The organism is Vogesella sp. AC12 (genome assembly GCF_024437575.1).
Classification (GTDB): domain Bacteria; phylum Pseudomonadota; class Gammaproteobacteria; order Burkholderiales; family Chromobacteriaceae; genus Vogesella; species Vogesella indigofera.
In genome coordinates, this window is the sequence record NZ_JANFNU010000004.1 from 114027 (window position 1) to 169916 (window position 55890).

Annotated in this window: 55 protein-coding genes and 3 riboswitches (2 of these 58 running past the window's edge); of the genes, 33 read left to right on the top strand and 22 right to left on the bottom strand. The window is 65.1% G+C overall.

Annotation, left to right across the window (positions count from 1 at the left end):
- The 4 genes from NOM55_RS08645 to NOM55_RS08660 form a co-directional block, all read right to left on the bottom strand.
- On the bottom strand, window positions 1–163 hold the beginning of the coding sequence (locus NOM55_RS08645; protein ID WP_255908250.1) for a hypothetical protein. It extends 2867 nt beyond the left edge of the window; 163 of the gene's 3030 nt are visible here — the first part of the coding sequence; the start codon lies at window positions 161–163; its stop codon lies beyond the left edge, outside the window.
- A 348-nt stretch (window positions 164–511) separates the two neighbouring features.
- Window positions 512–1111, bottom strand: a complete 600-nt coding sequence (locus NOM55_RS08650; protein WP_245961155.1) for a lytic transglycosylase domain-containing protein — start codon at window positions 1109–1111, stop codon at window positions 512–514.
- Window positions 1112–1209: 98 nt separating this feature from the next.
- Entirely contained in the window at window positions 1210–1917 is a 708-nt protein-coding gene (locus NOM55_RS08655) for a general secretion pathway protein GspB (RefSeq protein WP_255908251.1), read from the bottom strand.
- A 2-nt stretch (window positions 1918–1919) separates the two neighbouring features.
- The gene (locus NOM55_RS08660; protein WP_255908252.1) at window positions 1920–3569 is read right to left on the bottom strand and encodes an AAA family ATPase; all 1650 of its coding nucleotides are present in this window, start codon (window positions 3567–3569) and stop codon (window positions 1920–1922) included.
- A gap of 433 nt (window positions 3570–4002) precedes the next feature.
- Between NOM55_RS08660 and gspG the strand changes: the two genes are divergently transcribed.
- The 11 genes from gspG to NOM55_RS08715 all read left to right on the top strand — a co-directional run bounded on the left by gspG (window position 4003) and on the right by NOM55_RS08715 (window position 13218).
- Window positions 4003–4428 (top strand): type II secretion system major pseudopilin GspG, encoded by a 426-nt coding sequence (gene gspG, locus NOM55_RS08665; protein ID WP_255908253.1) that lies wholly within the window; start codon window positions 4003–4005, stop codon window positions 4426–4428.
- 12 nt (window positions 4429–4440) lie between these two features.
- On the top strand, window positions 4441–5622 hold the full coding sequence (locus tag NOM55_RS08670; protein WP_255908254.1) for a type II secretion system F family protein: 1182 nt from the start codon (window positions 4441–4443) through the stop codon (window positions 5620–5622).
- The gene (locus NOM55_RS08675) at window positions 5619–7313 is read left to right on the top strand and encodes a GspE/PulE family protein (RefSeq protein ID WP_255908255.1); all 1695 of its coding nucleotides are present in this window, start codon (window positions 5619–5621) and stop codon (window positions 7311–7313) included. Before NOM55_RS08670 ends, NOM55_RS08675 begins: the two co-directional genes overlap by 4 nt.
- Window positions 7294–8127 (top strand): hypothetical protein, encoded by an 834-nt coding sequence (locus NOM55_RS08680; protein ID WP_255908256.1) that lies wholly within the window; start codon window positions 7294–7296, stop codon window positions 8125–8127. The genes NOM55_RS08675 and NOM55_RS08680 overlap by 20 nt, the downstream gene beginning before the upstream one ends.
- A gap of 2 nt (window positions 8128–8129) precedes the next feature.
- Complete coding sequence (locus NOM55_RS08685; RefSeq protein ID WP_255908257.1) at window positions 8130–8654, top strand: hypothetical protein; 525 nt, start codon at window positions 8130–8132, stop codon at window positions 8652–8654.
- On the top strand, window positions 8651–9199 hold the full coding sequence (locus NOM55_RS08690; protein ID WP_255908258.1) for a hypothetical protein: 549 nt from the start codon (window positions 8651–8653) through the stop codon (window positions 9197–9199). The genes NOM55_RS08685 and NOM55_RS08690 overlap by 4 nt, the downstream gene beginning before the upstream one ends.
- A gap of 2 nt (window positions 9200–9201) precedes the next feature.
- On the top strand, window positions 9202–9702 hold the full coding sequence (locus NOM55_RS08695; protein WP_255908259.1) for a hypothetical protein: 501 nt from the start codon (window positions 9202–9204) through the stop codon (window positions 9700–9702).
- A 65-nt stretch (window positions 9703–9767) separates the two neighbouring features.
- Window positions 9768–11684: a secretin N-terminal domain-containing protein gene (locus tag NOM55_RS08700; protein WP_255908260.1), complete on the top strand. Its 1917-nt coding sequence runs from the start codon at window positions 9768–9770 to the stop codon at window positions 11682–11684.
- 17 nt (window positions 11685–11701) lie between these two features.
- Entirely contained in the window at window positions 11702–12202 is a 501-nt protein-coding gene (locus tag NOM55_RS08705) for a type II secretion system protein (protein WP_255908261.1), read from the top strand.
- A 52-nt stretch (window positions 12203–12254) separates the two neighbouring features.
- Window positions 12255–12635: a type II secretion system protein gene (locus tag NOM55_RS08710; protein ID WP_211329252.1), complete on the top strand. Its 381-nt coding sequence runs from the start codon at window positions 12255–12257 to the stop codon at window positions 12633–12635.
- Entirely contained in the window at window positions 12610–13218 is a 609-nt protein-coding gene (locus NOM55_RS08715) for a type II secretion system protein (protein ID WP_255908262.1), read from the top strand. Before NOM55_RS08710 ends, NOM55_RS08715 begins: the two co-directional genes overlap by 26 nt.
- 51 nt (window positions 13219–13269) lie before the next feature.
- Here NOM55_RS08715 and NOM55_RS08720 read toward each other — a convergent pair whose 3' ends face one another.
- Genes NOM55_RS08720 through NOM55_RS08740 form a run of 5 tightly spaced genes read right to left on the bottom strand, consistent with a single transcriptional unit; the run spans window position 13270 to window position 18276 of the window.
- Window positions 13270–13506 carry a hypothetical protein gene (locus NOM55_RS08720; protein WP_255908263.1) on the bottom strand — a complete coding sequence of 79 codons (237 nt, stop codon included), beginning with the start codon at window positions 13504–13506 and terminating at the stop codon, window positions 13270–13272.
- Between the two features lie 45 nt (window positions 13507–13551).
- Entirely contained in the window at window positions 13552–14088 is a 537-nt protein-coding gene (locus NOM55_RS08725) for a MarR family winged helix-turn-helix transcriptional regulator (protein ID WP_255908264.1), read from the bottom strand.
- 11 nt (window positions 14089–14099) lie between these two features.
- Window positions 14100–15635, bottom strand: coding sequence for a DHA2 family efflux MFS transporter permease subunit (locus NOM55_RS08730; RefSeq protein WP_255908265.1), 1536 nt, complete (start codon window positions 15633–15635; stop codon window positions 14100–14102).
- Between the two features lie 10 nt (window positions 15636–15645).
- Window positions 15646–16788, bottom strand: coding sequence for an HlyD family efflux transporter periplasmic adaptor subunit (locus NOM55_RS08735; protein WP_255908266.1), 1143 nt, complete (start codon window positions 16786–16788; stop codon window positions 15646–15648).
- Window positions 16789–16827: 39 nt separating this feature from the next.
- Window positions 16828–18276: an efflux transporter outer membrane subunit gene (locus tag NOM55_RS08740; RefSeq protein ID WP_370687871.1), complete on the bottom strand. Its 1449-nt coding sequence runs from the start codon at window positions 18274–18276 to the stop codon at window positions 16828–16830.
- 111 nt (window positions 18277–18387) lie between these two features.
- On the opposite strand from NOM55_RS08740, the gene NOM55_RS08745 reads away from it, so the two are divergent.
- Entirely contained in the window at window positions 18388–19062 is a 675-nt protein-coding gene (locus NOM55_RS08745; protein WP_255908267.1) for a TetR/AcrR family transcriptional regulator, read from the top strand.
- Window positions 19063–19159: 97 nt separating this feature from the next.
- Window positions 19160–19765, top strand: coding sequence for a TetR/AcrR family transcriptional regulator (locus tag NOM55_RS08750; protein WP_255908269.1), 606 nt, complete (start codon window positions 19160–19162; stop codon window positions 19763–19765).
- 67 nt (window positions 19766–19832) lie between these two features.
- On the opposite strand, the gene NOM55_RS08755 is transcribed toward NOM55_RS08750, so the two are convergent.
- The 4 genes from NOM55_RS08755 to NOM55_RS08770 all read right to left on the bottom strand — a co-directional run bounded on the left by NOM55_RS08755 (window position 19833) and on the right by NOM55_RS08770 (window position 26348).
- Window positions 19833–20801: a helix-turn-helix domain-containing protein gene (locus tag NOM55_RS08755; RefSeq protein ID WP_255908271.1), complete on the bottom strand. Its 969-nt coding sequence runs from the start codon at window positions 20799–20801 to the stop codon at window positions 19833–19835.
- A gap of 145 nt (window positions 20802–20946) precedes the next feature.
- A complete protein-coding gene (locus NOM55_RS08760; protein ID WP_255908272.1) occupies window positions 20947–23031 on the bottom strand; it encodes a hydantoinase/oxoprolinase family protein in 2085 nt (694 codons plus the stop codon).
- Window positions 23028–24809 (bottom strand): hydantoinase B/oxoprolinase family protein, encoded by a 1782-nt coding sequence (locus NOM55_RS08765; RefSeq protein WP_255908273.1) that lies wholly within the window; start codon window positions 24807–24809, stop codon window positions 23028–23030. Before NOM55_RS08765 ends, NOM55_RS08760 begins: the two co-directional genes overlap by 4 nt.
- A gap of 198 nt (window positions 24810–25007) precedes the next feature.
- Complete coding sequence (locus NOM55_RS08770; protein WP_255908274.1) at window positions 25008–26348, bottom strand: cytosine permease; 1341 nt, start codon at window positions 26346–26348, stop codon at window positions 25008–25010.
- Between the two features lie 187 nt (window positions 26349–26535).
- Here NOM55_RS08770 and hpnC point away from each other — a divergent pair, with 187 nt between their 5' ends.
- The 8 genes from hpnC to NOM55_RS08810 all read left to right on the top strand — a co-directional run bounded on the left by hpnC (window position 26536) and on the right by NOM55_RS08810 (window position 33072).
- Window positions 26536–27375, top strand: coding sequence for a squalene synthase HpnC (gene hpnC, locus NOM55_RS08775; protein ID WP_255908275.1), 840 nt, complete (start codon window positions 26536–26538; stop codon window positions 27373–27375).
- Window positions 27372–28217: a presqualene diphosphate synthase HpnD gene (gene hpnD / locus NOM55_RS08780; RefSeq protein ID WP_255908276.1), complete on the top strand. Its 846-nt coding sequence runs from the start codon at window positions 27372–27374 to the stop codon at window positions 28215–28217. Before hpnC ends, hpnD begins: the two co-directional genes overlap by 4 nt.
- Window positions 28214–29506, top strand: coding sequence for a hydroxysqualene dehydroxylase HpnE (gene hpnE / locus NOM55_RS08785; protein WP_255908277.1), 1293 nt, complete (start codon window positions 28214–28216; stop codon window positions 29504–29506). Before hpnD ends, hpnE begins: the two co-directional genes overlap by 4 nt.
- Window positions 29490–30239 carry an SDR family oxidoreductase gene (locus NOM55_RS08790; protein ID WP_255908278.1) on the top strand — a complete coding sequence of 250 codons (750 nt, stop codon included), beginning with the start codon at window positions 29490–29492 and terminating at the stop codon, window positions 30237–30239. The genes hpnE and NOM55_RS08790 overlap by 17 nt, the downstream gene beginning before the upstream one ends.
- A gap of 15 nt (window positions 30240–30254) precedes the next feature.
- Window positions 30255–30857 (top strand): hypothetical protein, encoded by a 603-nt coding sequence (locus tag NOM55_RS08795; RefSeq protein WP_047967205.1) that lies wholly within the window; start codon window positions 30255–30257, stop codon window positions 30855–30857.
- 96 nt (window positions 30858–30953) lie between these two features.
- Entirely contained in the window at window positions 30954–32324 is a 1371-nt protein-coding gene (radA, locus tag NOM55_RS08800) for a DNA repair protein RadA (protein ID WP_255908279.1), read from the top strand.
- Between the two features lie 14 nt (window positions 32325–32338).
- Entirely contained in the window at window positions 32339–32899 is a 561-nt protein-coding gene (locus tag NOM55_RS08805; protein WP_255908280.1) for a sigma-70 family RNA polymerase sigma factor, read from the top strand.
- Window positions 32896–33072 carry a zf-HC2 domain-containing protein gene (locus NOM55_RS08810; RefSeq protein ID WP_202902739.1) on the top strand — a complete coding sequence of 59 codons (177 nt, stop codon included), beginning with the start codon at window positions 32896–32898 and terminating at the stop codon, window positions 33070–33072. Before NOM55_RS08805 ends, NOM55_RS08810 begins: the two co-directional genes overlap by 4 nt.
- A 63-nt stretch (window positions 33073–33135) precedes the next feature.
- Here NOM55_RS08810 and NOM55_RS08815 read toward each other — a convergent pair whose 3' ends face one another.
- The 3 genes from NOM55_RS08815 to NOM55_RS08825 all read right to left on the bottom strand — a co-directional run bounded on the left by NOM55_RS08815 (window position 33136) and on the right by NOM55_RS08825 (window position 36136).
- Window positions 33136–33693 (bottom strand): TMEM165/GDT1 family protein, encoded by a 558-nt coding sequence (locus NOM55_RS08815; protein WP_255908281.1) that lies wholly within the window; start codon window positions 33691–33693, stop codon window positions 33136–33138.
- Window positions 33694–33745: 52 nt separating this feature from the next.
- Window positions 33746–33888: riboswitch (yybP-ykoY riboswitch) on the bottom strand.
- A gap of 67 nt (window positions 33889–33955) precedes the next feature.
- On the bottom strand, window positions 33956–34411 hold the full coding sequence (gene mscL / locus NOM55_RS08820) for a large-conductance mechanosensitive channel protein MscL (RefSeq protein WP_255908282.1): 456 nt from the start codon (window positions 34409–34411) through the stop codon (window positions 33956–33958).
- A 132-nt stretch (window positions 34412–34543) separates the two neighbouring features.
- Complete coding sequence (locus NOM55_RS08825; RefSeq protein ID WP_255908283.1) at window positions 34544–36136, bottom strand: PAS domain-containing methyl-accepting chemotaxis protein; 1593 nt, start codon at window positions 36134–36136, stop codon at window positions 34544–34546.
- A 232-nt stretch (window positions 36137–36368) separates the two neighbouring features.
- On the opposite strand from NOM55_RS08825, the gene NOM55_RS08830 reads away from it, so the two are divergent.
- Window positions 36369–37364: a 2-hydroxyacid dehydrogenase gene (locus tag NOM55_RS08830; RefSeq protein WP_255908284.1), complete on the top strand. Its 996-nt coding sequence runs from the start codon at window positions 36369–36371 to the stop codon at window positions 37362–37364.
- Between the two features lie 37 nt (window positions 37365–37401).
- On the opposite strand, the gene NOM55_RS08835 is transcribed toward NOM55_RS08830, so the two are convergent.
- Window positions 37402–37800, bottom strand: coding sequence for a GFA family protein (locus NOM55_RS08835; RefSeq protein ID WP_255908285.1), 399 nt, complete (start codon window positions 37798–37800; stop codon window positions 37402–37404).
- 80 nt (window positions 37801–37880) lie between these two features.
- Window positions 37881–38660 carry a peroxide stress protein YaaA gene (gene yaaA / locus NOM55_RS08840; protein ID WP_255908286.1) on the bottom strand — a complete coding sequence of 260 codons (780 nt, stop codon included), beginning with the start codon at window positions 38658–38660 and terminating at the stop codon, window positions 37881–37883.
- 64 nt (window positions 38661–38724) lie between these two features.
- Here yaaA and dtd point away from each other — a divergent pair, with 64 nt between their 5' ends.
- Genes dtd through NOM55_RS08855 form a run of 3 tightly spaced genes read left to right on the top strand, consistent with a single transcriptional unit; the run spans window position 38725 to window position 40347 of the window.
- Window positions 38725–39180, top strand: a complete 456-nt coding sequence (gene dtd, locus NOM55_RS08845) for a D-aminoacyl-tRNA deacylase (RefSeq protein WP_370687872.1) — start codon at window positions 38725–38727, stop codon at window positions 39178–39180.
- Window positions 39177–39731 (top strand): GNAT family N-acetyltransferase, encoded by a 555-nt coding sequence (locus tag NOM55_RS08850; RefSeq protein WP_255908287.1) that lies wholly within the window; start codon window positions 39177–39179, stop codon window positions 39729–39731. The genes dtd and NOM55_RS08850 overlap by 4 nt, the downstream gene beginning before the upstream one ends.
- Window positions 39732–39783: 52 nt before the next feature.
- Window positions 39784–40347: a cysteine hydrolase family protein gene (locus NOM55_RS08855; RefSeq protein ID WP_255908288.1), complete on the top strand. Its 564-nt coding sequence runs from the start codon at window positions 39784–39786 to the stop codon at window positions 40345–40347.
- Window positions 40348–40475: 128 nt separating this feature from the next.
- Here NOM55_RS08855 and miaA read toward each other — a convergent pair whose 3' ends face one another.
- Window positions 40476–41432 (bottom strand): tRNA (adenosine(37)-N6)-dimethylallyltransferase MiaA, encoded by a 957-nt coding sequence (gene miaA / locus NOM55_RS08860; RefSeq protein ID WP_255908289.1) that lies wholly within the window; start codon window positions 41430–41432, stop codon window positions 40476–40478.
- 98 nt (window positions 41433–41530) lie between these two features.
- On the bottom strand, window positions 41531–41854 hold the full coding sequence (gene fdxA / locus NOM55_RS08865; RefSeq protein WP_255908290.1) for a ferredoxin FdxA: 324 nt from the start codon (window positions 41852–41854) through the stop codon (window positions 41531–41533).
- Window positions 41855–41949: 95 nt separating this feature from the next.
- Between fdxA and gluQRS the strand changes: the two genes are divergently transcribed.
- Both gluQRS and NOM55_RS08875 read left to right on the top strand, forming a co-directional pair.
- Complete coding sequence (gluQRS, locus tag NOM55_RS08870; protein WP_255908291.1) at window positions 41950–42858, top strand: tRNA glutamyl-Q(34) synthetase GluQRS; 909 nt, start codon at window positions 41950–41952, stop codon at window positions 42856–42858.
- Between the two features lie 249 nt (window positions 42859–43107).
- Window positions 43108–44442 (top strand): amino acid permease, encoded by a 1335-nt coding sequence (locus NOM55_RS08875; RefSeq protein ID WP_255908292.1) that lies wholly within the window; start codon window positions 43108–43110, stop codon window positions 44440–44442.
- Between the two features lie 206 nt (window positions 44443–44648).
- On the opposite strand, the gene NOM55_RS08880 is transcribed toward NOM55_RS08875, so the two are convergent.
- Window positions 44649–46985, bottom strand: coding sequence for a hypothetical protein (locus NOM55_RS08880; protein ID WP_255908293.1), 2337 nt, complete (start codon window positions 46983–46985; stop codon window positions 44649–44651).
- Between the two features lie 315 nt (window positions 46986–47300).
- A riboswitch (glycine riboswitch) is annotated at window positions 47301–47402 on the top strand.
- 11 nt (window positions 47403–47413) lie between these two features.
- Window positions 47414–47508: riboswitch (glycine riboswitch) on the top strand.
- A gap of 32 nt (window positions 47509–47540) precedes the next feature.
- On the opposite strand from NOM55_RS08880, the gene gcvT reads away from it, so the two are divergent.
- From gcvT to gcvP, 3 genes are all read left to right on the top strand, one after another.
- Complete coding sequence (gcvT, locus tag NOM55_RS08885; protein WP_255908295.1) at window positions 47541–48626, top strand: glycine cleavage system aminomethyltransferase GcvT; 1086 nt, start codon at window positions 47541–47543, stop codon at window positions 48624–48626.
- Window positions 48627–48702: 76 nt separating this feature from the next.
- Window positions 48703–49089, top strand: coding sequence for a glycine cleavage system protein GcvH (gene gcvH, locus NOM55_RS08890; RefSeq protein WP_047967190.1), 387 nt, complete (start codon window positions 48703–48705; stop codon window positions 49087–49089).
- Window positions 49090–49233: 144 nt separating this feature from the next.
- Window positions 49234–52089 (top strand): aminomethyl-transferring glycine dehydrogenase, encoded by a 2856-nt coding sequence (gene gcvP, locus NOM55_RS08895; protein WP_255908297.1) that lies wholly within the window; start codon window positions 49234–49236, stop codon window positions 52087–52089.
- Window positions 52090–52209: 120 nt separating this feature from the next.
- Here the strand turns inward: gcvP and NOM55_RS08900 are convergent, their stop codons facing one another.
- A complete protein-coding gene (locus NOM55_RS08900) occupies window positions 52210–52452 on the bottom strand; it encodes a hypothetical protein (protein WP_120811649.1) in 243 nt (80 codons plus the stop codon).
- Between the two features lie 178 nt (window positions 52453–52630).
- On the opposite strand from NOM55_RS08900, the gene NOM55_RS08905 reads away from it, so the two are divergent.
- From NOM55_RS08905 to NOM55_RS08915, 3 genes are all read left to right on the top strand, one after another.
- Window positions 52631–53566, top strand: coding sequence for a DUF808 domain-containing protein (locus NOM55_RS08905; RefSeq protein WP_255908299.1), 936 nt, complete (start codon window positions 52631–52633; stop codon window positions 53564–53566).
- A gap of 133 nt (window positions 53567–53699) precedes the next feature.
- The gene (locus NOM55_RS08910) at window positions 53700–55004 is read left to right on the top strand and encodes a hemolysin family protein (protein WP_255908300.1); all 1305 of its coding nucleotides are present in this window, start codon (window positions 53700–53702) and stop codon (window positions 55002–55004) included.
- Between the two features lie 133 nt (window positions 55005–55137).
- Window positions 55138–55890, top strand: partial view of an O-acetylhomoserine aminocarboxypropyltransferase/cysteine synthase family protein gene (locus NOM55_RS08915; RefSeq protein ID WP_255908302.1) — the 5' portion only. Its footprint extends 522 nt past the window's final position; 753 of the gene's 1275 nt are visible here — the first part of the coding sequence; the start codon lies at window positions 55138–55140; its stop codon lies beyond the right edge, outside the window.

Here is a 55890-nt window from a genome sequence, read left to right on the forward strand (position 1 = left end):
GCGCTGCTGCGGCGGCAGGATTGGTGGTCAGCAGCAGGAACAGCGTGCTGAACAGCAGGGCGAAAAACCTGAATAGGGGTTGTTTGAAACCCGCCGTGCGACAGATGGCGGATGTGTGTATTCCGGAAGCTTTGTGGAGCTTCCCGAGGCCGTTGGGACTCATGTTACACCTCCTTTGAATCTTCAAAGGCGGTTCCTTGCCTAGGAATCGCGCGAGATCCCCTCCTGCGTACATTAGAAAAAAATACCGCCAGTACTGTTCTGCCGCTTTTGTTCGATACCAGAGGCTGCAGCTTGCCAGCCAAATTACGACCCTCTCCGGCAGTGTCTGCCGCGAGTGGCCGGTGCGATTACAGAACACGCTAACCGAGGTTTGCCTCCTTCCTTTTTTTGGCGGATTGGTACGCTGTATCGTAGGTTATTGTGACAATAGATTCAACGAAATATTTAAAATATGGCGGCAGCAAAATGGCAAGGATTTCCTGCCGCCATCAGCATTTTTGGGGCTTGATCAGTACTCGGGAGCGGCTTGGGGCCGCTGTTGATTGCGTGCATAGTTGCCCAGCACGCGCGGTACATACTGCATGGTCTCCTGATAAGGCGGCACGCGGTTGCCGTAACGTGCCACCGCCTGTTCGCCGGCGTTGTAGGCGGCCAGCACCAGCCTGAGGTCGTTGTCGAAGCGGCCCATCAGCTCGCGCAGGTGTTGCGCGCCGGCGCGGACGTTCTGCTGCGGGTCGTACAGGTTGGTCACGCCGTAACGTCCGGCGGTGGCCGGCATCAACTGCATCAAGCCAATCGCGCCCTTGGGCGACACCGCGCGCCAGTTGTAACCGGATTCGGTGGCGATGACCGCGTGTAGCAGGGCGGCGTCCAGGTTCAGGTTCTGCGCGGTGCTGTCGATCAGCTGGCTCCAGCGTGCGCGCTGGCTGGCGCGGTACTGCACGCCCGGCGCGCGCTTGCCGGTCGTGACTTCAGCGCTGTCGCGCGGCGTGCTCAGTGCCAGCCGGTAGCGCTTGTCCTGCGGCACATTGCTGAAGTGCGTGGTGCCGTCGGCATCGGTAAAGGCATAGATGTTGGCACCGGCGATGGGCGCAAGGAGCAGCAGCAAGACGGTCAGCAGCGCCGGCCTTTGCCGGCAGCGAAGCGGCCCGGCCCGGGGCAAGCAAGCAAGGGTTGCCATGATGGTTTCCTCTGGTGGGTGGGAGGTCAGAAACTTCCGCTACGGAAGCGATAGCCCTTGTAGTTCAAGATCACGCCATCGGCCTGGATGCTTTCCAGTGTCATGCCGGCCACAACGTCGTCACCGGCGCGCCGTACCCGGTCGTTGATGATCACCAGTCGTTCCGAATCTTCGGCGGAGGAGGAAAAGCCGGAGATCACGACACTGTCACCAATCTCTTTTTGCAGGGCCTCAGGCAGCTCGCGCAGGTTGAACACGCGGTTGTCGATGCGGCTGACGGTGGCGTCGGCCGCAGGCGCCGGGGCCGCTGTCGTCTGCGCGGCCGGCTTGCTTGCCGGCGCGACACGGTTTTCCTTGCGACTGGACGCCGGGGCGGCCGGCGCTGGCGTCAGCTCGGCATCACTTTGCCTGGTCAGCGGCAGACTGTCCGCCGGCGGCAGGTAAGCCACCGTTGCTTCGGCTGGCGGCGGGGTATTGCGGTTGGGGGCAACGCTGCTGTTGTCCGCCGCCTGCGGCGTGGCCGGCCGGATCGTCGCCAGCGCCTGCCAGCCGAACAGCATGCCGGCCGCGGCGATGCCGCTGCCCAGTAGCAATATCAGCAGCAGGTAGCGCCAGCGCGGTTTGCCCGGCGTCGGCTGGATGCTCTGCGCGGCGTGGATGGAGTGCACGGTCGGCGTGCTGTGGCGTTGTCGTTCCTGATCGGCCTTGAGCAAGGCGTCGAGTATGTAGGACATGATCACTCCTTCCGGATGGTGACGGGCGCGGTGGCGCTCAGGTGTGGCGAGTCAGGATTACCGGCCTGAGCCAGCCGTATCAGGGTCAGCGGCCCGGCGATGCCGTCGCCGGGCAGATCGTGCTGCAGCTGGAAGTCGCGTACCCGCGCTGCCAGCCCGGCATCGTAGCTTGCGGCCAACGTTGCGCCGCCGGCCGCCGGTAGCTGGCCGAGCTGTTGCCGTAACCAGGCGACCGCCAGGCTGCGGCTGCCGGGCGCCAGCGGCTGCTGATAATGCGGCGGCGGCATCCACAGCACGGTGTAGCGTCCGTTCCATGCCTGTGCCAGCGCCGCCAGCGTCAGCTCGTGCTGTTGTTGGCCGATGACCACCCGCGCCTGTTCGCCTTGCAGCGCCAGCAAGGTCAGGTGCTGCAGCTGGCCGGCGGGCTGGCGCAGTTGCAATACCGCCGGCAGATTGAGGCGGCGCAGGCTGTCCAGGTCGCCACTGCCGCTCAGGCAGCGGGCGCCGAACAGTTCGGCTTGCTGGCAGGCACCGGCTTCATCGCTGACCGGTGCCGGAATCCGCCATTGCCCCAGCAGCGTGCGGTACGCCAATGCCTGCGCGAGGTCGGCGGCCGGCAGCGGCGCCGGCAGGCGCGCCAGTGCGGTGGTGGGGCGGGGCGCGTCAGCGGTTGCGGCGGGCTGTGCCGGCGCAGGGGTACGGGTTGCCGTGTTGCGGGCAGCGGTGGCGGCGGCTGGCGGGGGCTGGTCGGCCGGTTGTGCGCCATAGAACAGCACGGTGGCGACCGCGACGGTGCTGAGCAGGGCGCCGCTGGCGAGGGCCAGCTTGTGCCATGGGCGGATCGGGCTGCTGTTGAACACTTCCCGAGCCGCCTGCCGCACCGTGGCGCGGTCGACGCGGGGTTTGCCCTGCGCGTAGCTGCCGAGCAGGGCGCGGTCGCACAGCACGTTCAGCTTGCGCGGCACGCCGCCGGTACAGGCAAACAGCTGCCGCATCACCGCCGGCGGGAACAGGTCGAGATGGCTGCCGGCCACGCTCAGCCGGTGCTGGATATAGGGGGCGATCTCGTCGCGTTGCAAGGGGCCGAGGTGGTAACGGGCGACGATGCGCTGCGACAGTTGCCGCAATTCCGGCCGTGCCAGCTTGTCGCGCAGTTCCGGCTGCCCCAGCAGGATGATGTGCAGCAGCTTGCACTCGTGCGTTTCCAGATTGGTCAGCAGCCGCACCTGCTCCAGCACCTCGTCGCTCAGGTTCTGCGCTTCGTCGATGATCAGCAGCGTGGTGCGGCCCTGCGCGTGGGCGGCCAGCAGGTGCTTGTTGATGAGGTCGATGCAGGCCTTGTTGCCGTGCTCGGCGGGCAGCGCGATCTGCAGCTCTTCGCAGAGGGTGGCCAGCAGCTCCGGCACCGTGAGCTTGGGATTGATGACGAAGGCGACATCGCAGTGCGCGGGCAGTTGTTCCAGAAAGCAGCGGCACAGCGTGGTCTTGCCGGCGCCGACCTCGCCGGTCAGCAGCACGAATCCGCCTTCGCCCCTGATGCTGTACATCAGGTGGGCTAGCGCTTCGCGGTGCTGCTGACTCATGAACAGATAGCGCGGATCGGGCGCGATCGAGAACGGCGAGTCGGCAAGGCCATAGTGACTGGTGTACATGGCGCGACCTGTTGTGATGTGCTATCCGATATCAGTACGGTTGAAAAAAAGTATAGTTTGCCACCCGGTATTTGCCGCGAATTGCCGGCCGCCGCCGGCCATTTCTTAAAGTACGCCACCGCTGGCGCCGTGTTTCCGGTTACAGCTGCCGGCGCTGCTTTTTCCCCCTGCCTTGCGCCATGCGGATTGGGCCTCGCGTGCATCTGGCCTGCCGCTATCGGCACCCCATCCGTTATCGCTAGCGAAAGCCATATGCGTTGTCTTTGCATTGCATCTAGCACTGAAGAATGGATGGCGAAAGCCGGCGTGGCCCTCTATAAATGTATTTATCTAAATTCTGTTGTAAGCATGATTGACAACTGGGTCAAGTAGCTTACTGCGTGGCAGGCCGCCGTCAGGGCAGGGCTGGCCGGCGGATCGAGGCGTGAAATCTATGTATAGCCTTTCTCGGAAGCGATTCGGCAGCGCGGGGTTCACCTTGCTGGAATTGCTGGTGGTGCTGGTGATCATCGGCCTGCTGGCCGGCTATGTGGCGCCACGCTATTTCGCGCAGGTCGGCAAGGCGGAGGTGAAGACGGCGCAGGCACAGGTGGACGCGCTGGAAAAATCGCTCGACCAGTACCGGCTGGATACCGGCCGCTATCCCACTACCGAACAAGGGTTGGCCGCACTGTACACGCGCCCGGCCGACGAGCCGAAGTGGCAGGGGCCGTACCTGAAAAAGGCGCCGCCGCCGGACCCGTGGGGACGGCCCTACCAGTATCGCCAGCCGGGAGAGCGCGGCGAATATGACTTGTACAGCTACGGCAAGGACGGTCAGTCCGGTGGCTCGGGCGAGGATGCCGATATCGGCAGCTAGGTCAGGAACATCATGTATTTCGAGATCAAGGCCATCAACCATGATGGCGAGGTAGCGGTACTGGTGCTGGAAGCCCTCAGCGATGGTGAAGCCGTCAGCCAGGCGCAGGACCAGGGCTATGCCGTGCTGGCGGTCAGGCAGCGCAGCTTCTCGTGGACATGGTCGCGTTCCGGCTTCCAGCTGGCGCTGTTTACCCAGGAGTTGCTCGCGCTGCTGGAGGCCGGGCTTGCGCTGGTGGAGGCCATTGAGGCGCTGAACGAAAAAGAATCGCGCCCGGAGTCGCGCCGCATCCTGAGCCAGATCATCCAGCGCCTGCACGAGGGCCTGTCGCTGTCGGTGGCGCTGCAGCAGTTTCCGGAGACCTTTCCTTCGCTGTATGTCGCCACCGTGCGTGCCAGCGAGAAAACCGGCGATCTGCAGAATGCGCTCGGCCGTTACCTCGCCTACCAGACCCAGGTCGATGCGGTGCGCAAGAAAGTGATCAGCGCCTCCATCTATCCGGCGCTGCTGATTCTGGCCGGCGGCGCGGTGCTGCTGTTCCTGATCGGCTACGTGGTGCCGCGCTTCGCCCAGGTCTACGAAACGATGGGCAGCGACCTGCCGCTGTTCTCGCGCTTGCTGCTGGCCTGGGGCAATTTGTTCCAGGCCTATGCCGTGTTCCTGCTGCCGGGGCTGCTGCTGCTGCTGCTCGCGGCCGGCTACCTGCTGACCCGTCCCGAGGTCATCCGCCGGCTGGGCGAGTTGCTGTGGAAGATCCCGTCGCTGGGCGAGCGCATGCGGCTGTACCAGTTGGCGCGGCTGTACCGCATGCTGGGCATGCTGCTGGTCGGCGGCACGCCGGTGGTGCCGGCGCTGGCGATGGTGTCCGGCGTGTTGCAGGCCTCGCTGCGGCTGCGGCTGCAGCAGGCGGCGCGCGACATCAGCGACGGCAAGCCGATTTCCGGCGCGCTGCACAGCCACGGGCTGACCACGCCGGTGGCGCTGCGCATGCTGCGCGTCGGTGAGCGCAGCGGGCAGATGGGCAGCATGATGGGGCGCATCGCCGGCTTTTACGAGGAAGAAATGGCACTGGCGGTGGAGCGCTTCATGCGCATGTTCGAGCCGGTGCTGATGGTGTTCATCGGGCTGGTCATCGGCATCGTGGTGGTGCTGATGTACCTCCCCATCTTCGAGCTGGCCGGGAGCATCCAATGAGCCGCGATCTTTCCATCCCCGAGCCGGTGGCGTTCAGCGCCAGCCAAGTGCAGCAGGCGCGCGACGACGCGCAGCGCTACCAGCGGCCGCTGCTGGCGGTGCTGGAAGAGGGCAGCGGCCTGGCGCCGGATGCCTTCGTGCGCCACCTCGCCGCCACCGCGCACTACCCGGCACTGGCGATGGCTGACATCGAGCAGCTGCAACCGGCCTTCGACGTGATCGCCTACCCCGACGCGGTGCGCCAGGAGTGCATGGCCTGCCGCAACGCTGACGGCGAGCTGCGCATCCTGTTCAGCAACCCGTTCGATGCCGCGCTGCAGGAGTGGGTGCATTGCGCGGTGCAGCCGGCCGCCAGCTGGTATCTGGTGCACCGCGGCGACCTGGCCGCCTTCCTCACCCGTTACGAGGAATCCTGGCGCGCCATCGACGTGCTGCTCGGCTCTGCGGCCAACCATGTCGAAACCACGCAGACGCTGGAGGACATTTCCTACAAGTCGATCAGCGAGGACACCAGCCAGGTGGTGAAGCTGGTGCACTCGGTGATTTACGACGCGCTGAAGATGGGCGCCAGCGACATCCACCTGGAGTCGGGCGGCAACGGGCTGGTGATGAAGTACCGCATCGACGGCGTGCTGCTGACCGTGGGCAGCCTCAACGGCGCCGATCTGGCCGAGCAGATGGTGTCGCGGGTGAAGGTGATGTCGGAGCTGGATATCGCCGAGCGGCGCATCCCGCAGGACGGGCGCTTCAAGATCGCGATGCAGGGACGCGAGGTCGATTTTCGCGTCTCCATCATGCCCAACATCCTCGGCGAGGACGCGGTGCTGCGCATCCTCGACCGGCGCACGCTGACCGACAGCCAGCAGGAGCTGCGCCTGGACAGCCTCGGCTTCGACAGCCAGCTGATCGGCGAGATCCGCCGCTACATCAGCGAGCCGTACGGCATGGTGCTGGTCACCGGCCCGACCGGCAGCGGCAAGACCACCACCCTGTACGCGGCGGTGACCGAGATCAACTCCGGCAGCGACAAGATCATCACCATCGAGGACCCGGTCGAGTACCAGCTGCCGGGGGTGCTGCAGATCCAGGTCAACGAGAAGAAGGGGCTGACCTTCGTGCGCGGCCTGCGCTCCATCCTGCGCCATGACCCGGACAAGATCCTGGTCGGCGAGATCCGCGATCCCGAGACGGCGCAGATCGCGGTGCAGGCGGCGCTGACCGGCCACCTGGTGTTTACCACCGTGCACGCCAACAACGTGTTCGATGTCATCGGCCGCTTCATCCACATGGACATCGAGCCGTACAGCTTCGTCTCGGCGCTGAACTGCATCTTCGCGCAGCGCCTGGTGCGGCTGAACTGCCCGTTCTGCTCGCAGCCGGAGCGGCTGAGCGCGGCGCAACTGCAGGCCGCCGGCCTGCCGGCCGAACTGGCGGCGCACGACGGCTTTCGCAGCGGGCGCGGCTGCGGCCACTGCCGCGGCACCGGCTACAAGGGGCGCAAGGCGATCGGCGAAATGCTGCGCCTGACTGACGAGATCCGCGAGCTGATCGTGGCGCGCGAACCGATCCGCCACATCAAGGAAGCCGCGCGTCGCAACGGCACCCGTTTTCTGCGCGAGGCCGCGGTCGACATGGTCAAGCGCGGAGAAACCACACTACAGGAAATCAATCGTGTCACTTTCGTTGCATGAGCGAATCAGCTTGTCGCTGGCGCCGGAACGCGCGGTCTGGCTGCGGCTGTCGCGCGGCCTGCGGCCACGGCTGGTCGAGCGCGCGGTGGCCGCCTGCCCGCCGGCGGAGCAGGGGCCGGCGTGGCGCCCGGCGCTGGCCGCTCTGCGCGGCTTGCTGCAGGAGCAGCGCCTGCCACCGCGCGCGGCAACGCTGGTGCTGTCCAACCATTTCGTGCGCTACCAGCTGATCCCGTGGCGCGAGGGGTTGGACACCCCGGAAGAGTGGCAGGCGCTGGTGCAGCACGCCTTCCAGCAGGTATACGGCGATGCCGCCGCGCAGTGGCTGTACCGCTGGAGCGGCAGCGGCTACGGCGGGCCGCTGCTGGCCAGTGCCATCGACAGCGAACTGCTGCAGGAAGCCGCTGCGCTGGCACAGGAGGCCGGCCTGCGACTGGCGTCGGTGCAACCCTATTTGATGGCGGCCTGCAATCACTGGCGCGGCCAGATCAAGGTTGGCCGCGGCGCCTTCCTGCTGGCGGAGCCGGGGCGGGTGGGGCTGGCCTGCTTTGACGAGCGCGGCTGGAGCGACCTGGTGTTCGAGCCGCTGGACGGCGACATCGCCACCGCCTTGCCGGCGGTGTTGCCGCGCATGCTGTTGCGCCTGCAGCGCAGCCCCCTGCCGCTGGAGGTGTACGCCTTTGCCGGCGACGGCAGCGCGGTGGTGTGGCCCGAGCCGCAGACGCTGCGCCTGCGCCCGCTGGCGCTGCCGTCGGCACTGGCCGCCCTGTCCGCGGCGGACCGGGCCGCCTGCAGCATGGCGCTGCTGGGAGACTGAACATGCGCGCGATCGATCTCGACTACGTCAAAACCCGCCACCACTACGGCCGGGGCCTGCTGTTGCTGCTCGCGCTGGTGGTGGTGTTGCTGCAGGGCGGCTACTACGCGGCCCTGCAGCAGGAAGTCGCCAGCCAGCAGCAGATGGTCGCGCGCAACGAGGCGGCGCTGCAGCGGCTGCAGCCGCGCGCCGCCCCCGCCGTGGCCCCGGCGCTGCAACGCGAGATCGCCCGCGCCAACGAGGTGTGGGCGCGGCTGAACCAGTCGTGGCCGCAGCTGTTCGACGCGCTGGAGGCGGCCAGGAACAACGAGGTTGCCTTGCTGGAAGTGGAGCCGGACAGCCTGCGGCAGACGGTGCGCATCACCGCGGAAGTGAAGCGGCGCCCGGCGATGCTGGCCTATATCGAGCGCCTCGGCCAGCAGCCGGCACTCGGCGACATCACCCTGCTGGAGCACCACGTCAACCAGCAGGACAAGGAACTGCCGATCCGCTTTTCGCTGTCGGCACAGTGGAGGGCCGGCTCATGAACACGTTCTGGCCCCGGCTGAACTACCTGCGCCAGCGCGCGGGCTGGCCCTTGCTGCTGCTGGTGTTGCTGGTAATCGGCATGCTGCTGTTCCACGCCATGCTGACGCGGCCGTTGCAGGGCCAGCTGACGCAGCTGCAACAGCAGGCGCAGCAGCAGGAGCGCGACATCGTGCGCCTGCGCTACCAGCGCAGCCACCCGGTGGCCAGCCCGCAACTGCGGCTGCAGCGCTTTTATCGCGCCTTTCCGCACCAGGCGACCGCGCCGCTGTGGCTGGAGAAGATCTATGCCGCCGCCGAGGCGCAGCAGCTGGCGCTGCCGCGCGGCGACTACAAGGTGTTGCCGGACCGCAGCGGGCAGCTGCTGCGCTACGAGGTGCAGCTGCCGGTGCGCGGCAGTTACCGGCAGCTGCGCGCCTTCGTGGCGCAGCTGCTGGCCGAGAACCCGACGCTGTTGCTGGCCAACCTGCGCTTCAAGCGTGACAACATCGGCCAGCCGCAGCTGGATGCCGCCATCCACCTGGTGCTGCTGCTGAGGGAGAGCTGACCATGCTTGCACAACGACAACGCTGGTTGCTGCTGGGGGGCGCACTGCTGCTGACCCTGCTGCTGGCGGCCGGCATCGGGCAGCCGGAGAGCGATACCGGGGCGGTGGTGGTCGAGCCGGTGGCGGTGCGTCCGCGCGGTAGCCGCGTCGCAGTCGCACCGCCGGCCGAGCTGCAGGTCGGCAGCCTGGCCAGCCTGCCGCGCGATCTGGGCGCGGGGCGGGTCAAGGATCTGTTCCCGGTGCAGAGCTGGTATGTGCCGCCGCCGCCACCCAAACCGGCGCCGCCGAAGCCGCCGCCATTGCCGTTCACTTATCTGGGCAAGGCGGTCGACGACGGCCAGGTGACCGTGTTCGTGGCGCAAGGGGAACGTAATCTGGTGGTGAAAGCGGGTGATGTCATCGACGGGGTGTACCGGGCAGACAGCATCCTGCCACCGGTGATGACGTTCACCTACTTGCCGCTGCAAATGCAACAGACCTTAGAGATCGGAGTGGCAAATTGAAACGCTTACTCTTTCGGCTGCTCATCCTGTCCGTGTTCGCGGGATGTGCCAGCAACAAGGCTTTCATGGAAGGCAAACAGCTGCTGCTGGACGGCCGGGCGGAAGAGGGCTTTGCCCGCCTGGAAGAGGTCGTCAAGCAGTCTCCGGACAATGTCGAGTACAAGAGCTACCTGTACAACCAGCGCGAGCGCTTCATCAACCAGTGGCTGGCACAGGCCAATACCGTGCAGCTCAACAGCCAGTTCGACGACGCGGAGATCCTGTACCGCCGCGTGCTGAACCTCGATCCGCAAAACCAGCGCGCGCAGGCGGGGCTGGATGGTCTGGTGCAGGAGCGGCGCCACCGCCTGATGCTGGACGAGGCGCAGGCGCAGCAGCAAAAAGGCGAGGTGGCTCCGGCACTGGCCACGGTACGGCAGGTGCTGGCCGACAACCCGCGCCATCGCGACGCCAGGATCATGCTGCGGCGGCTGGAAGAGCAGAGCGCCGGCGACAGCATTGTCAGCCCGCAGCTGAAATCGGCGCTGGCGCGCCCGATCACGCTGGAGTTTCGCGACGCGTCGCTGAAAGCGGTGTTCGAGATCATCTCGCGCACTGCCGGCGTCAACTTCGTCTACGACAAGGACGTGCGCGCCGACCTGAAGGCCACCATCTTCGTGCGCAACACCACCATCGAGGAGGCGGTGCAGCTGCTGCTGGTGTCCAACCAGCTCGACCGCCGCGTGCTCAACGACCGCACCATCATGATCTACCCCAACAACCCGGCGAAGCAGAAGGACTACCAGGAGCTGGTGGTGAAAAGCTTCTACTTGGCCAATGCCGAGGCCAAGGATGCGGCCAACCTGATCCGCACCCTGCTGAAGACGCGCGACATCTTTGTCGACGACAAGCGCAATCTGGTGGTGATGCGTGACACCCCCGAGGCGGTGCGGCTGGCGGAAAAACTGATCGCGTCGCAGGATCTGGCGGAGCCGGAAGCGATCCTGGAAGTGGAAGTGTTGGAGGTCAACCGTGCCCGGCTGCAGAACCTGGGCATCGAATGGCCGGGCCAGGTCGGCTACGGCCTGCTGCAGGGTGGCACCACCACCGCAGTGCTGGGCACCGGCGGCAACACCATCTCCGAGGTCACCACCCCGGGCAATACCGTGGCCCAGGGTGTGATTGACCTGCGCGCCAATCCCAGCCGGCTGACCACCTTCATTGCCAACCCGGCGCTGCTGGTCAACCTGCGCGCGCAGGACACCAACGCCAACGTGCTGGCCAACCCGCGCATCCGCGTGAAAAACCACGAGAAGGCCAAGATCCACATCGGCGACAAGGTGCCGGTGTTCACCAGCACCGCGGTGGTCAATGCCGGCATCGCGCAGTCGGTGTCCTACCTCGACGTCGGCGTCAAGCTGGAGGTGCAGCCCACCATCGGCCTGGACGAGGACGTCACCATCGACGTCGGGCTGGAAGTCAGCAGCATCGTCAAGCAGGTGAACTTCGGCGACAGCATCGCCTACCAGATCGGCTCGCGCGCGGTGGACACCATGCTGCGCCTGCGCAATGGCGAAACCCAGGTGCTGGCCGGCCTGATCCAGGACGAGGACCGCAGCTCGGTGACCAAGATCCCGGGACTGGGTGACCTGCCGCTGCTCGGCCGCCTGTTCTCCACCAATAACGACAACCGCTCCAAGTCGGAAATCGTGCTGCTGATCACGCCGCACATCGTGCACAACCTGGCGCTGCCGGCCCGCAATATTTCCGAATTCCGCGCCGGTACCGAAAGCAGTATCGGCGGCATGGGCGCGGTCGGCGGCGCGCCGTCGCCGATCCCGTCTTCGGGTGTGAGCAGTCGCAGCGTGCCGCCGGCCGCGCCAGCGGTGCCGGGCATGATCCCGTTGCCGGGCATCGTGCCGTTCCAGCCGACACCGGCGCCGAGCACCGCACCGGCTCCGGTACCGATTCCGCCGCCGGCCGCACCGGCCCCGGCGCAGTAGCCGGGCGGGGAGGGAAAATGAAGGCGCCAGCGCAAACCGGCGGCCACCGCGCCCGCGGATTCACCCTCATCGAGCTGGTGGTCACCGTGGCGATCGTGGCGCTGCTGGCCAGCATCGCGCTGCCGCTGGCGGAGCTGACGGTGCAGCGCGGCAAGGAGCAGGAGCTGCGCGTGGCGCTGCGCCAGATCCGCGACGGCATCGACGCCTACAAGAAGGCGGTCGACGACGGTCGCATCCTGAAGGCGGCCGACGAAAGCGGCTACCCGAAGACGCTGGCGGTGCTGGTGGAAGGCGTACTCGACCCGAAGGACCCGGACAAGCAGAAGAAGATCTTCTTCCTGCGCCGGCTGCCGCGCGATCCGCTGGCGGCCGACCCGCAGCAGGACGCCGCCGAGACCTGGGGGCTGCGCAGCTATGACAGTGAGGCCGACGCCCCGGAAGAGGGCGAGGACGTGTTTGATGTCTATTCCAGGGCGGATGGCAACGGGTTGAACGGCATCCCGTACCGGCAATGGTGATAACGCGGCCGCCGTGGTGTGCCGCGTGCGGCAGGGAAGATCGGGCGTGTCTATGAAAATGCACCAAGCGCGTGGCTTTACGCTGATCGAGCTGATGGTGGTGATGAGCATCATCGCCCTGTTGCTGACCATTGCCGTGCCGCGCTATCTCAGCAGTGTCGAGCGTTCCAAGGAAGCGGTGTTGCACAGCGACCTGTTCATCATGCGCGAGGCCATCGACAAGTACTACGGCGACCGCGCCAGGTATCCGGATGCGCTGGAGCAGCTGGTGACCGACAGGTACCTGCGCAGCCTGCCGCAAGACCCGTTTACCGAGAGCAGCACGACCTGGGTGGTGGTGCCGCCGGACGATCCGGCCAAGGGCGGGGTGTTCGACGTCAAGAGCGGCGCCGAAGGCGAGGCACAGGATGGCAGCCGCTATCAGGAGTGGTAGCGCGCGTCGCCGTGCCCGGCGGGTGCCGGCTGTCGGCCAGCGCGGCTTCACCTATCTCGGGCTGCTGGTGCTGATCGGGGTGATCGGCTGGACGTTGGCCGCCACCGCCGAGGTATGGTCCACGGTGCAGCAGCGCCAGCGCGAGCAGGAGTTGCTGTTCGTCGGCAACCAGTACCGCGAGGCGATCCGACTGTACTACGAGCGCTCGCCGGCGGCGGCCAAGCGCTACCCGCCGACGCTGGCCGACCTGTTGCTGGACAAGCGCTATCCCACTGTCCAGCGCTATCTGCGCCAGCTGTATCCCGACCCGATGACCAGCAAGCCGCAGTGGGGGCTGCTGCGCGCGCCCGACGGCGGCATCGCCGGCGTCTACAGCCTAGGCGGCGGCGTGCCGTTCAAGGTCGACCAGTTCGAGCCGCGCGACGCCGCATTCAAGGGTGCGCGCAGCTACGCGCGCTGGCAGTTCAGCTACCAGATTGTTGGTGGCGGCGCGCTGAAGGGCGATGCGGCCAACGAGGATGGTGAGAGTGAGCAGCCGTTCGACGCGCCGGCCGACAACGCCGATACCGGTGCTGACGGCTGAGCGTCGATTGGACGCGATGCAATCTGCCGGGATGGCCCGCGCGCCGGTTCTTCACGATGCCCCGCCGGGGCTGATCGGCCTCCGGCGTGCGCCACATGTCTTCAAATGCCCTGGATGGCGGATGATGTTGTGCAGCTGGCCGATCCGCTCGTCCTGATCGGATCCGCTGGCGCTGATGAAGCCCGGGTTGGCCCGCAGGATCACGCCCTTGCGGTCGGTCATGCTGACCAGCGGGCGATGGAACTCCCGCGGGTACGCCTGCCCGGTCACCGGTTGATGGTGTCGCATGCTGAGCTTTCGTCTCGGGTTATGGGCGTCATGGCACGCTTGCCGTCATCCGGCAAGCGGTCCGGCGTGTGCCAGGATCTTCTTTTGTAACCGTAGCAGCAGGTTTTTCTCGGACAGGCTCAGGACGGAAAATGTCCGTTCGGCCCGCTCGTGCAGGCGTGGCAGCAGCGCGTCCATTTGCGCGATGCCCCGCGCCGTCAGGCGCAGTTCGACGGTGCGCCGGTCATGTGCACTCCGGGAGCGCCGGATCAGCTGCATGGCTTCCAGCTCGTTGCAAATACGGGAGACGTTGGTCGGCTGTTCCCCGGTGCTTGCCGCCAGCGCGGAGGGGGTCATCACCCCATCCTGCGCCTGGTACAGCACCAGCAAGGTGGCGTAGGTCACCGGGGTCAGGTGGGCTTCGCGCAGCGTGTCGTGCATGTCCGCCAGCATCACCTTCCATAAGCATTGGAGCTGGTGAACCAGTTCCATGCTTTGTGGCGAATTGGGCGGCAGGCCGGGCTTGCTGCGGGCGAGCAGTGCTTCGGCAGCCCGGACGGTACGCCGTCCGGGCTTGGCGGGATGGCTTATGGTGCGGTCCATTGGTATCGGCCTCAGTGCACGTTGCTGGTATCGGCGACGCGGGTGGGTCTGGGCGCGAGCCAAACCACACAGGCCGCCACCACGAACGACAGGCCGCTGATCCAGAACACCTCATTGGTCGACAGCATGATGCTTTGACTGTCCACCAGATAATTGAGCAGGTTGCGTGCCGGCTCTGTTCCGAAGACCGTCCCCATCGAATGTACCGCTTCGCCGCCGGCATCGGACAGGCCGGTCAGCACGTCGTGGTAGTACTTGGCCTTGTCCTCCCAGGCCGTGGTCACCAGCGAGGTGGCAATCGCGCCGGACATGGTGCGCAGGAAGTTCATCAGACCGGCGGCGGCGGCCATCTCGTGTTCTTCCACACTAGACATGGCCAGGCCGATCAGCGGCACGAAGAAGAACGGCATGCCGAGTCCCTGGAAGAAAAGGGGCAGCGCTACCTGCACGAAACTGATGTCGGTGGTGGCAAAACTGCGGAACAGCGTCACCGCGCCCAGCCACATCACGCCCATGAACACCAGTGGCCGCGGATCCATGCGCGTGGTCAGCTGCGCCACCAGTGGTGCGGCCAACACGGACAGGATGCCGCTGATGGCCTGTGCGATGCCGGCATCCGTCGCGGTGTAGCCCATATAGCTTTGCAGCCATTGCGGGGTGAGCACGGTGGCGCCGAAGAACGAGCCGAAGGCGAGGGAAATGGTCAGTACGCTGACCCAGTAACCACGGTGGCGGAACACGCGCAGGTTGACCACCGGGTTGCGCTCGGTGAGTTCCCAGATCAGGAAGGCGGCGAAGCCGATCACCGCGACGATGGCCAGCGTCACGATTTCATTGGACGCAAACCAGTCGTGGTTCTTGCCTTCGTCCAGCATCAGCTGCAGCGCCGCGACCCAGACCACCAGCAGTGCCAGCCCGATGCCGTCGATGCGCGAACGCTGGATGGCGCTTTCGTGGCGCTTCAGCATCTGCCAGGCGATGTAGCTGCAGATCAGCGCGATCGGCACGTTGATGTGGAAAATCCACGGCCAGCTCACCTGGTCGCACAGCACGCCGCCCAATAGCGGCCCCAGCACCGGCGCCACCAGCGTGGTCATACTCCACAAGCCAATGGCCGTACTTTGTTTCTCTTTCGGGAAGATCTGTTGCAGCAGGGTCTGCGACAGCGGCATGAGCGGGCCGCCGGCCAGCCCCTGCAGCACGCGGCAGGTCAGCAGCATCTCCAGCGAGGTCGACATGCCACAGAGCATGGAGAACAGGCCGAACAGCAGCATCGAGGTCACGAACAGGCGCACGGTGCCGAAGCGGGCGGTCAGCCAGCCGGTCAGCGGCACGGTGATGGCTTCTGCCACCGCATAAGAGGTAATGACCCAAGTACCCTGGTTGGCAGCCACACCTAGGCCGCCGGCGATATTGGGCACCGAGACATTGGCGATGGTGGTGTCGAGCACCGCAATAAAGTTGCCCGCCGCCAGTGCCCCCGCGGCCAACCATAACGTGGCGCCGCTTAGCGGCGCGGGCGTAGCATGGGTTGTCGTTGCTGACATCGTGGTTTCCTCAGTTGTCGCGGGTGTCGATGGTTGCGGTCATGGACAGGCCCACGGACAGCGGGTGTGCCTTGAGCTCGGCCGGATCCAGCGCAATGCGTACCGGCAGACGCTGTACCACCTTGATCCAGTTGCCGGTAGCGTTTTGTGCCGGGATCATGGCGAATGCCGAGCCGGAGCCACCGGCCAGGCCCACGACCTTGCCGTGATAGACCGCCTTGCTGCCATACAGGTCGGACGTCAGCTTGACGGCTTGGCCGAGACGAACCTTTTCAAGTTGCACTTCCTTGAAGTTCGCATCGACGTGGGCCTGTTGCAGCGGCACCACCGACAGCAGGTTGACGCCGGCCTGTACGCGCTGGCCGACTTGTACCTGGCGCTTGGCCACCACGCCGTCGATCGGAGCGCGGATGACGGTGCGCGCCAGGTCGAGCCGGGCTTGGTCGCGCTTGGCGCGCGCCAGGGTCACTTCGGGGTTGCTGTCTAGCGTGCTGCCCTCGGTCAGCGTCTGGTTGCTCTTGAGCGCCTCGACCGCCGCTCGGTAGTAGGCTTCGCTTTGTGTCGCGGCTGCTTCCGCGTCGCGGTATCTGGCCTCGGCAACGGACAGTGCGTTCTTGGCATTGCTCAACTCCTCGGCCGATACGGAGCCATTCTTGACCAGTGCCTCGCGACGCTTGAAGTCAAGCTGCGCGCGCTCCAGGTCCGAACGCGCCGACGCCAGTTGCGCGGCGGCTCGAGTCTGCTCGGCGCTGCGTGCCTGCACCTGCGCCGTCAGCCCGGCATCGTTGGCGAAGAAACCGCGTACGCGACGTTCCGCGCGTTCCAGATCGGCTTGTGTCTGCGCCAGCGCCAGCCTGGCATCGCTGTCGTTCAGCAGCACCAGGATGTCTCCTCTCTTGACGTGCTGGGTGTCCATCACCTGCACCGTGCGCACGGTGCCGGCGACTTCCGGGGTGACCTGGGCAATTTCGGCGGCCACGTAGGCATTGTCGGTGCTGACGTAGTGCGAGGCGACAAGCACCCAGTAGCTGCCGTAGCCGATGGCGGCCGCGGCGATGGCGCCGCCCAGCAGCATGAACAGTTTTTTGCGGCGTACCGGCATTTCGTCTGCAGGCATCTGGGCGGCGGGAAGAGTTTGGGCTTGGCTGGTCATGTCATGTTCCTCGAAAAGTGTGATGGTTCGTATGTGTTATCAGGTGCGGTCGCTCTGGTAGCCGCCACCCAGCGCCTTGATCAGGGCGACGTCCTGGGTAAATTGCTGGCTCTGCAGGTCGGTCAGCACCCGGCGGGCGTTGATGACGCTGTCTTCTGTATTCAGCACGGTCAGGTAATTACCCAGCCCGCCCTGATAGCGTTCCAGGGACACGCGGTAAGCCAGTTGCGCTGCCTGCAGCGAGGCCTTGCGCAGCTGCAGTTGCGGATCCAGCATGCGCTGTTGCGTGACGGCGTCGGCCACCTCGCGCAGCGCCTGGGCCAGCGTCTGGTTGTAGCTGGCGACCGCACTGTCGTATTCGGCGCGCGCGACGCGGTAGCCGCCTTCCAGCTGGCCGCCACGGAAAATCGGCAGGCTGATGGCCGGGCCGATGCCGGCGATGCCGGCGCCGCCCTTGCTCAGCATGTCGATGCCGAGCGACTGGACGCCGAGGTAGGCGCCCAGATTGACGTTGGGGTAGAAGCCGGCGTGGGCCACGTCGATACGCTTGGCAGCGGCTTCGGCGCGCAGGCGTGCCGCGACCAGATCCGGCCTGCGGCCGATCAGTTCGGCCTGTACCTCGGACGGCAGACCCTGCGCCTGGCTTAGGTCAACGCTCGGCCGCGCAATGCTCTGGCCGCGGTCCGGACCGGCACCGGTCAGGGCTGCCAGCTTGTTGCGCTGCAAGGCGATCGCCTCGTCGACCGCGATCAGGTCGGCTTCCGCGCCAGCACGGCGCGATTCGGCCTGGTAGCCGCTACCGAGGGTTTCCAGCCCGTTGCGCTGGCGTTCGTTCAGCAGTGCCTCGCTGCGGCGGCGGACTTCCACGGCTTGCGCGGTGGCGTCGCGGTCGGCATGCAGGCGGGCCAGTTCGGCATAAGCGGCGGCGATGGCGCTGGTCAGCATCAGCCGGGTCTGTGCGGCTTCGGCCTGGGCGGCGGCGAGCTCGGAGGTTGCCGCGGCGACGGAAGCGCGGTTCTTGCCCCAGAAATCCAGTTCGTAGCTGAAGTCCAGCGCCACGCGGGCCGAGGTGTTGAAGCCCTGCGGCATGGCGGCACGCGGCGTGCCGTTGTTGTAGCTCTGCTTCTGGCGCATCACGCTGGAATTCAGGTCCACGCCGGGGAGGCGGCTGGCGCCGGCCTGCTGGGCATAACCTTCGGCCTTGAGGATGCGGGCCTGTGCGGTGGCCAGGTCCGGCGCATTGGCCAGCGCCTCTGCCATCAGCTGGGTGAGCTGGGCATCGCGGTAGCGTTGCCACCACTGTTGCCCGGCCCAGCTGTTGCCGGTACCGGCCAGGCTCTGGCTGCTTTGCAATTTTTCCGGGGTGTGCAACTGCGGCTGCGGGCCGAGATCCGGCACGCTGGCACAAGCTGCCAGTGCGGCAGTAAATGCCAGAACAAGGCCGTTGCATGCGATGTTACGTGCTGAGTTTCGCGGGTAAGTGGGCATTGCGTTCTCCTATAAGTAAACCAATTGGTAAAGTTATAGCAACAAGCTACAATGGCTGTCAATACTTAACTTAACCGTACAGTAAACTTATCGAGAGAGGGAGATATGCGAGTGAAGAGCGAGAGCCGGCGGCAGGCGATAGTCGCCGCAGCGGCCGAAGTGTTCCTGGAACGTGGTTACGAGATCGCATCCATGACGGAAATCGCCGAGCGATCCGGCGGATCGAAAGCCACGCTGTACAGCTACTTTCCTTCCAAGGAAGCGCTGTTCCTTGTGGTGATGAAGCAACAGGCCGAAGAATACATGGTGGAGGCGTTTGGCCGTTTGTCGCCGGGCGCTGATCTTGCCGGAACCTTGCAAAAATTCGGAGAGCACTATCTGAATGTGATACTGCTCCCGGATCTGCTCATCATGCGCAGCATCGTCATGGGCGAGGGACCGCGTTCAGGCATGGGGCGGGTGTTTTTTGACAGCGGCCCGGCGCAAGGGTGGGGGCAACTGGCGCAGTTTCTCGAAGGCGAAATGGCGGCCGGCCGCCTGCGCCCCGCCAGGCCCTGGCGTGCCGCCCTGCATTTGATCAATCTGCTTGAGGCGGATTACCTGGAGTCTTTCATGACAGGCTTCGCCGAGGCGCCCAGCGCACAACAGATCGTGGCGTCAGCGCAGGAAGCCGTTCAAGTGTACTTGCATGGTTATGGTCGAAGCAGCAGCCGTGACCTGGGCATGCTTGAAAATGGCAGCTCAGGCCGCGTGGATGCGGAGGTGCCGGAGCCAGTCAACCAGTGAACGATGGTGGCGCTCCATGTTATAACTAAACCATTTGGTTAAATGTGAAGGCCATGGGTGAGAAATTATGACAATCGAGCGGAATCGTTGAGGCGGCATGCGTGTAAAAACTGAAGACAGGCGCCAGGCAATTGTTGCCGGGGCGGCCAAGGTGTTTCTGGAGCAGGGCTTCGATGCCACCTCGATGGCACAAATCGCCGCGCAGGTCGGCGTGACCAAGCCTACGCTTTATGGCTATTTCCCGTCGAAGGAAGATATCTTCCTGCACGTGATGAAAAAAGTGGCGACCGAGCTGCTGGCGGCGTCCTTCGAGCGCCTGGCGCCGGGCAAGGATCTGGGGCAGACCTTGCTGAATTTCGGCGAGCACTTTCTCGCCAGCATGCTGCAACCGGATCTGATCACGTTACGCGGCATCATCATGACGGAGGGGCGGCGTTCGGGTATCGGGGCCCTGCTGTTCGACAAGGGGCTTGCCCAGGAAATCGCAAAACTGGCCGCTTTCCTGGCGACAGAAATGGAGGCCGGCCAGCTGCGCCGGGCAAAGCCCGACACCGCGGCCGCCCATCTGCTGGGCATGCTGGAGTCGGAATACCAGCAGCACCTGCTTGGTGCCGCCAGTGAGCCGCCTACGGCAGCACAAGTTTCACAATCCGTTCAAGATGCTGTGGCCGTGTTCCTGCGCGGCTATGCGCCGGCTGCGTGACGCTGCTGCATGCAACGGCGCCAGTCAGCCGGCGCCCGACATCCCTCCGTCTGCCGGCTTGATACCGCTAGTGCGCCTTGCCTTGGCGCGCCGCCTGCAGCCGCTCGCGCTCCTCGCGCGGGGTGCAGCCGTAGCGCTGCTTGAACACCCGTGAAAAATGTGACTGGTCGGTAAAGCCCCACTGGTAGGCCAGCTGCGCCAGCGTTTGCGGCTGCGGGCTGCCCAGCGCCTGGCGGGCGCCCGCCAGCCGCTGTTCGCGCAGCCACAGGCCGAAGGTCTGGCCGGTGTCGCGGAACAGGTCGTGCAGGTAGCGCACCGAGATGCGGCAGGCGGCGGCGATCTGCTCCGGGGCCAGCCGGGTATCGGCCAGATTGGCGCGCACATAGCGTTCGATGCGGTTCAGGTGCGCGGCGCGCACGCAGGAGGCCTGCGAATCGAGCACCGCCGGGTTGCCCTCGGTGGCGGCGACGAACAGTTCCAGCAGCTGCTGGCCGACCAGCGGGTGCAGGCAGTCGTCACCCTGTTCCAGCCGTCGCCCGACCGCGCCGAGGTAGTCGGCAAACAGCGCGCCGATGCTGTGGCTGCCGTCAAAGGTCACCGCGCAGTAGCGCTCCGGGTTACGCAGCCGCGCGCGCAGCAGGTGGCCGGGGATTTTCAGCACCCACAGGTTGTTGGCGCGGGTGTGGTGGAATTCGTAGGGATCGTTGCTGCGTTCGAGGATGAAATGGCCGGCGCCGCAGTGCGCCTCGCGCCCCATCTGGCTGAAAAAGATGGCGCTCTGCCGCGGTAGCGACACCAGGAACTGCTCCTCGGCGGTGTCGTGCATCTCGCCGCGCACACGGCGGTAGCTGAGCGGGCCGCTGCTGAGCCGCGACAGCGACTGCTGTCCCAGCTGCCAGCAGCTGAGGTCGCCCTCGAATCGCGCCGGATCGAGAAAATCCAGCTGCAGGTTGAAATAGGTCTGGCCGATGATTTCCTGCCAGCGGCGATGGCGTTCCGCCGGCGCGGCGGCGGAAGTCGAGTAGTGCTGCATCATGTGTCGTCTCCTCTGGTGCCACCCCGGGATCGAGTCCGCCCGTCGTCGTTGCGACAGGATGCGCGGGTGTGGCGGCCGGCAGGCTGCCGGCGCTCATCACATGGGCCGACTGCAACGTTGGCCGCAGTCGACATTGCATCATTGCCTATTCTGCCCAGCGTGTCAGTTGATAACTGCCGGACTCGTGCAGCACCGCCTGCCAGCCGGGGCGGATGATGACGGTCGTGGTCGGCTCCTCGATGGCGGCGGGGCCGACGATACGGTTGCCAGCCTTCAGTTGTTCGCCGCGATAGACCGGCGTTTCCACCCAGCGGCCACTGTCGTCAAAAAGCATCGCCCGGAAGCCGTCGTGCGCCTGCGCCACGCCATCCTCGCCGGATGCCAGGTTCGGCAGCGCCGGCTTGTCGACCAGGCCGCTGACGGTGCACTCCAGGTTGACCAGCTCCACCGGGTTGTGCGGTTCGCTGTAGGTGAACAGCGCCTCGTGGCGGTGGTGGAAGGCCTGTAGGATCTGCTCGGCGCCGTCTGGCGTGATCTCGCCGTTGGCGATCTCCACCGTGCACTCGTGGATCTGGCCCTGGTAGCGCATCTCCAGGCTGCGGTGTACGCGAATCTTGCCGTCGTCAAAACCGTCGGCGCGCAGGTGGCTGCGGCCCTTGGCCTCCATGTCGTCGAACAGCCGGTTCAGCGTGGCGAGATCGGCCTCGCGGTGCAGCCGCATCGGCGCGCTGGCGAGGAAGTTGTACTTCACGTCGGAAATTACCTGGCCGAAGGCGCACAGGCAGGAGGCGAATTTCGGCACCAGCACGGTGTGGATGCCCAGCTCCTCCGCCAGCGCGGTGATGTGCATGCCGGTGGCGCCGCCGGCACAGATCAGTGCGAAGTCGCGCGGGTCGTAGCCCTGTTCGATGGAGATGCGGCGGATGCCGTTGGCCATGTTCATGTTCACCAGCGTGCTGATGCCGTAGGCGGCGCGCTCGACGCTGATGCCCAGCGGTTCTGCCACGTTGGCCGCAATCGCGGCGCGCGCCTTCGGCTGGTCGAGGCGGATGCTGCCGCCCAGTACCGCGTCCGGGCGCAGGTAGCCCAGCGCCAGGTTGGCGTCGGTGACAGTGGCGCGCTCGCCGCCCTTGCCGTAGCAGGCCGGGCCGGGGCTGGCACCGGCGCTGTGCGGGCCGACTTCCAGCATGCCGAAGGTGTTGATGTGGGCGATGGAGCCGCCGCCGGCGCCCAGCGTCTCGACGTGGATCATCGGCACGCCGATGCGGTGGCGCAGGAAGTCGATGTTGCGGTTGAGGTTGGTCTGGCCGTCCTTGGCCAGCGTGATGTCGAACGAGGTGCCGCCCATGTCGACGGTGATCACGTTGTCGATGCCGAACGGTTTGGCGATGTACAGCCCGGCCTGCGGCGCCGACGCCGGCCCGGAGTTGATCGCGTTCACCGCCCGCTCGCGCATGATGTTGCCGACCGCCAGCCCGCCGTTGGACTGGAAGTAGCGCACCGGGCTATGGGCCCCCAGCTCGGCGAAGAACTGGTCGATACGCTGCACGTAGCGGCCCATCACCGGGCTGAGGTAGGCATTGACGATGGTGGTGGAGGTGCGGGTGTACTCGCGCACCTGCGGGTAGACCTCGCTGCCGCTGCACACGAACACGCCGGGCAGGTGTTGTGCCACCAGCTCGCGGGCGCGCTGCTCGTGCGCCGGGTTGCGCACCGACCACACGAAGGAGATCGCCACGCTTTCGACGCCCTCGGCGCGGAAGTGTTCGATGGCGGCGAGGATGTCGTCCTCGTTCAGCGCCTCGTGCTCGCTGCCGTCGGCCAGCACGCGGCCGCGCACCGGGCGGCGCAGGTGGCGCGGCACCAGTTGTGGCGCCGGCGGGTAGCTGGCGTCGTAGCGGTAGCCTTCTTCCTTATGGCCGAGGCGGATCTCGATGCTGTCCTCGTGGCCGGCGGTGCACAGCAGGCCCACCTTCACGCCTTTCAGCTCGATCAGCGCGTTCAGCGCCACGGTGGTGCCATTGATGCACAGGTCGCAGTTCTGGATGATGTCGCCAACCGGCATGTCCAGCGCCTCGGCCATCTGCTGCAGGCCGGCGGCGATGGCGCGGGTGCCGTCGTCCGGCGTCGACGGGCTCTTGAACAGGCGCAGCGGGCCGTTGTGCTCGGCCAGCACGAAGTCGGTAAAGGTGCCGCCGGCGTCCACGCCCAAACGGAATCGCTGTTTCATGCTTGTGCTCCCAGGTTTAGTTGCTGACGCAGCGCGGCGGTGGCGGCGTCGTCGATATGCAGGTTGTCATCGGCGATGACCACGCCGTATTCCTCGCGTGCGGCCAACCTTGAGATCAGCCCGTTCTTCAGGTCGGCCAGCACCTGTGCCGGCGGGCGCTGCCACGGCAGGCCGTAGCCGCCGCCGCCGGGGTTGATGTTGCGCGCACGCTGGCCGGGCTTGAGGGTGGTGATCACGTTGTGGCGGTGCACGGTCAACGCGCCGTCGTGCTCCACCTCCAGGCGGCCGAGCTTCTTGTCGATCAGCACATCGTGTGCGCCGGCGGCGCCCATGGTCGGGATCTGGCGGCCTTCGCCGAAGGCGATCACCGTCATGTCGTGGCCGCGCGGCTCGACTTCCCACACCGTGCCGCTGCCGCCGCGGTGCGCGCCGGCGCCACCGCTGTCCTGCAGCAGGCCGTAGCGGTGGATGATGATCGGGTAGGCGTATTCCAGCAGCTCGATGTCGCCGGAGCTGAGCGCGCCAAAGCAACACAGCGGGCCGCAGGCGTGCCAGCCGTCCATGGACTGGGTGGCGCCGGCGCCGGAGATGATGGAGGCCAGCACCATGGTCACGTACTGTTCGCCGGTGGCGGGGTTGATGCCGGCGATGTTGATGCCGCTGGCGTGGCCCCACGAGGCGGTGACGCGCTCCGGTGCGGCGGCCTCGAACGCCATGCGCACCGCGTCGGTCAGCGTTTCCATCGGCGTGGTGGTGCAGTTGACGTGCGGCGCCGGCTCGGCGGCGTTGCACAGCGTGCCGTGGGCGCCCAGATCGACCGACACGCAGCGGTACAGCCCGGCGTTGTACGGCGGCGGCACCTGCGCGAACATCATCAGCCCGAGGTAGACGCCGGACATCGAGTTGCCGGCGTAGGAATTGATGAAGTAGGGGATCTGCGGCGGGCTTTGCACGCTGATGTGCACCTTGTCGCCGCTGACGGTGACCTGGGTCTTGATGGTCAGCTCGCCGTAGCCGTGGCCGGCGTCTTCCAGCACCGCTTCGCCGTGGTAAGTGCCGTCGGGAATGGAGCGGATCAGCGAGCGCATGTGGCGGTCGGCCATGTCCTTCAGCTCGGCGATGGCGGCGCGCACGGTGGCGAGGCCGTACTTGTCCAAGAGCGCCAGCAGGTTGCGCTCGCCGACGCGGCAGGCGCCGAACTGGGCGTTGAGATCCCCTTCCTGGTCGCGGCGGGCGCGCATATTGCACAGCAGCAGGTTGACCACGTCGTCGCGGCGGCGGCCCTGGTCCCACAGCTTCACCGGCGGGATGCGCAGGCCTTCGGCGTAGATCTCTTTCGCGTCCGGGTTGTAGCCGGCCGGCACCGGGCCGCCGATGTCGGTGAGGTGGCCCTTGCACACCGCCCAGAACACCAGCTCGCCCTGGTAAAACACCGGCTTGTACATGCAGCAGTCGAGGATGTGGCTGCCCTGGTACACCGGGTCGTTGTGGTAGATCACGTCACCCTCGTGGATGTCGTCGCCGAAGAAGTCGGCCACCGCCTTCATCGCCGGGATCAGCGAGCCGAGGTGGATGGGGATGTCCTGGCCCTGCAGGATCATTTCCGGCAGGTTATCGAACAGCGCGTTGCTGTAGTCGTGTGCCAGGTTGAACACGCTGGAGCGGCCGGTTTTCTCCAGCGTCAGCGTCATTTCGCGTTGCGCGGTTTCCAGCGCGCCGCGGACCACGGCCAGCGTGATCGGGTCGATCGCGGCTGGGACTTGATGCGCTTGTGTCATGGTGTGTCTCCGTTTTCTGGGGGGCAGCAATGCCTGTTGCCTGACTGCTACGGTAAGAACTTGTCCGGCCAGCGGCTTGCACCAGCGCGCACGAAATCTGGTCTGCCAGCGCAGTGCGCGGCGACAAAAAAGAACCCCGCAGCCAGGTGCGGGGAAAAGAGGAGTGAAGACGGTAAAAATGAAGCGGGAACGGCGCGCTCAGCCGCCCTGCGTCGCGGCCAGGCGGCTTTGCGACAGCTGCTGCAGGTAGCGGTACAGCCCGAACGACACCAGCGCGGTGGCCGGCGCCGAGAAGCTGGCCAGCAGGCCGCCGCTCTCCAGCAGTGCGATGCCACAGCCGGCGGCGACAAACCAGGCGCTGATGCCCTCGCGGCGCACCGCCTTGTTGTCGTCCGGCGCAAGGTTGGCCACAGGCTGGCTGAGGATGTGGGCCAGCGCGATGCCGACCCAGGCCACCACGAAGATGCCCTGGTAGGCCAGCGCCTGCAGGATCACGCTGAACACATTGCCCAGCATCAGCAGGTAGACGATGGCGCCGACCACCACGCCCCACGCCGCCTTGGGCAGGCGCAGGCCGCAGCTCTTGTCGAAGAAGGTCTGCATGTTGACGGTGGCGAGGTAGAAGTTGGCGGTGTTGATCCGCGTCTGGCTGACCCAGACAAAGGCCAGTCCGACCCAGCCCATCAGCTTCAACAGCGCCAGCACCACCGATACCTCGCTGACGCCACCGGTGGTCGGAATGCTGGCGGCGAGGAAGATGCCGACCACGCCGTTAAGCAGGAAGGTGAACAGGTAGAACGGCAGGCCGAAGTTGAAACGGGCGTGGTAGTCGCTGTCTTCGTTCTTGCCGAAGCGGGCGTAGTCCCAGGTGTACATCATCAGGATCCACACCCCCATGAAGTAGCTGAAGCAGTGCCACCAGCCGTCGGCCGGCGCACCGCCAGCCGGGGCCAGCTGCAGCCAGGCGTCGCTGTAGCCGTATTCGGTGATGGTCAGGATCACCGCGGCGGCCAGGCCCGACAGGTAGAACGGCAGCAGCACGCCATTGAGCTTGTCCAGCCAGCGCTGCACGCTGCCCAGCACCAGCGGCACGCTGTACACCACCACCAGCAGGTAGGCGTGCTCGATCGACAGCGCCGGGAACATGTGCTGGATGGCGACCGCGATCACCGAGCCCTCGAACACCGCGTAGTAGATGGCGGTGGCGAAGAAGATCAGCGTCGCCAGCGAGGCGCCGGAATTGCCGAACAGGATGCGCGAGAACAGCCCCACCGATAGCCCGCTGCGGATCGCGTAGCGGGTGATGATGCCGTTGATCACGCTGTAGCACAGCGCCGACAGCGCGAGGCCGATCAGCGTGTTGACGGTGCCGTAGTTCAGCGCTAGCGTGGCCGAGACCACCAGCCAGAACATCGCGCTGCACACCGACCACCACGCCATGCTCAGCCCCAGCCGCCCCATGCGCGCATCGGCCGGCACCGCGCTGCGGGTGAAGTCCGGGTCGTCGTGCCGCTGCGCTTGATTGATGATTGTTGCCACGATTGTCTCCTTTGTTATCAGCCTGATGGCCTGGAGTCATCGTAGGAAGGCGCTGCCCGGCGGGATAGCACGCCAGCGCAGGCTTTATGGTGCGCCAGTGCAGGCGCGTGGCCGAGGTGCAATCAAAGCAAGCCCGCCGCCGGCTTGCTTTATAATGCCGCTTTTGTTGACGGGCGGTGCGCAGGCAATGTCGGTTGGTCATTACGAGAATTTCCCGGTCGGTTCCCTCCTGCTGCCGCGGCGCATGCGCCGCGCGGTGCACGTGATCTATCACTTTGCCCGTCATGCCGACGATATCGCCGACGAGGGCGATGCCCAGCCGGCGCAAAGGTTGGCCGCACTGCAGGCGCTGCGCGACGAGCTGGCGCGCATCGAAGCCGGCACCACACCGCAGCTGCCGCTGATGCAGGATCTGGCGCGGGTGATCGCCGCCTACCAACTGCCGCTGGCGCCGTTTTACGACCTGCTGTCGGCGTTTAGCCAGGACGTGGAAAAGACGCGCTACCAGGACTTTGCCGAGCTGGTCGACTACTGCCGCCGCTCCGCCAACCCGGTCGGGCGCCTGATGCTGGCGCTGTACGGCGAGCACGACCCGCGCAGCCTGGCGATGTCGGACGGCATCTGCACCGCGCTGCAGCTGATCAACTTCTGGCAGGACGTGGCCGTCGACTGGCAGAAGGGCCGCGTCTACATTCCGCAGGACGATCTGGCGAAATTCCGCGTCAGCGAAGATCAGATCGCGCGCGGTGACGCCGGCGGGGTGTGGCCGATGCTGATGGACAAGGAAGTGAAGCGGGCGCTCGCCATGCTGGAGGCCGGCTCGCCGCTGGCGCTGAAGCTGAAGGGGCGGCTGGGCTGGGAGCTGCGCCTGATCGTGCTCGGCGGCGAGCGCATCCTGAAAAAGATACACGACGCGCGCGGTGACGTATTCACGCAGCGGCCGGTGCTGACCAGCCGTGACTGGCTGGCGATCATCTGGAAGGCGCTGAGCGCGCGTTCCGGCAAAAACAAGAGGAGACGGGCGTGACCCCGCAGCAATATTGTGAAGACAAGGCAAAGCAGAGCGGCTCCAGTTTTTACGCCAGCTTCCGCTACCTGCCGCCTGAGCAGCGTGACGCGATGGTGGCGCTGTACGCGTTCTGCCGCGAGGTGGACGACGTGGTGGACGAGATCCACGACGACAACGTGGCACGTACCACGCTGGCCTGGTGGCGCAGCGAGCTGGCGGCGCTGTACCACGGCACGCCCAGCCATCCGGTGATGCTGGCACTCAAGCCGCACGTGGCGCGCTTCGAGCTGCCGCAGGCGTGGCTGGCGGAGATCATTGATGGCATGCAGATGGATCTGGACGTGCCGCGCTACAACCGTTTTGCCGACCTGCAGCTGTACTGCCACCGCGTCGCCGGCGTGGTCGGCCAGCTGTCGGCGCAGATCTTCGGCTATACCGACCGCGCCACGCTGAAGTACGCGCACGAGCTGGGGCTGGCGTTCCAGCTCACCAACATCATCCGTGATGTCGGCGAGGACGCGCGCCGCGGCCGGCTGTACCTGCCGGTGGAAGACCTGCAGCGCTTCGGCGTGCCGGCGTCCGAGGTGCTGGCCTATCGCGAATCGCCGCAGTTCGAGGAGCTGATGCGCTTCCAGATCAAGCGCGCGCACCAGCACTACCGCAAGGCGTGGGCGCTGCTGCCGGCGGCCGACCGCAAGGCGCAGCGCATCGGTCTGGTGATGGCGGCGATCTACCGCGCCACGCTGGACGAGATCGCGCTGGATGGCCCGGGCAAGGTGCTCAACCAGCGGCTGTCGCTGTCGCCGGGACGCAAGCTGTGGCTGGCGTGGAAAACCTGGACCTTCGGCTACAAGCCTTGAAACCACGCGTCGCCGTCATCGGCGCCGGCTGGGCCGGCCTCGCCGCCGCCATCACGCTGGCGCCTGCGGCCAACGTGGTGCTGTTCGAGGCCGGCAAGGTGGCCGGCGGCCGCGCCCGCCGCGTACCGCTGGACGGCATGGCGCTGGACAACGGCCAGCACATCCTGATCGGCGCCTACCGCGAATCGCTGCGCCTGATGCGGCAGGTGGGCGTCGATCCGGCACAGGCATTGGCCAGCCAGCCGCTGCGCTGGCACCAGGTCGACGGCGTGCAGCTGCACTGCCCGGACTGGCCGGCGCCGTGGCATATGCTGGCTGGGCTGTGTCGCGCCAGGGGCCTGGGCTGGCGCGACAAGCTGGCACTGGCACGGCTATTGACCCAGCTCAGGGTGCGGCGCTGGCGGATCGGGCAGGATGTCGCGGCGCTGGACTGGCTGCGGCAGCGTGGCCAGTCGCAGGCGCTGCTGGACGGCTTCTGGACGCCGCTGATTCTGGCGACGCTGAATACGCCGCCGGCGCAGGCCTCGATGCAGCTGCTGACCAATGTGCTGCGCGACAGCCTGGGCGCGGCGCAAGCTAACGCCAGTCGCCTGCTGCTGCCGCGCACCGACCTGAGCGCGCTGTTCGCCGAGCCGGCGCTGCAATGGCTGGCCGGCGCCGGTGCGCAGCTGCGCCTCGGGCAGCGGGTGCGGCACATCGACTGGCACGCGCCGCGGCCGCTGGTGGACGGCGAAGCGTTCGATACGGTGCTGATTGCCACCGCGCCGTATCACGCTGCCGCGCTGGCGGCGGACGAAAAACTGTCCGCCATGCTCAAGGCGTGGCAATACCAGCCGATAAGCACCCTATACCTGCGTTTCGAGGGCAGGGTGCGCCTGCCGCAGGCGATGACCGGTTTGCAGCACGGCATCGGCCAGTGGTGGTTCGACCGCGAGGCGCTGACCGGCGAGGCCGGGCTGGTGGCGGTGGTGATCAGCGCCGCCGGCGAGCACGACACGCTGTCGCGCGCGGCGCTGACGGCGCGGGTGCTGGCCGAATTGCAGCAGCACGTGCCGGACTTGCCGCCGCTTAAGGACAGCTGGCAGATCACCGAACAGCGCGCCACCTTTGCGGCCAACGTTGGCCTTGCGCGCCCGGCGCCGCGACTTGGCGTAAAATCCGGCTATCTCGCGGGTGACTGGCTGTGTGCCGACTATCCGGCGACGCTCGAAGGCGCCGTCCGTAGCGGTATCGCCAGCGCCCATGCCCTCATGCAGGACTGGAAAAAAGAACATGATGCAAACGTTTGACAAAGATTATCTCGCCGGCCGCGTGGTGCTGGTGACCGGGGCCACGCAAGGCATCGGCCGCGAGACGGCGCTGGCCGCCGCGGGCCATGGCGCCACCGTGGTACTGCTGGCGCGCAGCGTGAAGGGCCTGGAAAAGGTGTACGACGAGATCGTGGCGGCCGGCCTGCCGGAGCCGCTGGCGATTCCGCTGGACCTGCTCAAGGCCAGCGACGACGAATTCAATACCCTGGCGTTCCAGATCAAGCAGGCGGTGGGACGGCTGGATGGCATCGTGCACTGCGCCTCGCACTTCTATGCGCTGTCGCCGCTGGTGGACCAGCGCATCGACGAGTGGATGAACCAGTACCGCATCAACACCGTGGCACCGTTCGCGCTGACCCGCGCCTGCCTGCCGCTCTTGAAGCAGGCGGCCGACGCCAGCGTCGTGTTCGTCGGCGAGACCCACGGTCAGCGTCCGGGGCCGTTCTGGGGTGCCTTTGGCGCCTCCAAGGCCGGGCTGGGCTATCTGGTGAAAGTCGCCGCCAACGAGTGGGACGTGTGGCCGCAGCTGCGCGCCAACCTGCTGGTGCCGGGGCCGGTCAACTCGCCACAGCGCACCCGTACCCATCCGGGCGAAGCCAAGAGCGAGCGCGGCGAACTGGCGGCGCTGATGCCGCACATGCTGTACTGGCTGGGACAGGCCAGTGCCGGGCGCAGCGGCGAGATCATCGAGCTGGATCTGCGTCCGTCGTAAACCACAAGGACAAGTATGCGTGCCTATCTGTTATTACCAGCGCTGGCGTTGCTGAGCGGCTGTAACTGGGTGATGAATGTCAGTGGCCTGGCCGCCGAGGCCAACAAGGCCATCGGCGCCGCCTGCCGCCAGACCGGCCGTTCGCTGGAGACGTGCTATACCCGCAATCCGGATGCGGACAAGGCGCAGATCTACGCCGGCTGGCGCGAGATGCACGAATACATGGCCAAGAACAAGCTGGAGACCATGGAGCCACCACCGGAGCCGGCGCCGGACTTGTCCGCGCCGCTGGCCGCGGTCGACAGCAGCAGTGCAAAAACGGCGGAACATGCCGCTCAAAAAAAAAATGAGCCAGCCGTAGCCTCGCTGGCACCGCTGGCGAAGCGGCACCCGCTGACCAGCGACGAAGCCGACGAACTGGCGCGCAACGACCCGCAAGTGGAGGCGATCCTGTCGACCATCCGCCGCAACGAACAGTCCGAGGCCAAGCCCAAACCCAGCGGCCCGTCGCCTTCGGAGCAGCGTCTGCTCAGCCTGATCAACGAGCAGAGCGCGCCGCCGGTGGCCGCGGGGCAGGAGGATTCCTTCGGCAAGCCGGCCGCCGTGGTCAAGAAATAATCACCCCTGCTACGCAGCTCGCGGGGACGCCCCGCATTTCCTGTTTCAACCCGCTAGTGCCGGCACTAACGGGTTTTGTCATTTTTTGAAGACGCCATGGCCAAATTCAACAAGACCCTCTATCAATGCACGCAATGCGCGGGCAGCTCGCCCAAATGGCAGGGCCAGTGCCCGCACTGCGGCGAATGGAACACGCTGACCGAAACCGTGGCCGCGCCGGCCCCGGTGGCCAACGCCCGCTACCAGAGCTGGACGGCGCAGACGCAGCCGGTGCAGCAGCTGTCGCAGGTGCAGGCGGCGGAAGTGCCGCGCGAGCCGTCCGGCATCGAGGAGCTGGATCGCGTGCTCGGCGGCGGCATCGTCAAGGGCGCGGTGGTGCTGCTCGGCGGCGATCCCGGCATCGGCAAGTCCACGCTGCTGCTGCAGGCGCTGTCCGCCATCGGCTCGACGCGCAAGGTGCTGTACGTGTCCGGCGAGGAGTCGCCGCAGCAGATCGCGCTGCGCGCCTCGCGGCTGGCGGTGGACGCGGCGCGGGTGCGGCTGTTGTCGGAGATCCGCCTCGAATCCATCCTCGCCACGCTGCAGACCGAGATGCCGGAAGTGGCGGTGATCGACTCGATCCAGACGCTGTATTCCGACCAGGTGACCTCGGCACCAGGCTCGGTGTCACAGGTGCGCGAGTGCGCGGCGCAGCTGACGCGGATGGCGAAGCAGAGCGGCATCACCATCATCCTGGTCGGCCATGTCACCAAGGAAGGCTCGCTGGCCGGGCCGCGCGTGCTGGAGCACATCGTCGATACCGTGCTCTATTTCGAGGGCGACAGTCACTCCAGCTACCGCATGATCCGCGCCATCAAGAACCGTTTCGGCGCCGCCAACGAGCTGGGCGTGTTCGCGATGACCGACCGCGGCCTGAAGGGGGTGTCCAACCCGTCGGCGATCTTCCTGTCCAGCTACCGCGACGACGTGTCCGGCTCCTGCGTGCTGGTGACGCAGGAGGGCACGCGGCCGTTACTGGTGGAAATCCAGGCGCTGGTCGACGATGCCCACGGCTTCCAGCCCAAGCGCCTGACCGTCGGGCTGGAGCAGAACCGGCTGGCGATGCTGATGGCGGTGCTCAACCGCCATGCCGGCATCGCCTGCTTCGACCAGGACGTGTTCCTCAATGCGGTGGGCGGCGTCAAGATCAACGAGCCGGCCGCCGACCTGGCGGTGATCCTGGCAATGGTGTCCTCGCTGCGCAACAAGTCGCTGCCGGAGAAGCTGGTGGTGTTCGGCGAGGTCGGCCTGTCCGGCGAGGTGCGGCCGGTGACGCGCGGCCAGGAGCGGCTGAAAGAGGCGGCCAAGCTCGGTTTCGAGCGCGCCATCGTGCCGGCGGCCAACAAGCCGCGCCAGGCCATCGACGGGCTGGAGGTGATCGGGGTGGAACGCTTGTCCGAAGCCGTGGAATACTGTGCCCGTCGCTGACCGCGGGAGCCGGCATGCCGCCCAGTGTTGAACAGATCGAGGCCGAACGGCCCTACCTGCTGCGCTTTGCGCTGGCACAGCTGCGCGACAGTGCCGCCGCCGAGGACGCGGTACAGGACGCGCTGCTGGCGGCGCTGGAGGCGCGCGAGCGCTTTGCCGGCAAGGCCAGCCTGCGCACCTGGCTGACGTCCATCCTGCGCTTCAAGCTGATCGACATCGTACGCAAGCAGCACCGCGAGGTGGCCACCGACCTGTCCGAGGATCTCGACGATAGTGACCTGGACGGCCTGTTCAGCGCCAGCGGCCACTGGCAGGAAAAAATCAGCGCCTGGGGCGCGCCGGAACAGTCGCTGCTGGCCGCCCAGTTCTGGCAGGTGTACGCGCGCTGTGCCGAGGCGATGCCGCGGCGTACCGCGCTGGTGTTTGCCATGCGCGAGGTGCTGGACATGGACATCAGCGATATTTGTCAGAATCTGGAGATCAGCGCGACCAACTGTTCGGTGATGCTGTATCGCGCACGGATGAGCCTGCGCGAATGTTTGCAGCTGCGCTGGCTGCAGGGGGAAAACGCATGATGCTCAGTTGCCGCGAGGCCAGCCGGCTGATATCCGACGCCATGGATCGCAAGCTCAGCCGCTATGAACAGGTCAGCCTGCAGTTCCACCTGCTGCTGTGCCAGAACTGCCGCCATTTCCGGCAGCAGATGGCGACGCTGCGTGCCGGCATCCGCGAAGGACGCCAGCGCTGACGCTAACGAGAAAAAGCCGGATCACGAGCAGTGATCCGGCTTTTTTTATGGCGGCGCGGCGGCTTAGGAGCCGACCAGGGTGACCACCCCCAGCACCGCGAAGATACAGGCGGCAATGCGGTGCACGGTGGCCACCGGCAGCTTGCGCGCGGCCACTTCGCCCAGCAGTACCGCCGGCACGTTGGCGATCATCATGCCCAGCGTGGTGCCCATCACCACCGCCGGCAGTGCGTCAAAGCGGGCCGACAGCGCCACGGTGGCGATCTGCGTCTTGTCGCCCATCTCGGCCATGAAGAAAGCGATCACGGTGGCGCCGAACACGCCGACGCGGTCCAGCAGCGGCATATCGTCATCCAGCTTGTCCGGAATCAGCATCCACAGCGCCATGGCGACGAAGGAGATGCCCAGCACCCAGCGCAGCAGGTTGTCGGTAATGTAGGCCGACGCGATCTGGCCGAGCCAGGCGGCGGCAAAATGGTTGAGCACGGTGGCCACGAAAATGCCGGCGATGATGGGTAGCGGTTTCTTGAAACGGGCGGCGAGCAGCAGCGCGAGCAGCTGGGTCTTGTCGCCGATTTCGGCCAGGGCGACGATGCCGGTAGAGAGCAGGAAGGCTTCCATGAAATGATCCGGGGGGCTGCGCGGACAACATGATTCTCCGCTGCCGCAGCCCCCGCTACGCACCGGAAAATCATGAGTCTTGCCAGGCCTTGCGGCTGTTTGCGCCATGGTGCGGCCGGATTGCCCGGCGAACCAAGTGTGTTGACGCAAGCCTCTGTCAGTAATGCAGAGCGGCTACTCCCTCAGGACGAGGCGGATTGTACGCGATGGCAGCAGGCGCTTCAAGGTTGGCCGCAAGCGTTGCGGCCAACCCTGGGCCGGATCAGCCCAGTTGCGAGGTGCAGTGCGGGCAGCGCGTCGCCTTCAGCGGAATGCTGGACAGGCAGTAGCCGCACTCCTTGGTGGTGATTTCCACCGGTGCCGCCGGCGCCGGGCGTTGCAGCTTGTTCAACGTCTTGATCAGCATGAAGATGGCAAAGGCGATGATGGTGAAGCTGACCAGCGCATTGATGAACAGGCCGATGTTCAGCGTCACCGCACCGGCTTCCTTCGCCGCCGCCACCGAGGCGTACGGTGCCGCCTTGGCGCCTTCCTTCAGCACGAAGAACAGGTTGGCAAAGTCGACGTTGCCGATCAGCAGGCCGATTGGTGGCATGATTACGTCATCAACCAGCGACTTGACGATGGTACCAAAAGCACCGCCGATGACGACACCAACGGCCAGATCGATGACGTTGCCACGCATGGCAAACTCGCGAAACTCTTTCAGTACGGACATGTTGTTCCCTTCGTTTAATGTCGGATATCAATGACAAGCTAGTATCTGACAGCGGCAAAGGCAATGGCAACGGCTTTTTGCACGCAAAAACCCCCGCGGCCGCCGTCGCGGCAGCGGGGGTGTGCGCCGGCTTCAGGCGGGCTGGGTGTCCGCTTCCACCTCGAAATGGGCGGCCAGCGCCGAGACCCGCGCCGCCTGGTCGGCCAGCTTCTCGATGCCGTGATTGGCGGAACGGATGTGCTGGTGCGACTCGGCAAACTGCTCGGCGATGTGGGCCATGCGCTCGGCGAGGTGGGCGGCGGCGGCGGACTGCTGCGCGTTGGTACCGGCGATGGCCTGCATCATCTGGTTGACGCTGTGCGAGCTGTCCTGCACCCCTTGCAGCTTGGCGGTGGTGCGCAGCTGCGCCTCGGCGCCGGCGCGGGTCTGCTCGGTGATGGTGGCGATGGCGCTGACGGTGCTGTTGGCCGCCTCGCGCACATTGTGGATCAGCTGCTTGATCTGGTCGGTGCTGAGGCTGGTGCGTTCCGCCAGCTTGCGCACCTCGTCGGCGACCACGGCGAAGCCGCGGCCGGACTCGCCGGCACGCGCCGCCTCGATCGCCGCATTCAGCGCCAGCAGGTTGGTCTGGTCGGCGATGTCGTGGATGGTCTGCGTCACCTGGGTGATGCTGTCGATGGCGCTGGCCAGGTCGGTGATGATGTGCTGCGCCTGCTCCACCGACTGGCTCGCCGCCAGCGTGCGCTGCTGCGAGGTGTTCATGTCGGCATTGCTCTGCGCCACGCTGCTGCTGGTGTCGATGCTGAGGCGGGCGGTTTCCTCGGCGTGGCCGGCCACCTGTTCGATGGAGGCGGACAGCTCTTCCACCGCGCTGCTGATCTGGCTGACGCTTTCGTTGCCGGCGGCCATGCGGTTGAACAGCTCGGCGATGCGCTGCTGCATGTGCATGGTTTCTTCGGCCTGCGCGCGCGCGGTCATCTGCAGCTCGTCCAGCATTACCTTGAGGTGTACCTGCATGTAGGCGAGTGCGGTTTCCAGCTTGCCCTGTTCGCCGGCGCGGTTGATGGCCAGCTCGTTGGTGAGGCGACCTTCGGAGATGTTCATGCAGCTGTCCAGCAGGTGCTGCTGGTGCTCGCGGCGGTGTTTTTCCGCCAGCAGCCAGCCCAGCGTCGACAGCGCGCTGGCGCCGATGATCACGCCGCCGGCGACACCGCCGGTCAGCACGCCGGCGCCAAGCACCAGCACCGTGCTCAGGGCGACATGGATGCGGCGGAACCAGGCCAGCGTGCGGCCGGGCGCCTTGGCCTTGGCCAGCGGCTTGCCCTGCATCAATTGTGGATACAGCAGTTTCGCCTCGCGCACCGCCTCCGGCCGCGCCGGGCTGCGTACCGACATGTAGCCGCGGACGGCGCCGCGTTCCTTCACCGGCACCACGAAGGCGTCGACCCAGTAGTAGTGGCCGTTCTTGCAGCGGTTCTTGACCAGGCCGCGCCAGCAGTCGCCGCGCTTCACCGTCTGCCACAGGTCCTCGAACAGCACCGGCGGCATGTCCGGATGACGCACGATGTTATGGTTCTGGCCGAGCAACTCCTCGCGGCTGAAGCCGGACAGCTGGACGAAGCTGTCGTTGGCGTAGGTGATGCTGCCCTTGAGATCGGTTTGGGTAACAATGAGGCCGCTGGTGAACGGCACTTCAATATCATGGACTGGCAGATTCTTTTTCATGATTCGGACACTGAGACGGCTAGGCAATCGTGGAGGTGGATAACGCTGCAAGCCACGCATGGTATAACCACGTCATGGAGCGTGCCATTTATCCGCTTGATCTGGATCAAGGCTGCGCGACTCTGATTTTCCTGTTTAAAATCATCGGAGTTATTGCAGTGGCTTTTAATGAATGTTGCCGTTTGATACGGCAGATTTGTATCGAATCCGATACAGCATGGAGAGAGCGCACATGAAAATCGCCGTTTTCGATAGCAAGCAATACGATCGTCAGGCGCTGACCTTAGCAAATCATGATTACGGTTTTGCGCTGAGCTTTTTCGAGCCGCGCCTCAATGGCGACACCGTGGCCCTGGCCGCCGGCTTCGAGGTGGTGTGTCCGTTCGTGAACGACCGGCTGGACGCGGCGGTGGTGGCCAGCCTGGCCGCCGGCGGCACGCGGCTGGTGGCGCTGCGCTGCGCCGGTTTCAACGGTGTCGACCTGGCGGCCTGTAGCCGGCACGGCATCCGCGTGGTGCGGGTGCCGGCGTATTCGCCGCACGCGGTGGCCGAGCACGCGTTCGCGCTGCTGCTGGCGGTCAACCGCCGCATTCACAAGGCCTACGTGCGGGTGCGCGAGATGGACTTTTCGCTGGACGGGCTGGTCGGCTTCGACCTGCACGGCAAGACCTTCGGCGTGATCGGCACCGGCCGCATCGGCGAGGCGGCGATCGGCATCGCCCGCGGCTTCGGCATGCGCGTGCTGGCCCACGACGTGGCGCAGGACCGGCTGCTGGCCAATCAGCTCGGCTTCAGCTATGTCGATCGCGCCACGCTGCTGGCCGAGTCCGACGTCGTCAGCCTGCACCTGCCGCTGCTGCCGGCGACGCGGCACCTGATCGACGCCACCACCCTGGCGCAGATGAAGCGCGGCGCGCTGCTGATCAACACCAGCCGCGGCGGGCTGATCGATACCCCGGCGCTGATCGAGGCGCTGAAGGATGGCCGCCTCGGCGGGGTGGGGCTGGATGTCTACGAGATGGAAGAGGGCGTGTTCTTTGAAAACCTGTCCGAGGCCGGGCTGCAGGACGACCAGCTGGCGCGGCTGCTGACCTTCCCCAATGTGCTGATTACCTCGCACCAGGGCTTCCTCACCCGCGAGGCGCTGGACAATATCGCCCGCACCACGCTGGGCAATGTGCAGGCCTTCGCCCGCGGTGCGGTGCTGGACAACGCGGTGCACGGCTGACGCCGGCTGCGCTTGCGGCCAACGTTGGCCGCAACCGTCATTCGCGGCCCGGTTGCCATTCGGCAAACTGTGGCTGGCCGCCGCTTGCCAGCCACGGCCGGTCGTGACTGCACCAGATGTGCTGCTGCGGGCTGACGCCGGGGTCGTCGTCCAGCGTCGCCACGCGCACGATGACGTGCGGCTGGCCGGTGCGCTCCGCCACCAGCTGGCTGCCGCAGTGGGTACAGAAGTGGCGCAGCTTGCCGGGAGACGATTCGTAGCTGCCCAGCGCCTGCTGCCCCGCCAGCCAGCGGAAGTGCTGGCGCAGCACGCCGGCAGTGCTGGCAAACGCCGCTGCGTGCGCCTTCTGGCAGGTCAGGCAGTGGCAATGCGTAATCGGCGCGTCGAGGCGGTCGATTTCATAGCGGATGGTGCCGCACAGGCAGCTGCCTTGCATCGGGGATTCCTTTTGTTTTGCGGCCAACGTTGGCCGCAAATAGGTGGCCGCGTGGTTTCCTGTGTCGTTTCCCACTCAGCTTATTGCGCTGCCGGATCGCGGCGGAACAGCCAGGTCTGGGCATCGGACAGCTCCGGCACGAAGGCGTAGCCCTCGCTGTCGAACGCCTTCAGCTGCTCGGCGTCCGTCACTTGCCGCTGCGTCGCCCAGCGCGCCATCAGCCCGCGCGCGCGCTTGGCGTAGAAGCTGATGATCTTGTACTGGCCGTTTTTCAGATCCTGGAACACCGGGGTGACGACGCTGGCGTCGAGCAGCTTCGGCTTCACCGACTTGAAGTACTCGTCGGACGCGAGGTTGACCAGCACCGGCGCCGCCTCGTTCTCCAGCTCGCGATTCAGCGCCTCGGTGATCAGCGTGCCCCAGAACTCGTACAGGTTCTTGCCGCGCGGGTTGGCGAGGCGGGTACCCATCTCCAGCCGGTACGGCTGCATCAGGTCCAGCGGCCGCAGCAGGCCGTACAGCCCGGACAGGATGCGCAGGTGGCGCTGCAGGTAGTCGTGCTCGCTCGCATCCAGCGACGCCGCATCCAGCCCCTCGTAGACATCGCCCATGAACGCCAGTACCGCCTGCTTGGCATTGTCCGGCGTGAAATCCGGCTGCCAGTCGTGGTAGCGGCCGACGTTGAGCTGCGCCAGTGCATCGCTGATGCCCATCAGCTGGCCGATGTCGGCCGGCGACTTGTCGCGCAGCACGCGGATCAGCGCCATGCTGTGATCGAGGAAATCCGGCTGCGTGTACGGTACCGTCCGCGGCGGGGTGTCGAAATCCAGCGTTTTCGCCGGAGAAATAACCATTAACATAGCAATCCTTGTCACGCGCAATGGCAGGGATTGTAACGCAGAGCCGAAACGCTTTTCAGGAGGGATGATGCGAGTATTGGTACAAAGAGTGCGCGAGGCGTCGGTCACCGTCGACGGCCAGGTCACCGGCGCGATCGGAGCCGGGCTGTTGTTGCTGGTCGGCATTGAGGCGCCGGACAGCCGCGGCGACAGCGAGTGGCTGGTGAAGAAGATCAGCCAGCTGCGCATTTTCAACGACGACGACGGCGTGATGAACCGCTCGCTGCTCGACTGCGGCGGCGAGGTGCTGGCGGTGAGCCAGTTCACCCTGTTCGCCACCACCAAGAAGGGCAACCGCCCCGGCTACAGCCGTGCGGCACGGCCGGAGCAATCGTCGCCGATGTTCGACGAATTCGTGCAGTTGCTGGGCACGGCGCTGGGCAAGCCGGTGCCGACCGGGGTGTTCGGCGCCGACATGCAGGTGGCGCTGGTCAACGACGGCCCGGTCACCATCTGGCTGGACAGCAAGACGCCGGAATGAGCGCTTTCCCCGCGCTGCAGAGTGCACGGCTGACGCTGCGCGAATTCCGGCCGCAGGATGCACCGGCACTGTTTGATATCTACCGCGATGCCGTATCCATGCAATGGTTCGGCACCGAGCCGCTGCAGACGCTGGCACAGGCCGAGGCGCAGGTGGCGGTCTTTATCGGCTGGCAGCAGCTGCCCAATCCGTGGCTGCGCTGGGCTGTCGAATCACGGGCCGATCAGCAACTGGCGGGTAGCTGCGGCCTGTTCAAGTGGAATCGCGGCTGGCGCAGTTGCACGCTCGGTTACGAGCTGGCACCGGCTTATCGCGGGCAGGGAATGATGCGCGAGGCGTTGCAGCTGGCGCTGGACTGGGGCTTTGCGAACATGGCGCTTAACCGTATCGAGGCCCAGGTCCACCCGGACAATCTGCCGTCCATCCGTCTGCTGCAGGGCTTGGGCTTTGTGCAGGAAGGGCGTTTGCGCGAGGCCGGATTCTGGCTCGGACAATATCATGACCTGCTGGCGTTTTCCTTGCTGCGGCAGGATTGGGTGCAGCCGTCCTGAATGAAGCGTGGCCAGGTTTGGCCGCGAAATTTTGAATCACGGAAAACCGATAATGACAACACAGATCCCGGCCTTGCTGATCATCGACATGCAGCAGGCGATGGCCATGCCGCAGGCCGGCGAGCGCAACAACCCGCAGGCAGAGGCCAATATCATGCGCCTGCTTGCCGTCTGGCGCGCCGGTGGCCACCCGGTGATCCACGTGCGCCACATGTCGCGCACGCCGCGCTCGCTGTTCTGGCCCGGCCAGAGCGGCGCCGCGTTCCAGCCGGCATTCCAGCCGCTGGACAGCGAGATGGTGTTCGAGAAGAACGTGCCCGATGCCTTCACCCACGGTGCGCTGGAGCGCTGGCTGCACGTGCGCGGTATCCGCCGCCTGCTGCTGGTCGGCGTCAGCACCAACAACTCGGTGGAGGCTACCGCGCGCAGCGCCGGCAATCTCGGCTTCGACACGCTGGTGGTCAGCGATGCCACTTTCGCCTTCTCCAAGGCTGACTACCACGGCACGCCGCGCAGCGCGGACGAGGTGCACGCGATGGCGCTGTCGAATCTGGATGGCGAGTATGCGCGGGTGCTGAGCAGCGAGCAGGCACTGGCCTTGCTGGCGGCGGACTAAGAGCCGCTAACAAAACCCCTGATCCTGCGTTGCGCCTCCTTGCCGTACGACTTGTACTGTCTGCGTCGGCGCGCCTTGGCTCAGGTGCTCTGCGAGGTTTTGTTAGCGGCTCTAACTACTGTCGCCGCTCAGGCGTGCCGCTGTGTCGCCTGCCAGCGTTCGATGGCGTGGCAGGCCGGGCTCAGGATGTCGTCGTGGTCGGCGGCCAGGTTTAGGTTGTCCGCCGCCATGCTGCGCAGCCAGGTGATCTGGCGCTTGGCCAGCTGGCGGGTGGCGGCGATGCCGCGCTCGACGAATTCGGCGTGGCTGTACAGGCCGTCCTGGTATTCCCACGCCTGGCGGTAGCCGACGCAGCGCATCGACGGCAGCTCCAGCGACAGCTGCGGCCAACGTTCGCGGATGCGGCTGACTTCGTCGAGGAAACCCTGCTCCAGCATGATGTGGAAGCGTAGCGCGATGCGCTGGTGCAGCCAGCTGCGCGCGTCCGGATTCAGTGCCAGCCGCAGCAGGTTGCCGCGCGCGGCGTCGTCGCGGCCGCGTGCCAGCAGCGCCGACATGGTGTCGCCGCTGAGCAGGCAGATTTCCAGCGCGCGCTGGATGCGTTGCGAGTCGTTGGGGGCGAGGCGGGCGGCGGTGACGGCGTCGAGGGCGGCGAGACGCGCGTGCATGGCCGGCCAGCCGAGGCGGGCGGCGTCGGCTTCCAGCTGCTGGCGCAGCGCCGGATCGGCCTGCGGCAGGTCGGACAGGCCGTCGGTCAGCGCCTTGAAATACAGCATGGTGCCGCCGACCAGCAGCGGCAGCTTGCCGCGGGCGTGGATGTCGGCGATCAGGCGGTTGGCGTCGGCGTGAAACTGCGCCGCGGAGTAGGCGTCCGTGGGGTCGATGATATCGATCAGGTGGTGCGGGCACTGCGCCATTTCCGCCGCGGTCGGTTTGGCGGTGCCGATGTCCATGTCGCGGTAGACCAGCGCGGAATCGACGCTGATGATTTCGACCGGGAAGCGCTCGGCCAGCGCCAGCGCGAGGCCGGTCTTGCCGGAGGCGGTGGGGCCCATCAACAGGATGGCGGCAGGATGATCGGACATGGTGGTGTCAGGCTAAGGAAATGGCCGGCCATTGTCGCATGGCGTGGCCGGCTGCGGCCAACGTTGGCCGCAGCTGCGACTCACCGGCGTGCTGCCGTTCAGCGTTCCAGCAGGTGGCGCTTGTCCTTCACCGGCAGCCAGTCGGCGTGGTCGGGCAACGCGTCAATCTTGGCGGACAGCACCGGCCACAGTGGCGTCAGCTCGGCGTTGATGGCGATGAAGTCCTGCTGGTCGGCCGGCAGGTCTTCCTCGGCGAAGATCGCCTCTGCCGGGCATTCCGCCACGCACAGCGTGCAGTCGATGCACTCGTCGGGGTCGATCACCAGGAAATTGGGGCCGGCGTGGAAGCAGTCCACCGGACAGACATCGACGCAGTCGGTGTATTTACATTTGATACAGGCTTCGGTTACAACGTGCGTCATCTGGGCGCGCTCCTTTGATGGTGGGTGTCCGGGGTAATGCTTGAGTTGTTTAGTCAATATTTTAGTCGTATCTCTCTATTTTCGCTGCTCCTGCCATGTCCGTCACTGCCCCCGTTCCCGTTTTGCCCTATCGCGGCCGCTTTGCGCCCAGCCCCACCGGCCTGCTGCACGCCGGCTCGCTGACCACCGCGGTCGGCAGCTATCTGGAAGCCAAGCGCCACGGCGGCGAGTGGTGGCTGCGCATGGAAGACCTCGATCCGCCGCGCGAGATGGCCGGTGCCGCCGACGCCATCCTGCGCACGCTGCAGGCGTTCGGCTTCGAGTGGGACGGCGAGCTGGTGTACCAGCATGACCGTCACGAGCGGTACCGCGCGGCGCTGGCGCAGCTGGTGGCGCAGGGCGACGCCTACGGCTGCGCGTGCACCCGCAAGGAAATCGCCGCCGCCGGCCATCACGGCGCCGACGGCATGGTCTATCCCGGCACCTGCCGTCACGGCGTGGCACCGGGGCGCAGCGCACGGGCGTGGCGGCTGCGGGTGGACGACAGCCGCACCGCGTTTCACGACTGGCTGCAGGGCGAGTACGGCCAGCGCCTGCAGAGCGAGATCGGCGATTTCGTGCTGCTACGCGCCGACGGTTTCTGGGCCTACCAGCTGGCGGTGGTGGTGGACGACATCGCGCAGGGCATGACCGACATCGTGCGCGGGGCCGACCTGCTGGTGTCGACGCCGCGCCAGCTGTGGCTGCGGCAGAAGCTGGGCGGGCCGGCGGTGACGCACTGTCACCTGCCGCTGATGGTCAACGCCGCCGGTGAAAAGCTGTCGAAGCAGACGCTGGCGCCGGCAATCGACGCCAGGTCGGCCGCCGCCGGGCTGCGGCAGGCGCTGACGCGACTGGGGCATGCGCCGCCGGCAGAAGCGGGCGACGTGGCCGAGCTGTGGCAGTGGGCGCGCGGCAACTGGCAGCTGGCGCGGGTGCCGCCGGGACCTATCGTCATTGCATAGTGAACTTGGTATACAATCGCCACCCTTTCGCCAGACGGGCCTCTTTCGAGGCCCGTTTGTCATGGCAGAGCAACCGGAACAGGTTGCCAGGGTGCCGCTGCCCGGCGGCGGCACGCAGACAGAGCAACAGCGGCCGCGCCGCCCCATTCAGGACCCTCAACCCATCATGCAGGATTTCATCGCTTGCACGGCCGCCGCGCCGTGCCCGTTTCCCCGCTGGCGTCAGCGTTCTTCCGCACGGAGGACCGCATGAGTCACGCTCCGCAACCCGCCGCCAAAGGCAAACTCGGCATCTGGATGTGCACCGCGCTGGTGGTGGGCAACATGATCGGCTCCGGCGTGTTCCTGCTGCCGGCGTCGCTGGCGCAGTACGGCGGCGCCTCGCTGATCGGCTGGGTGATCACCTCGCTGGGCGCGATCTGCCTCGCGCTGGTGTTCGCCCGGCTGGCGACGCTGCTGCCGCACAAGGCCGGCGGCCCGTATGCCTATATCCACGAAGGCTTCGGCGATTTCGCTGGCTTCCTCATCGCCTGGGGTTACTGGATCGCGCTGTGGGCCGGCAATGCCGCGCTGACCGTGGCCGGCGTCAGCTATCTGGGGGTGTTCTTCCCGCAGCTGAACGACAGCAACCTCGCCGCCGGCGCCACCGCCATCGGCCTGATCTGGCTGGTGACGTGGATCAACAGCCGCGGCGCGCAAAGCTCGGGCCGCGTGGCCATCGTCACCACCCTGATCAAGCTGCTGCCGCTGGCCGGGGTCACCGTCGCCGGTCTGCTGTACCTCAACCCCGATTTTGTCGTGTTCAACCCGCAGCACAAGCCGCTGTCTGAGGCGATCCCGGCGACCATGGCGCTGACGCTGTGGGCCTTTCTCGGGCTGGAGTCGGCGTCGGTGCCGGCCGGTGATGTAGACCGGCCGGAGCGCACCATCCCGCGCGCCACGGTGCTGGGCACGCTGCTCGCCGCCGCGCTGTACATTGCCAGCACCGTCGCCTTGCAGGGGCTGATGCCGGCGGCAACGTTGGCCGCATCGGCGGCGCCGTTTGCCGATGCCGCGCGCAGCCTGTGGGGCGAGTGGGCGTACTACGCCGTCGGCCTCGGCGCGGTGATTTCCTGCTTCGGCGCGCTCAACGGCTGGTGCCTGATGCAGGGCCACATCCCGGCCGCCGCCGCGCGCGACCGGCTGTTCCCGGCCTTCTTCAAGCGCGAGAACGCGGCCGGCGTGCCCATCGTCGGCCTGCTGCTGTCCACGCTGCTGGTCACCATTCTGCTCGCGTGCAAGTACGCCGGCGGCGACAGCGGGGTGCAGATCTTCGAGTTCGTGATTCTGCTGGCCACCGCCACCACCTTGCTGCCGTACGCGTTCTGCGCGATGGCGCTGTTGGCGGTGATGCTGCAGCGCCACCGGCAGTTCCGTCCCCGCGACTGGCTGGCGCCGCTGGCGTTCTCCGGCGGCGGCTTCGTGTTCGCGCTGTGGACCATTTTCGGCTCCGGGGCCGAGGTGGTGATGTGGGGTGTGCTGCTGCTGCTGGCCGGGCTGCCGGTGTATTTGTGGCAGTTGAGAGAGCGGTTGGTGAAAGGCTAGGCCTTGTATGACAGGGCAGGCGTTATTCGCGCTTGGCTCCCCGTGTAAAAAATGCCCGGTGAGTTATGCTCACCGGGTGTTTGGTTCGCGGCCAACGTTGGATACTTTTTTGGGGGGATGTGCCTGTGGCTTATCTGTGCTATCGGTAGTTTTAAAATATCCGCGGTGTGTGGTTGGTGGCATTAGTTTGAACGCATAGTTAGCCCTTATTCGAGATTACGAACTTCGGTGACAACGGCGTCTTCCACCAGTGTGGGGGCTGCTAAAATGGCCTCTACTCGGCCTGACTGCCGACGAACAGGATGAACAACTGAGTTGAACACTGATACGAATTGGTGTCGCTGTAGGATGGCCAAAACTGGATTAATGTAGTGGAGTACATCTTGGTGATTGATGCCTCGCGAGAATGCAGCAACTTTCCGCCCTCCACCAGCTTGCTTATATAGTTTTCGAAGAATAGTAAGAAATGCCTTCATCTGGGGAGGGACGCCAAGCTTGAGGACTGCATTGTTCGTAGACATATTGTCAAAGGTCTCAATTTCAGAGTCCTCTGATATGACTGATATTGGCACACCGGCCCTGTTGCTGGCTCCAATAACGCGACTAACAAGACAGGATGAGAATGTGACACCCTGTTTAATGACAGACTCGGCTAGTTGGACTTCTCGAACAGTGCAGTTTCGGAAGGTAACGTTTTTAAGGGTCACTTCGTCAAGTGAAATCCGATCTAAGGCTGCATTTTCTATCGTTAAACCATGCAAGTTGAGTTCAGTCCTGTCACTTTGCGTAGCAAAGCGTATAGCTAGGGAAAGACAGTCCGCTGCATATTGGTGGGTGCCGCGCTCATGCGGTGAAGAGAGCAGAAGCTGACTGCACACACTTTGCAGTGTGTCAGCGGTCGCTCCGTTCTTACCCAGAATGTAAGCTGCCATATCCTGAGCCTGCTCGCTCAGTGCTGCCAGCGGCACTGTTTTAACGTCCCGAAAACTCGTCAAAACATGGTTTGCGAAAGCTCCACCCTGAAGTGCAGCCAACATATCAAAATCTACGAATGAACGTGTTCCAGATTCAGCGTCCCGCTGTGCAAGACCGGGAAGTCGTTGAAGCTGCGCCAAGACGCCTTCGCCAGCAGATTGTCCTGTTTCTGCTGTATAGGCCTCCGCAAGGTCTACCCCTGAAATTGGCCCTGTTCCGTTTGCTTTTGCTCGGACAGAAAACGCGAGACGTTCAAGTACTGCTCGAACGGTCGTTGATTCCATCACTGATCTTTCAAGCGATGCTTCGCGGGTGCAAATGGCCTCAAGGAAAGCATCCCAAGCGTTCCCAAAACCCTTTGTTCCATCAATTGAAAGTACCTGATTGAAGAGGTCGTGCCTAAGCAAGTAAGACATCAAGAGGGGTTTGCGTGGTAACCAATCGGGAAGCGATTGATTGATTCCATGTCTTCGCAGGAATTCATTGGCACTGTGTTCATCAAACTCTCCCAAGTCAACCGCTATAAATTTCCTTCCTGTGAGCCCAAGTGCGCTAGCAAGTTCTGCATCAGAGTCAAAGTACTGGTCACGACCACAGATGAAAATTCCGACTTCTGCGGGAAGTTTTTGGGTAAAGTCGCGCACTCCAGTTAGTGCTCGACGGCGCGCCTCTCTCATAAAATTCTTATTTTCGGTGCGAACGACCGATTGTGCGGCAACCTCATCGAACCCATCGAGTAATAGAGAGCACATACCTGCTCTCCAAGCGACTACAGTATCTTCGCGAGGCGTGTAGCCAATTGATCTGGCATGCCGATCCAACATCTCATCGCAATAGTCCTCACCCCAATGCTCTCGTAGGTTGAGTGTCAGTGGCACAGATTTTGTTGTGTCTTTGGTATGGGCTGCAGCTAGTTTTTTGAAAATTTCACGTGTGGTGAGGCTCTTGCCTGATCCAAATGGAGCTTTCAATACAACAATATCGCCGGCCAGTATTCGAGTGCAAATTTGATCAAGCGTTATCTCTCGTCCTGTCATTGGCTTCGTTGTTGACGTATCAAAACCTACACGCATAGGCAAGGGTACGTAAGTGTTGTCGGGCAAAGATGTAGAGTCAGTGAGTGGATCTCTAGCAGATCCAAAGGGAGCCTTTCTTCTGAGCGATAAGTATTTTGCACCATCGAAGAATCGGCGTTGAAACTGAGCCAAGGTTAGAGTTTGTACGTTCTGTTTACGTGCATGTTCTATATGTTGTGCATCAAGTTGATTTTCGGTGATAAGCCATTTGGAAACGGCAGCAGCTTGCGTCTGTTCTATTCTCTCGGCTGACAAAAGCTTCTTGCAGTCGTCTTTTACTTTGTCAAGTCGCGTACTGGTGGTGACCATCAACAGGTGTGTGATGTCGCGCAGTCTGGCGATTCCATCTATTTCGCGGACGACTGGGTCGTTTGGGTAGTGCATTGGCTGACACTGCCCTGGTTGAAGGTTCCATACGGCCTCAGCAATGCGCCGCACTTCGGCTTCAAAAGACATATTTGCTTTGTAGTTAGAAGACATGATTTCACACAATTAAACTGCATTGATTTGGAGGTGGCTAACTTGTAATGCACCCCTATATGGGAATGCATATCAGTTGTACGACGTGCATGGTTGGTAATGATAATTCAATATTTCATCGTTACCAATAATTACTTAATCATGCTCAAAAACACACGCAGTTACAGATAGCTCCATGCAGTCAATTTCTGATGGTGTTGTCCTGCTTTCCTGCCGATTTTTATCCCGCCCAGCACGGATTTCTAGATGATCAGCCGCCGTCTGTGGCAAGCGGCTGATCTGCCGGCAAAACCAGCTTGCCAAGGCGGCTTTCGGCAACGATAATGCGCCCATTCCGCAGGAGAGAGCCGCGCCGGGCCAAACCGGACGCCGCCGCCGAAGGCGCAAGTGCACCCGCAATCGCTCAGGCAAAAGGACTGCAAGAATCGGGCCGTAATCGGCCCGCAGAATCTGGAGAGCGGCGCGTACAGCGCCCACCGAAGGGGCTAACGGCGCAATGCCGGAAAATCTCAGGTGCAGGGACAGAGGGGTGTGAGGTAGGGACAAATCTCACTCCAAGGACTTGCAATGACGGCCCCGAAACGTACCCCTTTATTTGATGCCCACGTCGCTTCCGGCGCGAAGATGGTTGATTTCGCCGGCTGGGAAATGCCGATCCACTACGGCTCGCAGCTGAAAGAGCACGAGATCGTGCGTAGCGACGCCGGCATGTTCGACGTGTCGCACATGACCGTGGTCGACATCAGTGGCAGCGACGCCAAGGTCTGGCTGCAGAAGCTGATCGCCAACGACGTGGCCAAGCTCGGCTTCGAAGGCAAGGCGCTGTACTCCGGCATGCTCAACGAGCAGGGCGGCGTGGTCGACGATCTGATCGTGTACCTGACCGCCACCGGCTACCGCATGGTGATCAACGCCGGCACCACCGAGAAAGACCTGGCATGGATGGACAAGCAGTCCGCCGGCTTCGACGTGCAGCTGCAAGTGCGCCGCGACCTCGCGATGCTGGCGGTGCAGGGCCCGAAAGCCATCGAGAAGGTCTGCGCCGTCAAGCCGGCCCTGGCCGAATCCATCCAGGCACTGAAAGTATTCCAGGGTCTGCCGTCCGGCGAGTGGTTCTACGCCCGCACCGGCTACACCGGTGAAGACGGCCTCGAAATCATGATCCCGGCCGATCAGGCCATCACCTTCTTCAACGAGCTGAAAGCCGCCGGCGTGGCGCCGATCGGCCTGGGCGCGCGCGATACCCTGCGTCTGGAAGCCGGCATGAACCTGTACGGCCACGACATGGACGAGACCGTGTCGCCGCTGGAAGCCGGCATGGGCTGGACCATCGCCTGGAATCCGGAAGAGCGCGACTTCATCGGCCGCAAGGCGCTGGAAGCGCAAAAAGCCGCCGGCGTGCCGATGAAACAGGTCGGCCTGGTGCTGGAAGGCCGCGGTGTGCTGCGCGAAGGCCAGAAGGTCGTGGTCGACGGTGCCGAAGGCATCATCACCAGCGGCACCTTCTCGCCGACCCTGAAACACTCCATCGCCATCGCCCGCGTCCCGGCTGCCACCGGCGCCACCGCCCAGGTTGACCTGCGCGGCACGCTGACCGAGGTGCGTGTGGTGAAAATGCCGTTCGTGCGCAACGGCAAGAAAGTTTTTGAATAAGCTGGTGTATAACGACGGGGCGAGCCGAGGCAGTCCCGATCCACACCATGACAACGCATTTTTCTGGAGAGAAACCATGAGCAACATTCCTGCCGAACTGAAATACGTATCCAGCCACGAATGGCTGCGCCTGGAAGCCGACGGCTCCGTGACCGTAGGCATCACCGAGCACGCGCAAGAGCTGCTGGGCGACATCGTATTTGTCGAGCTGCCAGCCGTTGGCGCCAACCTGGCGGCCGACGAGCAAGCCGGTGTGGTGGAATCGGTGAAGGCCGCGTCCGACGTGTACGCGCCGATCGCCGGTGAAATCCTGGAAGTGAACGCCGAACTGGAAGCCAACCCGGAGCTGGCCAACAGCGAGCCGTACGCCGCTGGCTGGTTCTTCAAGATCAAGCCGGCCAACGCCGCTGATCTGGACGGCCTGCTGGACGCAGCGACTTACGCTGCCGAAATCGGCGCCTGATGAACGAGCCCTGCTGTCGTCAGACAGTAGGGCTTTTTGTTTTTTAGCCACGGACCACACGGAAACACACGCCCCACCGGCAGCCTGCCTGCCCCGTGTCCTTCCGTGTGTTTCGTGGCTTATTCAGCAAACGGAATCGAAGACATGTCGCTCTCGCAACTCTTCAATCATCAAGAATTCATCGCCCGCCACATCGGCCCGTGCGAATCCGAAAAAGCCGACATGCTGGCCGCCATCGGCGTCAGCTCCGTCGAAGACCTGGTGGCACAGACCGTGCCGGCCGGCATCCGCTTCAACCGCGCGCTGGACCTGCCGCCGGCGATGCGTGAAGCCGACGCACTGGCGGCACTGAAAACCGTCGCCAGCAAGAACATCGTCAACAAGTCCTTCATCGGTCTGGGTTACTACCCGGTACAGGTGCCGGGCGTGATCCTGCGCAACGTGCTGGAAAACCCGGGCTGGTACACCGCCTACACCCCGTACCAGGCCGAAATCGCCCAGGGCCGCCTGGAAGCGCTGCTCAACTTCCAGCAGATGGTGATCGACCTCACCGGCCTGGAGCTGGCCAACGCCTCGCTGCTGGACGAAGCCACCGCCGCCGCCGAAGCGATGACGCTGGCGCGCCGCGTGTCGAAAGTGAAATCCGAGCAGTTCTTCGTCGATCGCCGCGTGCTGCCGCAGACACTGGACGTGCTGAAGACCCGCGCCGAATACTTCGGCTTCGAGCTGGTGCTGGGCCATCCGGAAGAAGCCGGCAACGGCGACTACTTCGGCGCGCTGTTCCAGTACCCGGGCGAATCCGGCGAGCTGCTGGACCTGACCCCGTACATTGCTGCGGCAAAAGCCCGTGGCGCGGTGGCCATCGTGGCTGCCGACGTGATGGCGCTGGTGGCACTGAAGTCGCCGGCCGAAATGGGCGCCGACGTGGCGGTGGGCAACACCCAGCGCTTTGGCGTGCCGATGGGCTTTGGCGGCCCGCACGCTGCCTACTTCGCCTTCCGCGACGACATGAAGCGTTCCGCGGCCGGCCGCATCATCGGCGTGTCCATTGATGCCAAGGGCAAGACCGCGCTGCGCATGGCGCTGCAGACCCGCGAGCAGCACATCCGCCGCGAAAAAGCCAACTCCAACATCTGCACCTCGCAAGTGCTGCTGGCCAATATGGCCGGCATGTACGCGGTGTACCACGGTCCGGAAGGCGTCAAGCGCATCGCCACCCGCATCCACCGTCTGGCGGCGATCTTCGCCCACGCGGTGAAGACCGCCGGCGGCAAGCTGGTATTCGACCGCTTCTACGACACGGTACAGGTTGAGCTGGGCGATCGTGCGGCCAACGTTTACGCCGCGGCACTGGCCGCCGGCATCAACCTGCGCGATGCCGGCAACGGCGTGCTGGGTGTGGCCTTCCACGAAGCCGCCACCGAGGCGGACCTCGCGCAGCTGATCGAGCTGTTCACCGGCAAGGCCGCCGACATCGCCGCGCTGGACGCGGCCGCAAGCGATGCCATCCCGGCCGCGCTGAAGCGCGAATCGGCGATCCTGTCGCACCCGGTGTTCAACGAGCACCACAGCGAGCACGAGATGCTGCGCTACCTGAAGAAGCTGGAAAACCGCGATCTGGCGATGAACCACTCGATGATTTCGCTGGGCAGCTGCACCATGAAGCTGAACGCCACCAGCGAGATGATTCCGGTGACCTGGCCGGAATTCGCCAACATGCACCCGTTCGCACCACGCGACCAGGCCGTTGGCTACCTGGAAATGATCGAAGGCCTGCAACAGCAGCTGCTGGCGATCACCGGTTTCGACGCGATCTCGATGCAGCCGAACTCCGGCGCGCAGGGTGAATACGCCGGCCTGCTGGCGATCCGCCGCTACCACGCCAGCCGTGGCGAAGCGCACCGCAGCGTGTGCCTGATCCCGCAATCGGCGCACGGTACCAACCCGGCTACCGCGCAGATGCTGGGCATGCAGGTGGTGGTGGTGAAAACCGACGACAACGGCAACGTGGACATGGCCGATCTCAAGGCCCGCGTCGAGCAGCATGCGGCCAACCTTGGCGCGCTGATGATCACCTATCCGTCCACCCACGGCGTGTTCGAGGAAGGCATCAAGGAAATCTGCGCCCTGATCCACGCCAACGGCGGCCAGGTGTACATGGACGGTGCCAACATGAACGCGCAGGTGGGCCTGACCCGTCCGGCCGACATCGGCGCCGACGTGCTGCACATGAACCTGCACAAGACCTTCTGCATTCCGCACGGCGGCGGCGGCCCGGGCATGGGTCCGATCGGCATGAAGTCGCACCTGGCGCCATTCATGGCCAACCACGTGGTGTCGGAAGTGCCGGGCGCAGTGGCCGGTCAGAGCGCGGTCTCCGCCGCGCCGTTTGGCTCCGCCTCCATCCTGCCGATCTCCTATATGTACATCGCGATGATGGGTGCGGAAGGCATGAAGCACGCCACCGAAATGGCACTGCTGAACGCCAACTACCTGATGCAGAACCTGTCGGCACACTATCCGGTGCTGTACACCGGCGCCAACGGCCGTGTCGCGCACGAGTGCATCATCGACCTGCGTCCGCTGAAGGCCGCCTCCGGCGTCACCGAAGTAGATGTCGCCAAGCGCCTGATGGACTACGGTTTCCACGCGCCGACCATGAGCTTCCCGGTAGCGGGCACGCTGATGATCGAGCCGACCGAATCGGAATCCAAGGCCGAGCTGGACCGCTTCATCGCCGCCATGGTCGCCATCCGTCAGGAGATCGACAAGGTGCAGAGCGGCGTCTGGCCGCTGAACGACAACCCGCTGGTCAACGCGCCGCACAGCAAGGCCGACATCACTGGCGAGTGGACGCGTGCCTACAGCCGCGAAGAAGCGTTCTTCCCGCTGCCTTACGTGCTGGACAACAAGTTCTGGCCTAGCGTGAACCGCATCGACGACGTGTACGGCGACCGCAACCTGGTGTGCAGCTGCCCGTCGGTAGAGGAGTACGAATAAGCCGAGTACGAGTAAGCAGCGTACGAGTCAGCGCGCCTGCGGCCAACCCTGGCCGCCACGCAAGCAAAACCCCGCCGGAGACGGCGGGGTTTTTTCATGGCCGCGACGCGACGGGGCGGCTTACGGGCAGGGACCTTCCGGCGGGCAGGCGGCATCGCTTGCCGCTTTGGCTGGTGCCGGCTCGTCGTCGCGGGTGGCGGCGCGCACACCGGCGGCGGTGACATCGACCGCGGCACCGACCACGGTGGCGCCGACCTTGACGGTGGTGGCCACCACGGTGACGGCGGCATCGGCGACGGCAATCACGGCACAGCCGGTGAGGGCCGGCAGCAGGCTGGCCAATAGCAGGGAACGCAAGAACATGATCGGATTCCGTTGAGTGACAGCCGCCAGTGTAGGGCCTGGCGTCGTGGCTGGCCACGTTTCGGCGCGCCGCCGTGCAGATTGGTGATGGGGCCGGTCACGGAAAACTGCTACCATGCCTGCCGATTTTCCCACTTACTGACGACCGCCCGCCTGCGCGAGGCGGCAGGAGCCGACGATGGCAGGAGCAAGCCTGTTAACCCTGATTGACGATATCGCCACCGTGCTCGACGACGTGGCGGTGATGACCAAGGTCGCCGCCAAAAAGACCGCCGGCGTGCTGGGCGACGATCTGGCGCTCAACGCGCAACAGGTGGCCGGCGTGCATGCCGAGCGCGAACTGCCGGTGGTGTGGGCGGTGGCGATGGGCTCGCTGCGCAACAAGCTGATCCTGGTGCCGGCGGCGTTGCTGATCAGCGTGGTGGCGCCGTGGCTGATCACGCCGCTGCTGATGCTGGGCGGTGCCTACCTCTGCTTCGAGGGCTTCGAGAAACTGGCGCACCCGCTGCTGCACAGCGCGGCGGAAGACGAGGCGCACCACCAGGCGCTGACGGCGGCGCTGAGCGACCCGGCCACCGACATGCTGGCGTTCGAGCGCGACAAGATCAGGGGCGCGATCCGCACCGATTTCATCCTGTCGGCGGAGATCATCGCCATCACGCTGGGCACGGTGGCGGCGGCGCCGTTCCTGTCGCAACTGACGGTGCTGTCCGGCATCGCGCTGATCATGACCGTCGGCGTCTACGGCCTGGTGGCCGGCATCGTCAAGCTCGACGACGGCGGCCTGTATCTCAAAGGCAAGGACAGCATCGCGCTGCAATGGCTGGGCGCGCTGATGCTCAATGCCGCGCCCTACCTGATGAAGACGCTGGCCATCGTCGGCACCGCCGCGATGTTCATGGTTGGTGGCGGCATCCTCACCCACGGCCTGTCCTTCCTGCACCACGCCATCGAGCAGACCACCGCCATCGCCGGCAACCTGCCGCTGGTGGGGCGCACGCTGGCGCTGCTGACACCGACGGTGCTGGACGCGCTGACCGGCATCGTCGCCGGGGCGCTGGCGCTGTTGCTGGTGACGGCGGGGCAGCGTGGCTGGCATCTGGTGCGCGGCTGAACGACTGAACGGTCACCCCGGTCGGGGGGCAGGGCGCTCGCCGCCACGCCCGGCCGGCCGCGAAAAAGTTGAATCCGGCGCGCCCTGATGTAGAATCGGGGCTTCCTTGTTTCCGGGGTGACCCCACAGTCCGATGGACATATTCATAATTTTCGTGCTGTTCTTCCTGAACGGCATTTTTGCGATGGCGGAAATTGCCATCGTCTCCTCGCGCAAAGTACGCCTGCAGCAGTGGGCAGAAGAAGGACACCGCGGCGCCATTGCCGCGCTCAAGCTGGCCGATGAACCGACCCGCTTCCTGTCCACCATCCAGATCGGCATTACCCTGATCGGCATTCTGTCCGGTGCCTTCGGCGAGGCCGCCATTGCCGACCGCCTGATTCCCTATTTTGCCTCCGTACCGCTGCTGGCCGACATTGCCCGCCCGCTGGCGCTGGGCATCACCGTGCTGCTGATTACCTATTTCTCGCTGATCATCGGCGAGCTGGTGCCCAAGCGCATCGGCATGCAGAACCCGGAAGTGCTGGCCACGGTGCTGGCGCCGCCGATGCTGCTGCTGGCCAGGGCGACGCGGCCGCTGGTGCGCTTCCTCAGCCTGTCCACCGAGACGGTGCTGCGCGTGCTGGGCATCAAGAAGCCGAAAGAACCGTCGATCACCGAGGAAGAAATCAAGGTGCTGATGGAGCAGGGCGCGGAAGAGGGCATCTTCGAACGCGCCGAGCAGGAGCTGGTGGAAAACATCTTCAGCCTCGACGAGAAGAAGGTGGTCTCGATCATGACCCAGCGTAAGGACATCATCGCGCTGGACATCGACGACCCGCTGGAAGACAACCTGCGCATCATCAAGCAGAGCGTGTTCACCCGCTACCCGGTGTGCAAGGGCGGTTTCGAGAACGTGCTGGGCATGATCCAGGCCAAGGACCTGCTGCACCGGCTGCTGGACGACAAGTCGGTGACGCTGACCGAGCTGGTGCGCCCGCCGCTGTACGTGCCGGAGGCGATCAGCCCGATGCAGCTGCTGGAGCAGTTCAAGCGCACCCGCAACCACACCGCGCTGGTGGTCGACGAATACGGCGAGATCGAGGGCCTGGTCAGCATCAACGACGTGATGGAGGCGATTGTCGGCGACCTGCCGACCGAGGCCTCCGACAGCGACGAGGAAATCGTGCAGCGCGACGACGGCAGCTGGCTGGTGGACGGCATGATGTCGCTGGACGATTTCAAGGAACACTTCGACCTGGACATGATCGAGGGCGAGGAAACCGGCGATTTCCAGACCGTGGCCGGCTTCGTCATCTTCATGCTCGGCCGCGTGCCGGCGACCGCCGACCGCGTGGAGTGGGGCGGTTTCACCTTCGAGGTGGTGGACATGGACCGCACCCGTGTCGACAAGCTGCTGGTGACGCCACCGCCGCCGGAAGTCACGCCGGAAGCGTAAGCTGTAGCAAACAACCCCGCCTGGTGCGGGGTTTTGTTTTGCGGCATTGCTTATCGGTAATCCTGCTTTGCGGCGGCAAAAAATGACGATAAAGTTAAACGGTTTCGCAACCATAACCACAGGATAGAGAGCAATGAAACTGGAAACCCTCGCCGTACACGCCGGCTACAGCCCGGACCCGACCACCAAGGCGGTGGCGGTGCCGCTGTACCAGACCACCAGCTACGCCTTCGACAGCACCCAGCACGGTGCCGACCTGTTCGATCTCAAGGTGCAGGGCAATATCTACACCCGCATCATGAACCCGACCACCGACGTGCTGGAAAAGCGCGTGGCGGCGCTGGAAGGCGGCATCGGCGCGCTGGCGGTGGCCTCCGGCATGGCGGCGATCAGCTACGCGATCCAGACCATTGCCGAAGCCGGCGACAACATCATCGCCACCAGCACCCTGTACGGCGGCACCTATAACCTGTTCGCGCACACCTTTCCGCAGCTGGGCATCACCGTGCGCTTCATCGACCCGGCGCGGCCGCAGGACATTGCGGCCAACGTTGACGCGCGCACCAAGGCGGTGTTCTGCGAGTCGATCGGCAACCCGCTGGGCAACGTGGTCGATTTCGGCGCCTTTGCCGCCGAGGCGCACCGCCACGGCCTGCCGCTGATCGTCGACAACACCGTGCCGTCGCCCTACCTGTGCCGCCCGTTCGAGCACGGCGCCGACATCGTGGTGCACAGCCTGACCAAATACCTCGGTGGCCACGGCGGCAGCATCGGCGGCATCATCGTGGACAGCGGCAAGTTCCCGTGGGGCGAGCACGCAGAGCGCTTCGTGCGCCTGAACACGCCGGACGTCAGCTACCACGGCGTCAACTACGTCGAGGTGCTC

Coding starts and splice junctions, on each gene's coding strand:
- NOM55_RS08655 (WP_255908251.1), bottom strand. CDS start 1,917: ATGTCCTACATACTCGACGCCTTGCTCAAGGCCGATCAGGAACGACAA.
- NOM55_RS08660 (WP_255908252.1), bottom strand. CDS start 3,569: ATGTACACCAGTCACTATGGCCTTGCCGACTCGCCGTTCTCGATCGCG.
- gspG (WP_255908253.1), top strand. CDS start 4,003: ATGTATAGCCTTTCTCGGAAGCGATTCGGCAGCGCGGGGTTCACCTTG.
- NOM55_RS08670 (WP_255908254.1), top strand. CDS start 4,441: ATGTATTTCGAGATCAAGGCCATCAACCATGATGGCGAGGTAGCGGTA.
- NOM55_RS08675 (WP_255908255.1), top strand. CDS start 5,619: ATGAGCCGCGATCTTTCCATCCCCGAGCCGGTGGCGTTCAGCGCCAGC.
- NOM55_RS08685 (WP_255908257.1), top strand. CDS start 8,130: ATGCGCGCGATCGATCTCGACTACGTCAAAACCCGCCACCACTACGGC.
- NOM55_RS08690 (WP_255908258.1), top strand. CDS start 8,651: ATGAACACGTTCTGGCCCCGGCTGAACTACCTGCGCCAGCGCGCGGGC.
- NOM55_RS08695 (WP_255908259.1), top strand. CDS start 9,202: ATGCTTGCACAACGACAACGCTGGTTGCTGCTGGGGGGCGCACTGCTG.
- NOM55_RS08700 (WP_255908260.1), top strand. CDS start 9,768: ATGGAAGGCAAACAGCTGCTGCTGGACGGCCGGGCGGAAGAGGGCTTT.
- NOM55_RS08705 (WP_255908261.1), top strand. CDS start 11,702: ATGAAGGCGCCAGCGCAAACCGGCGGCCACCGCGCCCGCGGATTCACC.
- NOM55_RS08710 (WP_211329252.1), top strand. CDS start 12,255: ATGAAAATGCACCAAGCGCGTGGCTTTACGCTGATCGAGCTGATGGTG.
- NOM55_RS08715 (WP_255908262.1), top strand. CDS start 12,610: ATGGCAGCCGCTATCAGGAGTGGTAGCGCGCGTCGCCGTGCCCGGCGG.
- NOM55_RS08720 (WP_255908263.1), bottom strand. CDS start 13,506: ATGCGACACCATCAACCGGTGACCGGGCAGGCGTACCCGCGGGAGTTC.
- NOM55_RS08725 (WP_255908264.1), bottom strand. CDS start 14,088: ATGGACCGCACCATAAGCCATCCCGCCAAGCCCGGACGGCGTACCGTC.
- NOM55_RS08730 (WP_255908265.1), bottom strand. CDS start 15,635: ATGTCAGCAACGACAACCCATGCTACGCCCGCGCCGCTAAGCGGCGCC.
- NOM55_RS08735 (WP_255908266.1), bottom strand. CDS start 16,788: ATGACCAGCCAAGCCCAAACTCTTCCCGCCGCCCAGATGCCTGCAGAC.
- NOM55_RS08740 (WP_370687871.1), bottom strand. CDS start 18,276: ATGCCCACTTACCCGCGAAACTCAGCACGTAACATCGCATGCAACGGC.
- NOM55_RS08750 (WP_255908269.1), top strand. CDS start 19,160: ATGCGTGTAAAAACTGAAGACAGGCGCCAGGCAATTGTTGCCGGGGCG.
- NOM55_RS08755 (WP_255908271.1), bottom strand. CDS start 20,801: ATGATGCAGCACTACTCGACTTCCGCCGCCGCGCCGGCGGAACGCCAT.
- NOM55_RS08760 (WP_255908272.1), bottom strand. CDS start 23,031: ATGAAACAGCGATTCCGTTTGGGCGTGGACGCCGGCGGCACCTTTACC.
- NOM55_RS08765 (WP_255908273.1), bottom strand. CDS start 24,809: ATGACACAAGCGCATCAAGTCCCAGCCGCGATCGACCCGATCACGCTG.
- hpnC (WP_255908275.1), top strand. CDS start 26,536: ATGTCGGTTGGTCATTACGAGAATTTCCCGGTCGGTTCCCTCCTGCTG.
- NOM55_RS08790 (WP_255908278.1), top strand. CDS start 29,490: ATGATGCAAACGTTTGACAAAGATTATCTCGCCGGCCGCGTGGTGCTG.
- NOM55_RS08795 (WP_047967205.1), top strand. CDS start 30,255: ATGCGTGCCTATCTGTTATTACCAGCGCTGGCGTTGCTGAGCGGCTGT.
- radA (WP_255908279.1), top strand. CDS start 30,954: ATGGCCAAATTCAACAAGACCCTCTATCAATGCACGCAATGCGCGGGC.
- NOM55_RS08805 (WP_255908280.1), top strand. CDS start 32,339: ATGCCGCCCAGTGTTGAACAGATCGAGGCCGAACGGCCCTACCTGCTG.
- NOM55_RS08810 (WP_202902739.1), top strand. CDS start 32,896: ATGATGCTCAGTTGCCGCGAGGCCAGCCGGCTGATATCCGACGCCATG.
- NOM55_RS08815 (WP_255908281.1), bottom strand. CDS start 33,693: ATGGAAGCCTTCCTGCTCTCTACCGGCATCGTCGCCCTGGCCGAAATC.
- mscL (WP_255908282.1), bottom strand. CDS start 34,411: ATGTCCGTACTGAAAGAGTTTCGCGAGTTTGCCATGCGTGGCAACGTC.
- NOM55_RS08825 (WP_255908283.1), bottom strand. CDS start 36,136: ATGAAAAAGAATCTGCCAGTCCATGATATTGAAGTGCCGTTCACCAGC.
- NOM55_RS08830 (WP_255908284.1), top strand. CDS start 36,369: ATGAAAATCGCCGTTTTCGATAGCAAGCAATACGATCGTCAGGCGCTG.
- NOM55_RS08835 (WP_255908285.1), bottom strand. CDS start 37,800: ATGCAAGGCAGCTGCCTGTGCGGCACCATCCGCTATGAAATCGACCGC.
- yaaA (WP_255908286.1), bottom strand. CDS start 38,660: ATGTTAATGGTTATTTCTCCGGCGAAAACGCTGGATTTCGACACCCCG.
- dtd (WP_370687872.1), top strand. CDS start 38,725: ATGATGCGAGTATTGGTACAAAGAGTGCGCGAGGCGTCGGTCACCGTC.
- NOM55_RS08850 (WP_255908287.1), top strand. CDS start 39,177: ATGAGCGCTTTCCCCGCGCTGCAGAGTGCACGGCTGACGCTGCGCGAA.
- NOM55_RS08855 (WP_255908288.1), top strand. CDS start 39,784: ATGACAACACAGATCCCGGCCTTGCTGATCATCGACATGCAGCAGGCG.
- miaA (WP_255908289.1), bottom strand. CDS start 41,432: ATGTCCGATCATCCTGCCGCCATCCTGTTGATGGGCCCCACCGCCTCC.
- fdxA (WP_255908290.1), bottom strand. CDS start 41,854: ATGACGCACGTTGTAACCGAAGCCTGTATCAAATGTAAATACACCGAC.
- gluQRS (WP_255908291.1), top strand. CDS start 41,950: ATGTCCGTCACTGCCCCCGTTCCCGTTTTGCCCTATCGCGGCCGCTTT.
- NOM55_RS08875 (WP_255908292.1), top strand. CDS start 43,108: ATGAGTCACGCTCCGCAACCCGCCGCCAAAGGCAAACTCGGCATCTGG.
- gcvT (WP_255908295.1), top strand. CDS start 47,541: ATGACGGCCCCGAAACGTACCCCTTTATTTGATGCCCACGTCGCTTCC.
- gcvH (WP_047967190.1), top strand. CDS start 48,703: ATGAGCAACATTCCTGCCGAACTGAAATACGTATCCAGCCACGAATGG.
- gcvP (WP_255908297.1), top strand. CDS start 49,234: ATGTCGCTCTCGCAACTCTTCAATCATCAAGAATTCATCGCCCGCCAC.
- NOM55_RS08900 (WP_120811649.1), bottom strand. CDS start 52,452: ATGTTCTTGCGTTCCCTGCTATTGGCCAGCCTGCTGCCGGCCCTCACC.
- NOM55_RS08905 (WP_255908299.1), top strand. CDS start 52,631: ATGGCAGGAGCAAGCCTGTTAACCCTGATTGACGATATCGCCACCGTG.
- NOM55_RS08910 (WP_255908300.1), top strand. CDS start 53,700: ATGGACATATTCATAATTTTCGTGCTGTTCTTCCTGAACGGCATTTTT.